At 44.7% G+C, this 48,494-nt stretch carries 42 protein-coding genes; 18 read left to right on the forward strand and 24 right to left on the reverse strand.

Translation table 11 applies throughout. The annotated features are described in order from the left end of the window. From R7041_RS11225 to R7041_RS11240, 4 genes are all read right to left on the reverse strand, one after another. Window positions 1–1,022 (reverse strand): protein-disulfide reductase DsbD domain-containing protein (locus R7041_RS11225; RefSeq protein ID WP_318128630.1); only part of this gene is annotated, 1,022 nt, incomplete at its 3' end. Window positions 1,023–1,086: 64 nt separating this feature from the next. Further along, window positions 1,087–1,485: a hypothetical protein gene (locus R7041_RS11230; RefSeq protein ID WP_005376702.1), complete on the reverse strand. Its 399-nt coding sequence runs from the start codon at window positions 1,483–1,485 to the stop codon at window positions 1,087–1,089. A gap of 102 nt (window positions 1,486–1,587) precedes the next feature. Beyond that, complete coding sequence (locus tag R7041_RS11235; protein ID WP_047103388.1) at window positions 1,588–2,190, reverse strand: response regulator transcription factor; 603 nt, start codon at window positions 2,188–2,190, stop codon at window positions 1,588–1,590. Window positions 2,191–2,215: 25 nt separating this feature from the next. Beyond that, the gene (locus R7041_RS11240; protein WP_047103390.1) at window positions 2,216–4,039 is read right to left on the reverse strand and encodes a sensor histidine kinase; all 1,824 of its coding nucleotides are present in this window, start codon (window positions 4,037–4,039) and stop codon (window positions 2,216–2,218) included. A gap of 178 nt (window positions 4,040–4,217) precedes the next feature. Here R7041_RS11240 and dsrO point away from each other — a divergent pair, with 178 nt between their 5' ends. The 10 genes from dsrO (at window position 4,218) to R7041_RS11290 (ending at window position 16,301) form a co-directional block, all read left to right on the forward strand. Continuing rightward, window positions 4,218–4,982 carry a sulfate reduction electron transfer complex DsrMKJOP subunit DsrO gene (gene dsrO / locus R7041_RS11245; protein WP_047103392.1) on the forward strand — a complete coding sequence of 255 codons (765 nt, stop codon included), beginning with the start codon at window positions 4,218–4,220 and terminating at the stop codon, window positions 4,980–4,982. Next, the gene (gene nrfD / locus R7041_RS11250) at window positions 4,979–6,109 is read left to right on the forward strand and encodes an NrfD/PsrC family molybdoenzyme membrane anchor subunit (RefSeq protein ID WP_047103395.1); all 1,131 of its coding nucleotides are present in this window, start codon (window positions 4,979–4,981) and stop codon (window positions 6,107–6,109) included. Before dsrO ends, nrfD begins: the two co-directional genes overlap by 4 nt. 17 nt (window positions 6,110–6,126) lie before the next feature. Continuing rightward, the gene (locus R7041_RS11255) at window positions 6,127–9,219 is read left to right on the forward strand and encodes a tetrathionate reductase subunit A (RefSeq protein WP_206949248.1); all 3,093 of its coding nucleotides are present in this window, start codon (window positions 6,127–6,129) and stop codon (window positions 9,217–9,219) included. A 277-nt stretch (window positions 9,220–9,496) separates the two neighbouring features. Next, window positions 9,497–10,060 carry a c-type cytochrome gene (locus tag R7041_RS11260; RefSeq protein WP_370687796.1) on the forward strand — a complete coding sequence of 188 codons (564 nt, stop codon included), beginning with the start codon at window positions 9,497–9,499 and terminating at the stop codon, window positions 10,058–10,060. An 8-nt stretch (window positions 10,061–10,068) separates the two neighbouring features. Further along, window positions 10,069–11,121 (forward strand): c-type cytochrome, encoded by a 1,053-nt coding sequence (locus tag R7041_RS11265; RefSeq protein ID WP_206949249.1) that lies wholly within the window; start codon window positions 10,069–10,071, stop codon window positions 11,119–11,121. A gap of 301 nt (window positions 11,122–11,422) precedes the next feature. Then, complete coding sequence (locus R7041_RS11270) at window positions 11,423–12,754, forward strand: paraquat-inducible protein A (RefSeq protein ID WP_005376683.1); 1,332 nt, start codon at window positions 11,423–11,425, stop codon at window positions 12,752–12,754. Further along, on the forward strand, window positions 12,747–14,393 hold the full coding sequence (gene pqiB / locus R7041_RS11275) for an intermembrane transport protein PqiB (RefSeq protein WP_017821656.1): 1,647 nt from the start codon (window positions 12,747–12,749) through the stop codon (window positions 14,391–14,393). Before R7041_RS11270 ends, pqiB begins: the two co-directional genes overlap by 8 nt. Next, window positions 14,393–14,971, forward strand: coding sequence for a membrane integrity-associated transporter subunit PqiC (locus R7041_RS11280; protein WP_017821657.1), 579 nt, complete (start codon window positions 14,393–14,395; stop codon window positions 14,969–14,971). The genes pqiB and R7041_RS11280 overlap by 1 nt, the downstream gene beginning before the upstream one ends. 110 nt (window positions 14,972–15,081) lie before the next feature. Continuing rightward, a complete protein-coding gene (locus tag R7041_RS11285) occupies window positions 15,082–15,855 on the forward strand; it encodes a hypothetical protein (RefSeq protein WP_017633868.1) in 774 nt (257 codons plus the stop codon). Window positions 15,856–16,061: 206 nt separating this feature from the next. Then, a complete protein-coding gene (locus tag R7041_RS11290; RefSeq protein ID WP_005376679.1) occupies window positions 16,062–16,301 on the forward strand; it encodes a hypothetical protein in 240 nt (79 codons plus the stop codon). A gap of 60 nt (window positions 16,302–16,361) precedes the next feature. Here R7041_RS11290 and R7041_RS11295 read toward each other — a convergent pair whose 3' ends face one another. From R7041_RS11295 to sohB, 8 genes are all read right to left on the reverse strand, one after another. Then, a complete protein-coding gene (locus R7041_RS11295; RefSeq protein WP_005376669.1) occupies window positions 16,362–18,200 on the reverse strand; it encodes an extracellular solute-binding protein in 1,839 nt (612 codons plus the stop codon). A gap of 499 nt (window positions 18,201–18,699) precedes the next feature. Then, complete coding sequence (gene pyrF / locus R7041_RS11300) at window positions 18,700–19,401, reverse strand: orotidine-5'-phosphate decarboxylase (RefSeq protein WP_064368636.1); 702 nt, start codon at window positions 19,399–19,401, stop codon at window positions 18,700–18,702. Window positions 19,402–19,485: 84 nt separating this feature from the next. Then, window positions 19,486–20,661, reverse strand: coding sequence for a lipopolysaccharide assembly protein LapB (gene lapB, locus R7041_RS11305; protein WP_064368637.1), 1,176 nt, complete (start codon window positions 20,659–20,661; stop codon window positions 19,486–19,488). Between the two features lie 18 nt (window positions 20,662–20,679). After that, window positions 20,680–20,976 carry a LapA family protein gene (locus R7041_RS11310; RefSeq protein WP_053304243.1) on the reverse strand — a complete coding sequence of 99 codons (297 nt, stop codon included), beginning with the start codon at window positions 20,974–20,976 and terminating at the stop codon, window positions 20,680–20,682. Window positions 20,977–21,245: 269 nt separating this feature from the next. Next, the gene (ihfB, locus tag R7041_RS11315; protein ID WP_005385816.1) at window positions 21,246–21,527 is read right to left on the reverse strand and encodes an integration host factor subunit beta; all 282 of its coding nucleotides are present in this window, start codon (window positions 21,525–21,527) and stop codon (window positions 21,246–21,248) included. 213 nt (window positions 21,528–21,740) lie between these two features. Next, the gene (rpsA, locus tag R7041_RS11320; protein ID WP_005385817.1) at window positions 21,741–23,411 is read right to left on the reverse strand and encodes a 30S ribosomal protein S1; all 1,671 of its coding nucleotides are present in this window, start codon (window positions 23,409–23,411) and stop codon (window positions 21,741–21,743) included. Between the two features lie 110 nt (window positions 23,412–23,521). Next, the gene (gene cmk / locus R7041_RS11325; protein ID WP_021033981.1) at window positions 23,522–24,202 is read right to left on the reverse strand and encodes a (d)CMP kinase; all 681 of its coding nucleotides are present in this window, start codon (window positions 24,200–24,202) and stop codon (window positions 23,522–23,524) included. 208 nt (window positions 24,203–24,410) lie between these two features. After that, on the reverse strand, window positions 24,411–25,472 hold the full coding sequence (gene sohB / locus R7041_RS11330) for a protease SohB (RefSeq protein WP_005385819.1): 1,062 nt from the start codon (window positions 25,470–25,472) through the stop codon (window positions 24,411–24,413). Between the two features lie 254 nt (window positions 25,473–25,726). Here sohB and R7041_RS11335 point away from each other — a divergent pair, with 254 nt between their 5' ends. The 4 genes from R7041_RS11335 (at window position 25,727) to R7041_RS11350 (ending at window position 31,805) form a co-directional block, all read left to right on the forward strand. Next, window positions 25,727–26,473, forward strand: a complete 747-nt coding sequence (locus R7041_RS11335; protein WP_005372980.1) for a YciK family oxidoreductase — start codon at window positions 25,727–25,729, stop codon at window positions 26,471–26,473. Between the two features lie 129 nt (window positions 26,474–26,602). After that, window positions 26,603–27,295 (forward strand): translesion DNA synthesis-associated protein ImuA, encoded by a 693-nt coding sequence (gene imuA, locus R7041_RS11340; protein ID WP_017821660.1) that lies wholly within the window; start codon window positions 26,603–26,605, stop codon window positions 27,293–27,295. A 4-nt stretch (window positions 27,296–27,299) separates the two neighbouring features. Further along, window positions 27,300–28,703, forward strand: a complete 1,404-nt coding sequence (locus tag R7041_RS11345; RefSeq protein ID WP_017821661.1) for a Y-family DNA polymerase — start codon at window positions 27,300–27,302, stop codon at window positions 28,701–28,703. 27 nt (window positions 28,704–28,730) lie between these two features. Further along, window positions 28,731–31,805 (forward strand): error-prone DNA polymerase, encoded by a 3,075-nt coding sequence (locus R7041_RS11350; RefSeq protein ID WP_206949250.1) that lies wholly within the window; start codon window positions 28,731–28,733, stop codon window positions 31,803–31,805. 72 nt (window positions 31,806–31,877) lie between these two features. Here the strand turns inward: R7041_RS11350 and R7041_RS11355 are convergent, their stop codons facing one another. Both R7041_RS11355 and R7041_RS11360 read right to left on the reverse strand, forming a co-directional pair. Further along, window positions 31,878–32,831 (reverse strand): chemotaxis protein CheV, encoded by a 954-nt coding sequence (locus R7041_RS11355; protein WP_005372976.1) that lies wholly within the window; start codon window positions 32,829–32,831, stop codon window positions 31,878–31,880. A 363-nt stretch (window positions 32,832–33,194) separates the two neighbouring features. Then, a complete protein-coding gene (locus tag R7041_RS11360; RefSeq protein WP_005385828.1) occupies window positions 33,195–34,412 on the reverse strand; it encodes an ROK family protein in 1,218 nt (405 codons plus the stop codon). 410 nt (window positions 34,413–34,822) lie between these two features. On the opposite strand from R7041_RS11360, the gene pyk reads away from it, so the two are divergent. After that, window positions 34,823–36,265 carry a pyruvate kinase gene (gene pyk / locus R7041_RS11365; RefSeq protein WP_206949251.1) on the forward strand — a complete coding sequence of 481 codons (1,443 nt, stop codon included), beginning with the start codon at window positions 34,823–34,825 and terminating at the stop codon, window positions 36,263–36,265. A 108-nt stretch (window positions 36,266–36,373) separates the two neighbouring features. On the opposite strand, the gene R7041_RS11370 is transcribed toward pyk, so the two are convergent. Next, window positions 36,374–37,525 carry a patatin family protein gene (locus R7041_RS11370; protein ID WP_176311090.1) on the reverse strand — a complete coding sequence of 384 codons (1,152 nt, stop codon included), beginning with the start codon at window positions 37,523–37,525 and terminating at the stop codon, window positions 36,374–36,376. 44 nt (window positions 37,526–37,569) lie between these two features. Further along, entirely contained in the window at window positions 37,570–37,662 is a 93-nt protein-coding gene (locus R7041_RS11375; RefSeq protein ID WP_005372970.1) for a YnhF family membrane protein, read from the reverse strand. Between the two features lie 127 nt (window positions 37,663–37,789). Between R7041_RS11375 and R7041_RS11380 the strand changes: the two genes are divergently transcribed. The 3 genes from R7041_RS11380 (at window position 37,790) to R7041_RS11390 (ending at window position 40,508) form a co-directional block, all read left to right on the forward strand. Further along, window positions 37,790–38,380, forward strand: coding sequence for an outer membrane protein (locus R7041_RS11380; protein WP_054574791.1), 591 nt, complete (start codon window positions 37,790–37,792; stop codon window positions 38,378–38,380). Window positions 38,381–38,949: 569 nt separating this feature from the next. Then, on the forward strand, window positions 38,950–40,416 hold the full coding sequence (locus R7041_RS11385) for a sodium-dependent transporter (RefSeq protein ID WP_005372966.1): 1,467 nt from the start codon (window positions 38,950–38,952) through the stop codon (window positions 40,414–40,416). After that, window positions 40,413–40,508 carry a MetS family NSS transporter small subunit gene (locus R7041_RS11390; RefSeq protein ID WP_005372963.1) on the forward strand — a complete coding sequence of 32 codons (96 nt, stop codon included), beginning with the start codon at window positions 40,413–40,415 and terminating at the stop codon, window positions 40,506–40,508. Before R7041_RS11385 ends, R7041_RS11390 begins: the two co-directional genes overlap by 4 nt. A gap of 68 nt (window positions 40,509–40,576) precedes the next feature. Here the strand turns inward: R7041_RS11390 and R7041_RS11395 are convergent, their stop codons facing one another. The 8 genes from R7041_RS11395 to fabF all read right to left on the reverse strand — a co-directional run. Continuing rightward, complete coding sequence (locus R7041_RS11395; RefSeq protein ID WP_005372960.1) at window positions 40,577–40,978, reverse strand: hypothetical protein; 402 nt, start codon at window positions 40,976–40,978, stop codon at window positions 40,577–40,579. Window positions 40,979–41,190: 212 nt separating this feature from the next. Further along, window positions 41,191–42,621, reverse strand: a complete 1,431-nt coding sequence (gene ptsG / locus R7041_RS11400; RefSeq protein WP_005372959.1) for a PTS glucose transporter subunit IIBC — start codon at window positions 42,619–42,621, stop codon at window positions 41,191–41,193. A 444-nt stretch (window positions 42,622–43,065) separates the two neighbouring features. Continuing rightward, window positions 43,066–43,833: a TatD family hydrolase gene (locus R7041_RS11405; RefSeq protein ID WP_005372957.1), complete on the reverse strand. Its 768-nt coding sequence runs from the start codon at window positions 43,831–43,833 to the stop codon at window positions 43,066–43,068. Further along, window positions 43,824–44,786 (reverse strand): DNA polymerase III subunit delta', encoded by a 963-nt coding sequence (locus R7041_RS11410; protein ID WP_064368641.1) that lies wholly within the window; start codon window positions 44,784–44,786, stop codon window positions 43,824–43,826. The genes R7041_RS11405 and R7041_RS11410 overlap by 10 nt, the downstream gene beginning before the upstream one ends. Before the next feature lie 24 nt (window positions 44,787–44,810). After that, window positions 44,811–45,443 carry a dTMP kinase gene (gene tmk / locus R7041_RS11415; RefSeq protein WP_005387350.1) on the reverse strand — a complete coding sequence of 211 codons (633 nt, stop codon included), beginning with the start codon at window positions 45,441–45,443 and terminating at the stop codon, window positions 44,811–44,813. Then, window positions 45,440–46,456, reverse strand: a complete 1,017-nt coding sequence (gene mltG, locus R7041_RS11420; RefSeq protein ID WP_206949252.1) for an endolytic transglycosylase MltG — start codon at window positions 46,454–46,456, stop codon at window positions 45,440–45,442. The genes tmk and mltG overlap by 4 nt, the downstream gene beginning before the upstream one ends. Further along, complete coding sequence (gene pabC, locus R7041_RS11425) at window positions 46,453–47,268, reverse strand: aminodeoxychorismate lyase (RefSeq protein WP_064368643.1); 816 nt, start codon at window positions 47,266–47,268, stop codon at window positions 46,453–46,455. The genes mltG and pabC overlap by 4 nt, the downstream gene beginning before the upstream one ends. A gap of 107 nt (window positions 47,269–47,375) precedes the next feature. Continuing rightward, a partial coding sequence (gene fabF / locus R7041_RS11430; RefSeq protein WP_318128631.1) for a beta-ketoacyl-ACP synthase II occupies window positions 47,376–48,494 on the reverse strand: 1,119 nt, incomplete at its 5' end.

The following is a 48,494-nucleotide window of genomic DNA, read 5'->3' on the forward strand; positions in this document are numbered from 1 at the left end:
CGACGCTCGATACCTTGAGCGGCAACAATACTACTTAGCTTCATCCCCAAAACCGGAAGAACGCAAGGCATGATGTTAAGAATTAAACCGCCGAGCAACGCGAATAGAAAAACACTCGTTAGAGACGTGCTCGGCAGCGGTTCAACTATTGCCTCAGCAGTTGCTTGAGTGGTTTCTTCTGCTAGTAAATTGGTGTCTTTGATGGTCACAAACAGCGACTGACCATCTAACTCCACATCGCCCAGCCAAGTATCAACGATATAGCTCGTGGTGACGATGTTTCCTTCTTGATGCATTCCTTCAAGCTTGAAGCTATAGTCTCGCGTTGCTTCACCGACACCATCCACCAGCACTTGTGGTTGTTGCCAACCCTGACTGTTCTTTAGCGTGATTTGTAGTTTCGATTGGTTCGCATCCCAACTCGCCTGAGTAACATCAATAAACGGCGATGGCTGCGGCACGTTACTCACTGCTTGAGCGTAACTGAACATCCCGTCTTCATCGACTTTTAGATCAGAAGGCAAGAACGTCAATTGAATTTGATAGTCCGTCAGCACACAAATCGTCGTACAAGAAGAAAGTGTCAGTACCGCATCAATCGTGACAGGTTTGGACATGTCTTCGACGTGCAGCGTCATGGGGAACAAAGTGTCGCCTTTGTACCCAAGAGTCTCGATACCTAATAGTTCGAATTTTTGTGGGTGCGGCCATTGCCAATCCACTTTGGATAAATTTTGTGAATTTTGCCAATCAATAGAGGGTGCTACGCCGCCCTCACCAGGTGAACGCCAGTAAGTTTTCCAGTCCCCAGCCAACTTGACGTCCAGATAACCAGTGATTGTTTTGGCTTGCGGATCTTGTTGACCAGTGAGCACAAAGCGCGTTTGCACTGGAGGATGTTGTGGGTTGGTCAGCCAACCTGTATCAGTAGTTTGAGCTGAAATACTCAGAGAGAGCAAACTCAAAGCAAGCGTCATAAAAAACATGGACGCAAACTGAGTCAGTTTAGTAATTTGATTCATAGTGATTCCTAGTTAAAAGACAAAGGTGCTAAATAACTGACGCTAGTGGTCAGAAAGCACGCTTTTATTCTCGGAACACACAGAAAGTCAGATGGACTCGATACTTACGGCCTATCGGTTCCGTCCAATGTTGCGCACCAATATAGGCACTGCACAACCAAATTGCCGAAGCAAAAAGACCGACAAACAGAACAACAATAAATACATCGAGTTGATGTTGAGAAAACTGAATTAACTTTTCAGACAATTCGCACTTGCTAGTTTCTTTAGTATCAATCGACTTGACGCTCGAACGCTCATCAGCAAGTGAAACCGCGGGCGATTCCGTCTCATATTTCATAGAGCATGACGATGCAAAGCCTGAATTTTGCATCAGACACACAACGACCACCCAGCCAATAATCGCCAGTAGCCATTTTGCCCGCTTATGTGGCGTGTGATGTCGTTTAGTCAACAAACTCATAAGAATTCAGATAAAGTAAGAACTAAGAAGATAATACGCGAGTCGTCATAAAGCTCAAGTTGTATCCTCTAAATAACCTTAAGAGGCTTCACTCGGTAACCTTTAATCTAGCTTGCCATAAATATATGCCAACTCTGCGACGGTTTTTGCCGAGAACTTCTTCAATAGATTAGCTCGGTGTACTTCAACCGTTCGCATTGCTATGCAAAGTTCGTCAGCAATACGAATGTTGCGCTTTCCTTCAATAATCAAACGTAAAATGTCTTTTTCTCTAGGTGTGAGCGATTCATAAGCCGATTTAGCTGCTGCCATATCGAGGTTTGTGGCAGACTGCGCCTGTCCCTGCAAAATGGCTCGTGCCAGTTCATCGCCTTTGACTGGTTTTTGGAAGAAATTGACCGCCCCAGCTTGCAATGCATCGACCGCCATCGGAACATCACCATGCCCTGTCAGATAAATAACGGCTAACGGGCTGTTGGCTTTATTTAAAATTTGGTGCACTTGCTGACCACGAAGGTTGGGCATTCGGCTATCAAGGATCACGCATCCGGCCTGATGAATGTCCACTTTATCGAGAAAAGATTGCCCATCAGCAAAAGTCGTCACGTTGAAGTCATGCTCTTCCAGCATAAAAGCGAGCGAGTCACGCACCGATTCATCATCATCGACTACAAAAACAGGTAGCTGCTTTTCACCGCTGCTCATTGAACGCTCCTATGCCTAGTTCAGATTAGTTTTGATATGGAAACACAAGCTCAACCAAACAACCATGTGGTGCTGTCGAGCTGATGACAAACTCGCCACCATGCATTTCCATCACATCGCGACAAATGGCTAACCCCAGCCCAAGCCCTTCTTCTTTGCTACTCACAAACGCTTGAGTCGGATTCTCTTGCTGCAACCCTGTACCATTGTCTAACACTCGAATGGAAAGTTGATTGACTTGGTAGTCACTATGCAGGGCAATTTTACCTTGATAACCTGACGAGTGATATTTCTCTTGGAACAAAGTACACGCATCAATCGCGTTACTGATCACATTAACTAAAACCTGTTGAACGCCCACAGCGTCGACAAGTACCGGACGGACGTTCCCTTCTATACTGGTCACAATCGAAATATTTTGCTTCTTCATTCGAAAATGGAGCAACTCAATCGTGTCATCAATGAGTACTTGAGGATCGCACGGCGCTTTGTCGACACTACGCTTGCGGATCAACGTTCTTAAGCGCTGAATAATTGCATCGGCTCGTTCAACTTGGCCCTGTATTTTCTCAAGCACTGGGACAATATCTTCATGAGGGCGCTTTTTGGCCAAGCGAAGTAAACCGCCTTCACTGTAATTACGAATGGCCGCCAATGGCTGATTGAGTTCATGGGCAAGACTAGTGCCGATTTCTCCGACAATCGCGACTCTTTGTGAGTGTTCTAACTGTTCGCTTTTCTCTTTTAATCGTAACGATGTCTGCTCCAACGCTTGCTTACTCTTGCTAAATCGATACTCAAGCCAAAAGTGGTACGCGTTCAACACAATAACAAACATGAACAGCGCCCATGCCCATTCTTGATGACTACGCAGCCAGCGCAATGCTTCTTGCCACCAAGGTTGTTGCAACGGATGGAGATCCAACGCCTGATAAAGTTTGTCGATGCTCAGCAAGCTGACGGGGGACGTCCAACCTGACGCGCCTGCCGCAATAACCGCAGGGTGTTCAGGTGGCATCGCTAACAATACTTGCGCAATCTGTTTGGCAATCTGAGCTGAGCCGCGCTCTGTTTTGGCAAATGACCAGTTAGGATAAAGCGGTGTGGAAACAGCGCATAACGAGCGCTCGTTCGGCTGTTGATTTAAAACTCGGTAATTACCCGGTTGTAAAAGCCCTTCACTTAACATCTGTTCCAATAAACAAGCAGGGACGACGGCCGCTTCCACATTGCCATCACGTAATTGATACAGGTTGGCATCAATAGGAAAACCAAGATAGCGGACATCGGAAAAGAAATCGTTTGGATTAAGCCCCATTTTGACTATTTGATAGCGCATCGTTAGATAACCACCAAAGGCTTTTTCTGATACCGCCGCAACGGGACGTCCTGAGACATCTTGCACCGTTTGATAACTTGAATTGGCTCGAACCACAAGCGCCGAACCAATTCCGTAATTCGAGTTTTGTGGTGCTCTGCTGGTTAGCGTTGCCATCCACGACAGCGCGTATTGCCTGCCCAACCGCACTGCTTGACCTGGGTTGGTTAAGATGAAATCCATGGTCTGAAACTTCACCGCTTCGCCCATTTCATCCAAGTTAAGGGGATGAAGAACAAAATGCACATCGGAAATTTGCTGATTGAGCCAATCAATGGTCGGTTGCCATCTCTGCTCGGCATAAAGATGACCACGTATCGCTAACACGCCCACTTCGACTTTTTTCTTGACCTGTGGCTGCTCTGCTTTTTGCTCTTGCAGATCTGCTTGTTCAGAAACTGCGCCGTGAGCCAAAGATGCAAAGGCAACTAAGCAAAGAATCCAAAGCTGAAGCCACAGTGCTTTTTTCATGATGAGTCGAATCGTTCCGTCAAGAGAGTACGACAAGAATAACAGCTACCTTCCCTAAACCACATTTGTTTTAGATCAAGTTTGATCTGGGTATGTGGAAATCCACAATATAAGCCTCGCAGTGCATTTCTCACAATGGAATCAGTCAATTCAAATACAACAAAAAAGCAGGTGAGTTATGGATTCCACCAAACGTCGCTTTCTCAGCGCGGTCACAGCCGGAGCCGCGTTAATTCCAGTCGCAGGCATTGGCACGGCAACTGCGGGAAACATTATTCGAAATAACCAGTCCGCTGACCGAAAAGGACAAGTCGGGAAGCGTTATGCCATGGTGATAGATTTGCGTAAATGTGTCGGATGCCAGGCTTGCACTGTGGGTTGCAGCATCGAGAACCAAGCGCCTATCGGTCAATTCCGAACCACCGTAAAGCAATACGAAGTTACGTTAGATGATGGCTCTACCACGCGAGAAGCAAAAGCCTTTATGCTACCGCGCCTTTGTAACCACTGCGACAACCCACCTTGCGTGGCAGTGTGTCCGGTTCAAGCAACCTTTCAGCGCAAAGATGGCATTGTCATGGTGGATAACAGCCGCTGCGTCGCCTGCGCGTACTGCGTACAAGCTTGCCCTTACGATGCTCGCTTTATCAATGAAGACACCCTCACCGCAGATAAATGTACCTTCTGTGCTCACCGTCTAGAACAAGGTCTATTGCCTGCCTGCGTGGAAACCTGTGTTGGCGGTGCACGTGTAATTGGTGATTTGAATGATCCATCAAGTGAAGTCCGCCACTTAATTGCGAAGCACCAAGACGATATCAAAGTGCTAAAACCCAATGAAGGCACCAAGCCTCACGTGTTTTACATCGGCATGGATGAACGCTTCACCAGCCACATCGACGGACAACCTGCTATTTACGACCCACAGGGAGAGCGCGCATGAACATCACCGAAGTGTTAGTCCAACCTCAAGCGATGGCTTGGCTCCCGTGGGCGGTGCAATATTTCTTCTACATCGGTTCGGCTTATGCGGCTGCTGTTTTATTCCTAATCGCCCTATTATTTGAAAAACACACCAGTCACAGACTGCGCGCTGCGCTTGTTCTGACGCTGGCCATCGGCGCCATCGTGGGGCCATTAGCGTTAACTGGCGACCTTCACCAACCGGGACGCGCATGGCATTTTTACGCACACATCACTCCGTGGTCATGGATGTCTTTAGGGTCGCTTTTCTTGCCTGTTTTCTCAGGTTTAGCGGTAGTGACTGCATGGCTGTATCTCCGCGAGGATCTTATCGCACTGCGAAATCAACCGGGAAAAGTCCTACCTCTGTTATCTAAGTTGTCGCTTGGTGAATGGGCTATTTCTCACAAAGTGATGCTCACAATATCTGCAATCACCGTGTTATCAGGCTTAACCATCGCCCTTTATACTGGAGCTGAAATTGCAGTCGTTCAATCGCGCCCTTTATGGCACCAACCCGCGTCACCAATTCTTTGGTTTGTCACTGCATTTATGGGCGCGGTCGGATTTTCTCTGTTGATTTGGCTCTTGCTGCCTAGTCAGTCAAAGACGCTGACATCTGGCGATACTAATTTACTTAAAAAATCAGTGGTTACCAGCGGTGTATTAACGCTGATACTGCTACCGATTTGGGCATCCAACAATTCCGCATTTTCGCTCTATTCTAGCGAACAATGGATGCACAACATTGCCCTGCTCACTTTTGTCGTTTTAGGTTGTGTTTTGCTCGCCTTCATCTTCTTGCGCGATACCCAAAAGTCCACATCAGCCAGATTTCGTCACGTCATAGGGCTCAGTTTTGTGTCTGCTGCCGCACTGGCAAGTGCATGGCTGATTCGCTGGTTTACCATCATGGAAGTGCAAACCATCGCCAAGTTCGATGCAGGGCTGTATCCATACCAACTCACTATGGATGGAAATGGCTGGATAGGCATTATCGGCATGCTCGGATTATGGCTTGCACTGGCACTGCTCGGTTCGGAGCTGGTTCAGCCAAAACAAAAGATCGAAGTAAAAGCCTCATCACTCACCTTAACTGAACGCTAATCAAAGAGGATTTCATCATGGATAACAAACGCCGTCAGTTTTTGAAATCAGGCATTGCAGTGGGTGGGCTTGGCGCATTCGCTGCGGGTTACGCCACCACCACCAAACACATGGTCGAGGGTGCGCTCGAAGGCACTGCGGGAGAAAAAACGCGTGATATTCACCACGGTAACTCGCTTGAACCAGAGTACACGGTCAACAGCAAAGGCAACCTAATCCCTAATCCAAATCAGCGCGTTGCGCCATCGATGTGTTTTGGTTGTTGGTCACTGTGCGGATTGCGTGTACGCATTGATAACCGCAGCGACGAGATTTTGCGCATTACTGGCAACCCATATCACCCACTCTCTCATCAGCAACACATGCCGTTCGAAACGCCAGTCAAAGATGCTTATTTAAGTTTGGCAGGAGAAGCGGGCCTTGACGGTCGTTCAACAGCATGCGCACGTGGCAATGGGATGCTAGAAATTCGCAACAGCCCGTACCGCATTACTCAGCCACTGAAACGAGTTGGAAAACGCGGCGAAGGAAAATGGATTCCGATCAGCTACGAGCAATTGATAGAAGAAGTCGTAGAAGGTGGTGATTTATTTGGTGAAGGCCATGTTGATGGCTTACGCGACATTCGCGATTTAACAACGCCCGTTGATCCTGAAAACCCAGAATATGGACCGAAAGCCAACCAACTGTTAATGACCAACGCCGGTAACGAAGGCCGAGACGACATATTCAAACGCTTCGCGTTCAACAGCTATGGTACGCGTAACTTTGGGCATCATGGCTCTTACTGCGGCTACGCATTTCGTGCTGGCAGCGGCGCATTCATGAACGATTTAGATAAGAACGCGCACTTGAAGCCAGACTTTGATAACGCGGAATACATCATCTTCATCGGAATGTCACCAGCTCAAGCGGGTAACCCTTTTAAGCGTCAGGCGCGCCAACTCGCCAATGCGCGAACAGAAGGTAGCTTGGAATACACCATCATCACACCAAGTTTGCCTGCTGGTTCATCGAGCTTGGCTGCCGGTGACAACAACCGCTGGGTACCAATCAAACCAGGCACCGACTCTGCCCTCGTGCTTGGCATGAACCAGTGGATCATCGAAAACCAACGCTACAACAAAACCTTCTTGGCGCAGCCGGGGGCAAACGCGATGAAACGAGCCGGCACCGCGCACTGGTGTAATGCTACGCATCTCGTGATAAGCGATAATCAGCACCCGAGAAACGGCACGTTTTTACGCGCGTCGGACTTGAATCTGCCATTCGAGGGCGAAGCGTTGTCTGACTCCGACCCGTACGTCATCGTGGATGAGCAAAGCGGCGAATTTGGTGTTCATACCCAAGCTGAGGAAGCGGCACTGTTTGTCGATAAAACGGTTTCGCTTGCATCGGGCGAAGTGCGCGTAAAATCGTCTCTACAAAGACTCAAAGAAGAGGCGTTCAAATACAGTCTTGAGTTCTACAGCCAACAATGTGAAATCCCTGTCGAACAAGTTGTTGAACTAGCAAAGCGCTTCACCAGTCACGGAACAAAAGCGGTGGTCGATACCCACGGTGGCAACATGCACACCAATGGGTTCTATAACTCGTTTACCATCATGATGCTCAATGCGTTGATTGGTAACATAAATATGAAAGGCGGCGCGATGGCCAAAGCGGGTGGCTACCCAACTTCCGCTGCGGGTCCTCGTTACGACTTCACCAAATTTGCTGGCAAAGTCGGCCCGAAAGGCGTCTTTTTGTCGCGCAGTAAATTCCCCTACCACAAAACAAGCGAATACAAACGTCGCGTTGAGGCAGGTGAATCCCCTTATCCAACTCGCGCGCCTTGGTATCCGTTTGCCGCGCCACTGCTGACAGAGCACCTATCTGCGGCTATTGATGGTTATCCATACCGCGTTAAAGCGTGGATCAATCACATGGCGAACCCAATGTATGGTGTACCCGGTTTGAAAGCGCTGCTGGAAGACAAGCTTAAAGATCCAAAACAACTCGGTTTGATTGTGTCTGTTGATGCGTTCATTAACGAAACCACCGCATTGTCGGACTATATTGTGCCGGACACGGTCACCTACGAAAGCTGGGGTATGGCAACGCCTTGGCACGACGTTCCGGTGAAAACCGTCACCGCTCGCTGGCCGATTGTGGGAGCGCGAACAGAGAAAACCGCCGATGGTCGTTCAATTTGCTTAGAAAACTTTTTGATTGATGTCGCCAAGAAAATGCAACTAGGCGGCTTTGGTGACAACGCGATTCAAGATGCGCAAGGGAATTGGCACGCCCTCCACAGCGCTGAAGATTTCTACTTACGTTCCGCGGCAAACTTGGCTTATGTGAAAGGCGGGGTGCCTGAAGTTTCGGCAGAAGACATTGCGTGGTCCGGCCTAGAGCGTTTAATGCCAGCCATGCAGAAGACGCTGACAGCGGATGAGATGAAACGTGTGGCGTTTATTTTTGCTCGCGGTGGACGTTTCGAAAATGCAACCGAAGCGTATCAAGGTGAGCAAATGAAGCACAAATGGACACGACCTGTCGCGATATGGAATGAACGTGTCGGCAGCGCAAGAAACACCATGACCGGTGATTTCTACACGGGTTGCCCAACATGGCATCCACAAAAACTGGCCGATGGCACACCAATGGAAGACCAGTTCCCAAGCTCAGAATGGCCTTTCAGCCTGACGAACTTTAAATCCAACATTCACAGTGCGGTATCCAACCTATCGCCAAGGTTGAACTCGATTAAAGGCGTAAACCCAGTGTACATCCATCCAATCGATGCCGAGCGCGCAGGCATTAAAACGGGTGATGAGTTTGTTATCGAGACACCATCTGCAAGCACCAAAGCACTTGCGATGATAGTCAGCGGGATTCGCCCTGGCACACTCGGATTTGAACATGGGTTTGGTCATACCGAGCTAGGACAACGCTCGCACTGGATCGGCGATAAACAACAACCCGTAAAAACACGCAGCCAAGATGGCGTCAATATTAACGACATTGGCTTAATTGACCCTACTCGAGAAGGCAAAGGCGTGTTGTTGGATTGGGTAGTGGGCGCGGCGGCACGTCAGTCCCTGCCAGCCAAAATCCGCAAAGCGTAACGCCGCACGTTAAGACGTCTCTACCACTTAGAGCTGCCGATTTGTGCAGCTCTTCACCACTTTGTTTTTATCGCTTATAGAACAACCAATAAAAACAAATACGGCCATTTACACTTATTAAATATGTGGAAATCCACAATACCTTTCATTATTGACAAGGCCGACAATATCGTCCATGTGACTACCAAGTAGCACTTAGACATATTAATAAAAATTAAAGTGAGTCAGCATGTCAAAAATTCTTCCAGTGGTGGTGGCCTGTTTGTTAGCAACCACTATGGGCGCAAGCGCCTCGTCTATTCCGGAAAAAGCCAGCGTATGTAGCGGTTGTCACGGCCAAGATGGCATGGGACAGCCAAATATCGCGCCGATGATCGCTGGTTTAAACGCGAATTATCTCAACACTCAAATCGAACTATTCCTTAGTGGCGAACGCCAAAATGTGGTCATGCAAGGCATGGCGAAGGAACTCAGCGATCCCGCAGACCGTAAGGAAGTTATGGAGTACTTTGCTAACCTCCCGAGCTATGAGTTCACGAATCCAGAACAACGCGGCGACCAAGCTGATATTCGTAACCCGTATCGTAAATTAATTTTCCAAGGCGATTGGGATAGAAATATTCCAGCTTGCGCAACTTGTCATGGAGCCAGCGGTATGGGCGTCGACAAGTTCCCTCGCCTCGCAAGCCAACATGCTGATTACTTAAAAACGCAATTGATGGCATGGAAAAACGGCACTCGCAGTGGCGACCCGCTCAATATGATGGGGACCATCGCAAAAAATCTCACTGACAAAGAGATCGAAAATCTTGCTTACTACTTTGCCTCATTACGTTACTAGGAGCAGTCATGAAACGTTTCTATTCTTTGTTCGCACTGCCTTTCATTTCTACGCTCGTACTAGCTAGCGATCCATTACCGGACCGCCAGAAAGAGCTACCTGCGATAGAAAAAGAAAATCACGGTGAATACTTAAAACCGCGTGATCTCAGCACAATCCCAAACACCGCATTTGGTGAGCAAGTAAAACGCGGTTACTCGCTCTTTGTTAACTCACAACAAATGCGCGGAAAATACGTTGGCAACGAACAAAACTGTGTGAACTGCCATATGGAGGCAGGACGAAAAGCAAACGCTGCGCCACTGTGGGCAGCTTACATGGCATACCCGGCATATCGTAAGAAAAACGATCGCGTAAACAGCTATGCTGACCGTATCCAAGGTTGTTTCGAGTATTCCATGAACGGTAAAGCGCCCGCTTACGATTCGACAGAAATTGTTGCCCTTAGTGCTTACGCCTACTGGTTAGCGATGGGCGGCTTGCTTGACAAACATGGTATGGCGGATGAGCCCATTCCAGAACTAGACGCAAAAACGTTGCAAATTGGTGGAAAAGCAAAAGACTTCCCGTTGCCCGAAGCCATCGCACAAGCATTACCAATTGAAAAGCGGGGTAATCTCTCTGGGCGAGGCTACCCAAAAATCGCCGCCCCTGAGCAAGAACCATCAATAGAGCGAGGCGCACTGGTCTACGAAAAGAACTGTGAAACTTGCCATCGCGCCGACGGTTCAGGCATCAAAGACACCAACGACCATTCATACATTCCACCACTTTGGGGCGAATATGCGTATAACTGGGGCGCAGGTATGCACCGGATTAACACTGCAGCCTATTTTATTTACGAAAACATGCCGCTTGGGAAAAGTGTGCAGCTGACAGAGCAAGAAGCTTGGGATGTCGCAGCATACGTCAACAGCCATGAGCGTCCACAAGATCCTCGATTCAAAGGCAATGTCACCGCAAACGCGGAGAAATATCACCAGCACCAAGGCTATTACGGCAAAACGCTCAACGGTACGCAAGTCGGCTCCAATGCCTTTAAGAGCGGAACGGTCAAGTAAAGTACAACTAAGCACCTTAAATAAAATGCTCTTTTTCCCTGCTCAGATTATCTGGGCAGGGTTACTTACCCTTAAAAACAAGTAATTACCCCTCCACAGACAAGCAATATCACATTATTTTCGGCTTCCAACATACTCATCTTCGCCGTAAAATCTTGTACCAAACGCGACTTCGTTTATGTCTTAGATCTCCCATATGCTCTAATGCCAAAAGTAAGAAACTCGTAAACTCCTGAATCAAAACAAGCGTGCCTAGTGAAAAAAGAGTATTCTTAAAGCAAATGAATCTAAAACCTACCCGATGAGTATTCAACCTAATTCCCGTCAGTTAATTTCATGCGAAGAGTGCGGCCTTGTTGTTCGCATTCCCGATATCGAACAGGGGCAAAAAGCACAATGTCCTCGATGTTCGCATTCGCTGACTAAAGTGAATGCCAAGCCTTACCAAAGCGTGATCGCCATATCATCGGCATGTTTGATCATGTTAGTGCTAAGCATTTCTTTCCCTTTTATGTCGTTCAGCGTGCAAGGGTTGTCGCAAGAAATCACCTTGTTGCACGCTGCCAAAATGCTGGCTGAGTTTCAAAATGTGCTTTTGGGTGTGCTGCTACTCGCAACAGTTATCGTTTTGCCTGCAATCTATGTTGGTCTCATTCTCTTTCTTCACCTTGAAGCATTAAAAGCACGTAAACATACCCCCTCTAAAAAGCAGCAACGAATGGCAAAAGTTTTATGCCGTCTTCTGTTTCGAGTCGAACCTTGGTTAATGGTGGATGTATTTTTGATTGGCGTGTTGGTCAGCTTAATTAAAATCGCTTCCCTCGCAGACATAGGAATGGGCACTTCATTCTGGGCGTTTTGTGTATATACCGTTCTGGTAGTCAAATGCATATCAATGGTCGACAAAAGCTGGCTCTGGGGGCACTTTATTCCAGCTATCGAGCTACCTGATGTAAAAGAGGGTGATACGCACCATAACCACAACCATATTGGTTGTCATACGTGCCACCAGCTCAACCCTATTGAAGCTAAAAAACACCAACACTGCATTCGTTGTAAAAGCCCTATTCACAAATACAACCCCGCAGACAATTTACAAAAAGCTTGGGCGCTTTTGTTTGCTTCAATCATTTTCTATATCCCTGCGAACCTCTACCCTATGATGTACACCGTAAGCCTTGGACATGCAGAAGGTTCGACTATCATGGAGGGGGTAATATTGCTTTGGCATTTAGGTTCTTACCCTATTGCGATGGTAATTTTCTTTGCTAGCGTATTTATTCCAATGGCGAAAATGCTGGCACTCGCGTGGCTGTATTACAATGCGCAAAAAGCGCGATATCTTCCGCACGAAGAGAGTATTTCACGCTTAAAGATCTACCGCATAACTGAGTTTATTGGCCGTTGGTCCATGATCGATATCTTCGTCGTCGCGATCTTAGTTGCACTGGTTCAGCTGCAAAACTTAATGGCGATTTATCCAGGTCCTGCTGCGCTCTCTTTCGCGGCAGTGGTCATTTTTACTATGCTTTCTGCAATGATATTTGACTCACGTTTGTTGTGGCAATTGCCACAAAACGAAGTGCAGGAGCCGATTTCTGACAACTTAAACGAGAAAGCCAAATATGAGTGATGAGAACAACGTAACCGCTCAAATAAAACCGCAAAAGCAGATTTCTGCGATATGGATTGTCCCGATCCTTGCGCTAGCCATGGGAGCGTGGATGCTGTTCCAATATATCAACAGTACAGGCCCACAAATTACTCTCCAACTGCCAACCGCAGATGGGATTGAGGTTGGCAAAACCGAAATCCGAGCATTGAATGTAAAAGTCGGACTGATTACTGAAGTCACTCTCAGTGAAAATTACGATCACATCATCGCTAAGGCACAAATGAACAAGGATGCAGAACGCATGCTGCGAGATGACACCATGTTTTGGGTTGTGAAGCCTCGTATTGGCCGTGATGGCGTTTCAGGTTTAGAGACCTTGCTCTCTGGCGCTTATATCCAACTTCAGCCGGGTAAATCTAAGATAGAGAAAGAGCGCTTTACGGTCTTAGATGTTCCCCCAGTCGCCTCTCCTGATGCAGAGGGGTTACGCCTTGTGTTAACACACCGCGAGGCGGGTAAGCTAGGCGTTGGTGACCCCGTCATTTATAAAGGCTTTACGGTTGGTCGTGTAGAGAAAACCAGCTTTGATGTTGACACTCGCAAAGCGTTATACCAACTCTTTATTTTCAAGCCTTATGACAGCTTAGTGCGCACTCGTACCAAGTTCTGGCTGAATTCTGGCGTAGATTTACAGCTCAACGCTGAAGGGTTCGAAGTCAAGTTTGGCTCATTAGAGAGCATGCTAACGGGTGGTGTTACCTTCGATACCGTTCCAGGTCTTGAATCCGGTGAACAGCTCACTGAAAATATGGTCAACTTCCGCTTGTACGATGATATTAAACAACTTCGAGAAGGCATGTACGATGATTATATTGAATTCGTTATGCTTTTTGATGAATCGGTACGAGGACTTAAACGTAAGGCACCTGTCGAATATCGAGGCTTGAGAATTGGTACTGTGATGCGTGTACCAATGCGACTTCCAACCCCAGAAGAGAACTTTTCTGCGAAAAAAATCCCTGTATTGGTACGTATCGAGCTCGGCCGTGTTTATGGCGATTTCCAATCCCAATCTTTACCAATGTTAAAAGATAAATTGAAGAGTGAGTTTGCTAAAGGCCTACGTGGTACTTTAAAAACAGGTAACTTATTAACAGGCGCACTGTATGTTGACGCCGACTTCTATCCAAACGACGAGCCTTACGTACCGAGTAAGTTTGCTGATTTAGATGTTTTCCCAACCATGCGTGGTGGTTTTGCGCAGGTTCAGCGCCAAGTGAACGACTTCCTAAATAAGATTAATAACTTACCAATGGAAGAAACACTAGACTCTCTCAATTCAACGTTAAAAACGTCTGAAAAAACGTTAGCTTCAGCAGAACGCGTGGCGGACAGTATTGATAAACTTTTGAATCAAAAAGAGACGCAAGAGATCCCAACAGATATTCGCCAAAGCTTACAGCAATTACAAAAAACACTCGATGGTTATGGGCCCAACTCAACCATGTACAGCGAAATGGAAGCCACGCTAAAAGAATTAGAAAGCGTGATGACAGAGTTTAAACCCGTACTTAAACAGCTAAACGAAAAGCCAAACTCTCTCGTGTTTGGAGAAGATGAAATCAGTGACCCAATACCAGTTAAAGGCAAAAACTAATGAAACGAGTATTCTTTCTGTCTATCGCGCTATTTGTCGGTCTAACGGGTTGCAGTAGCGCTCCGCAAACTAAAGGAGCTATGTACCTTCTACCTAAGGCGGAACCAGTGACGCTGAGCTCTTCTGATATCGCTCAGCGCCCAACTTTAGTTGTTCGTCCAGTGACATTGGCGAGTTATTTGAATGATAATGGCATTGTTTATCGAACCTCTGAGACCCAAGTTATTCAGGCGAAGCACAATCAATGGGCGCACAGTATTTCTGAGCAAATCACTCAGAGAGTCGTCGCGGAACTACGTCACAAGCAAAGTCATTACTGGCCGACTGAAATGAATAATCTGTTGGATCAAAGCGGTGAAGCCAAACTCCAGCTTACGTTAAATAAATTTAATGGCAGCTACAAAGGTAATATCGAAATTGAGGGGGAATGGTTACTCATTAATGCCGAAGGTAAGGTAGAAAACAGCGCGCCAATACAAATCTCACAGCCACTTCAAGATGAGGGCTATGAAGCGCTCGTCAACGCTTTATCCATAGGCTTAGAAAGCCTAACCTCAGACATTGCCAAACAACTCTAAGTCAATGTTAATTACAGGGAAGCAAGTTGCTTCCCTTTTTTATGCAGAGTGTAGCGACTTCTACTAAGCTGAAAGCTGACGAAAAGCCGAAAAGCCGAAAAGGAAATTGGATGAAACCATGTAACCTGCTATCACTCTCCTCACTCATTCTTGTATTACCTACATCAGTAGCGCTCTCAGCCGAGACACAAGAATCTCGTTGGCGAAATAGCATAGAAGTGTACATGCTAGGACTGAATATCCACGGGGATACCAGTATTGGTCGCTTTTCATCAGAGGTGGATGTCGATCCTAAGTTCATCGTAGACCACCTCGATATTGGGGCGATGTTGCGATTCGAGAGTATTTACCAAAGTAAGTGGGGCTACTACATAGATTATAGTTTCATGAACTTAAGTGGTGATGTTAATAATATCAAGGGCGCTCTGCCTAACGCTCGTTATCGTGCGGACATCGAAATACGGCAAGGTGTTCTAGAAGCAAAGGCATTCCAACGCGAACAATATTCATTTGGTAAACTGGATTATATGTTTGGATTACGTTGGTGGGACAATGACATCACCGGCAAGCTGTATCGTAATGACAACCGGGTACTAGAAGATAGACTGTCATTACAAGAAGATTGGGTCGATTTTTTAGTTGGCTTGCGACTCATTGATGAATTGAGCGAAAACTGGCGATTTCATGCCAGCATCGACGCCGGACTTGGCAACGATACTCACTTCACTTATGCCATTCAAACTGGTGTTCGTTATCGCTTTAACGAATGGTCTGATCTCAACTTAGCTTACAAGTCGACCTGGGTCGATTACAAAAATGAAGAGGTATTTGAATATGATACGGCTTCTCAAGGGCTTTTAGTCGGACTTGGCTTTTACTTTTGATTAGGTTGAACCCTAGCCTATATTCAAGCGTTGTAACTTGTACCAACTCTAGGTACACGTCTAGTGCCACGTTACAGATGCTTAAATAAGGCAAATTGATCTTCATCAGACTATAAATTGCTCTTCGGTGCTACTCTCTGTCACAAAATATAAAACCCCACTCTATGACCTCATATAGGTCTTGTTGATAAGGTTCCCGAGTAGCAATGTCGATTAACATTTCCGATTTAACCACCGCCCTAAATAAGGTGGAGCATATTCATAAAGTGCAGCTTGAAAACGTACATCAGTTCTTCAAAGCAAACGAAGCTTTCTCGTTGCAAACATTCAGCCAGCTGATATCAAGCGACTCGCTTGATGATCGATTTAAAACCATCGATAAAGCGTTCTCTTTGCTTGGTGATGCAAAAACCTACCTTTTAGAAGCGTCTTACCTTATTAAGTAAAAAAGAAAGCCCCGATAAAATTCATTACCGGGGCTATCATTTTCTATCTAAACTACTGATTTACAATTTGTAACGATCATCAATTACCGTTAATTCTGGGAAGGTTTTACCCTCGTCCATCGCTTCTTCTGTCTCTTCTTTTACTTGGTTATCAATCCAGAAATTACCGATATCCATTGGATGAAGCACCCATTCTGTCGCTTTTGTCATGCCGTTTTTAGGAATTTTAACCCAGCGCCAATGAGCAACTCGAGAATAAGGCACCATGTAGCCAGGAACGATGATGTTCGCTTTGCTGACATAGTTTTGGATTTGATGCGACAAGTCGTAACGCTTCTCCTGATCAAACTCAGAATCATACGCTTCAATTAACTTGTCTAGCTCAGGGCTGCTGTAGTTGGTGTGAGCATTCGTTTGTGGTCGATTTGCATTATCCGAGTGTAGGTATTCCCAATACGCAGGGATCTCACCAGAGCCCATATTCAAAAACGCTAGCTGATGCTTTTTCTCAAGAATGTATTTAAACGCAGATGAGCCATCCACCAAGTTTAACGTGAACTCAAGACCAGCAAGTTTCGCTTGCTCTTTCAGGTATGCAATACGCGGTGTCCAAGAGTTGTATCCATAGGTGATAGCAAAGCTCAAGCGTTGGCCCTTGTCGTTAATACGAATACCATCTGCGCCCACTTTGTCAAAGCCCGCTTTTTCGAAGTGTTTAACCGCCGCATCAGCATCAAACTTTGGCGGTGTATTGTTAGGATCATCGTATTCGCCATGACCAAAGCCGAGTCCATGCGGTTTACGTGAATAATCTCCACGCATGATGTTTTCAATCATGCCGTCATAGTCAGTGGCTGCCATAACACCTTTACGCACTTCTAGGTTATCCAACATCGGCATCGCTGTGTTCATCCAAAGACCACCAGCTCCTTGCGGTGCTTCGTTAAAGCCCCAGTACTTTTGGATATAGCCTTTTTTGTACACATCACTATTGGTTTTGTCATGCCAAAAGCTTGGTAGCACCATCTCAAAGTAGTCTAAGTTGCCTTTCTCAAAGTGCTTCATGGCAATATCAGGATCGCGAATTACCTTAATGCGAACTTTTTCAACGTTATAACGGTTTTTATAGTAGCGGTTGTTGTATCCCCACCAATCTTCACCGACATGTTTGAATGTCACGCTCTTACCTTTCTTCACTTGATCAATGTAGTAAGGCGCTGCGGTTGGCTCAGATTTAAAGTTAAACTTTCTGACGAAGTTATCAGGCATGCCATCGTTATTTGCGTCCTTTTCTCCTTCAAAGAAGTGTTCAGGACGAGGCTGAAAACCATTACTTGGCATGTTAATCATAACCATAAGTGAGTCATGACTTTGAGCTACAGCAAGATTGACTTTGATCGTGTAGTCATCAATTTTTTCAACACTCACAATACTGTTTGTGAAGAAGTCGTTATACCACGGGTCGATAATGTCTTTTGACGTGTAGTACTTCATCATAAAGACGTAATCATCTGCTGTAATTTTTTCACCATCTGACCACTCGGCCGTTTCGTCGAGTTTAAAGAATACGGTTTTGTTGTCCTCTCCAAATGCCCATGACTTAGCAAGTTGAGGGATCCATTTGCCAGTATTTGGATGACGCTGAGCCAGTTTTGGTGAACCATCCATTAAGTATTGGCGCAAACCTGAGTTCGCATCTGGACCAACACTTCGTAATGTTTGCGGAAAGCTCTGAATGTAAGTGCGATAGGTGCCACCTCGTACCGCCTCTTCAGAGGCAAATAGAGGTTCGTTGTTGTTTGAAATCCATTCGATATCAGCTGGCAATTCTGCCGCACTCAGTTGAAAACTGGCAGCGGTCAGTGTTGCTAGTACTGAAAATGGCAGTTTTTTAGTCATGTTTCTTCCTTGTTGTGTTTGCGCACTAAGGTCGTAACAAGGAAGACAGCGTGTGAAAGCTCACAGAAAGCTGCGATTTAAAATACGCAGATAGGAAATAATAGGAACGTAATATGAAGTGACGTCCTGCCAGCTTCTATATTAATTTCAAAGAGTTTCACTAGGTCATCCTAGACCTTACAACGCAGTGAATGCATCTTCGCCATAGTATTCTTTAGACATTTGTAACGCAAGCCATCAATAACACATGGTTGCATTTTCGAGGCATCACAGTGAGTTATGTTACAAAAGTGTGATCGACATAGTACCAAGCCCTACTTTACTCAGAATAAACCGCAGAACCTTGATCTCAATTGGCCCCGATATACCGGTTAAAGCGAGTAAATGATCAGACATAGCTGGTTAAAAGGAATGGTTGTTTACCGCGATTAGTATTTTCATTCGATGTAAAAAGTGAGGCATCTTAGCCTCACTTTTCTCCATACAATCGAGACAGTGCTTACATGTTAGATAAGCTCTCATTGATCGACTTCAGCACTTCTGCAGGATTTGACGCTTGAGTGATAGGGCGACCAATCACAAGATAATCTGAACCTGATTGGATAGCGTCTACTGGCGTCATGATACGGCGTTGATCACCTTGTTCTGAGCCAGCAGGTCGAATACCAGGGGTCACTAATTTAAATCCTTGGCCTAGTTCGCTCTTCAGTAGTGAGGACTCTTGCGCTGAACATACGACACCATCTAAGCCCGCGTTTTTGGTCAAGGTTGCTAGACGAATCACTTGCTCCTGAGGCGCAACATTCAAACCAATACCAGCTAAATCACTTTGTTCCATACTGGTTAGCACCGTTACACCGATAAGAAGTGGACGATCTTTACCATATGGCTCAAGAATTTCACGTGATGCCGTCATCATACGCTCACCACCGCTCGCGTGTACGTTCACCATCCATACACCCATTTCAGCCGCAGCGCGAACTGCTTTCGAGCAGGTGTTTGGAATATCGTGAAATTTTAAATCTAGGAATACCGAGAAACCACGTTTATGGAGTTCACGTACAAAATCAGGACCAAATAGCGTAAACATCTCCTTGCCAACTTTTAGTCGGCATGACGCAGGATCAATTCTATCTACAAACGCAAGTGCATCTGCTTGGTTATCATAATCCAGTGCGACAATAACTTTTTGGTCGATCATTTCATCTCCTAACTGTTTTGGTTCTTATTAAATAAAAAGTTAAAAAAATGCAGCGGACAGAAACTCTGCCAGCTGCATTAAGAATTATTCACCATCCAATCCGCGGATTGGCTTGATCGTCCCCCATCCTTTACAGGACGGACAATGCCAATAAAGGGAATGGGCAGAAAATCCACACTTCCGGCATCGGTAATGTGGTTTCACTTTTAACTGTTCACCCACCATCGCTTGTAGTGTTGATAGGCTGTCTTTCGCTCGACCATCTTCTGCTTCTGCAATGTGGTAGTCAATTAAACGGTAGAAGCCCTTCATGGTTGGGTTTTTCAGCAATTGTTTCGTCAGTAACTCTTGAGCAGCCCCAACGTTCTCGTGATGAGCAACTAATTGAGCCAACATCAACTCGGCTGATACGCCAGCTTTCTTATCAATACAAGCTCGCAGAAACTCGACAAGTTCATCTTCCTGACCCAGATGATGATAGCATTCTGCAATAGTTGGCAAGACATCACTGATAAAGTCTTTATCTTGCTCAAGTACCCCTGTCAGATATTTGATGGTGTGCTTATAGTCTTCAGACTCTAGATAAATTCGTCCCAAAGCAATACTTGCTCGAACACACTTCGGGTCTTCCGCTAACGCTTTTTTAAAATGCTGTATTGCCTTATTAGTATTCCCATCAGCTTGGTCGAGCATGGCTATTTCACACCAAAAATGGGCAATATTTGCACGCATCCTTGAGCGTTTATTACCTAACTTAGCCAATTGGTTCGCGTAATAAATCGCCTTTTCCCATTCTCGTGTTTGCTGATAAATGGTCACTAATTGTTGAAGAGCCGCCTCTTTGTAATCTGGCTCTTCGACTAACTGTTCGAAGATTTTCTCTGCACGATCAAGAAAACCTGAGACCATGTAGTCTTTCGCTAACTGTTGAAGGGCGAGGTTCTTTTGGTCCAGTGTTAAGCCTGAACGAGAAATAAGATTTTGGTGAATTCTGATTGCGCGGTCGACTTCACCACGAGACCGGAACAGGTTACCCAACGCAAGGTGAGTATCGATGGTCTCGTTATCAACTTGGAGCAATTCAATAAAGTGATCGACAGCCTTATCTGATTGGTCAGAGAGCAACAGATTAAGACCCGTCATATACTGACGAGAGATTTGATGAGATTGCTTCTGCTTGTCTTGCTGAGCGCTGCGATGCCCCATATACCAGCCATACGCAGCAGCTATAGGCAACAACAAGAAGAGTAGTTCAAGCATTAAAGTTAAGCCTTATCCTTATGCCTGTTTTTCAATGGCTGGCTTATCAGCAGCGTTGTTTGATTCAGTTGGTTCGTACTTTTTCAGTTTTTTCTTTAAACGACGGACCTGTAGCTGAGTTTTCAGTTGGATGCTACCAAAGGTAACCCACGCTAAAGCAAAGCCAACCACAAATACTACACCTAATAGCGTAGATAAGTGGAACTCTCCTTTTGCTAGAAGATAGTTAAAAGTCACGAGCTCTTGGTTTTGGGAACCTAACGCCAATGCAATTAAAAAGAGAGCTAAAACAGCAACGATTTTTATAATTTTCATGTTACATCACCCTTCTAGGAGTAAGTCGGTAAGATTATGCAGGAAAATGCTTCTTCAGACTACGTATATTAGCAATAATCTATACCCAAGTAACCTCAAGATGCTTAGTTTGTAGACATGCTTAGAAGTTAAAGTTATTTGGGTATAGAAAACAGCTGAATCCACAATTAGATTAGTAAACGATCTTGGATGTATTACTAACTTGGATACATTACAAAAAAGCGGCATACACAAACGTATGCCGCTTTTTTCAAACTAATAAGAGTGCATTAACCAATATTTACACGCTCACGAAGTTCTTTACCAGGTTTGAAATGTGGAACGTATTTACCTTCCAATTCCACTTTATCGCCCGTTTTAGGGTTACGACCTACGCGAGGCTCGCGGTAATGAAGAGAAAAACTACCAAAGCCACGGATCTCGATACGGTCACCGCTCTCTAGTGTAGAGGCCATGTGCTCTAAAATATCTTTTACAGCATCCTCTACCTCTTTCGCTGATAAGTGTGTTTGCTCAGCGCAGAGTCTTTCAATCAGTTCAGACTTAGTCATAGTTGCCCTCTTTGAGTATCTTTATCACTTATTATAGTAAGTAATACTAATTCCAACAAACACTTGCTGACAATTCTAGACAAATTTTATGCAAAATGCGCAATGAAGAAATGCCTTTTATTAAGATAGTTTACTGTCATTAGTATTACTACTTAAATATGACCAAATATAAAAAAGGAGCCTTGCGGCTCCTTTTTTGCTTAAGCGAGTATATTATTCGCCTTTAGCAGCTTTGAAAGCGTCAGCCATTGCGTTACCGAATGCATTGTCATCTTGCTTGTTGATAGATGCCATTGCTTCTTGCTCGTCAGCTTCGTCTTTAGCTTTGATAGATAGGTTGATTACGCGGTTCTTACGGTCTACACCTGTGAACTTCGCTTCAACAACATCACCAGCGCTTAGGATTAGAGAAGCATCTTCTACGCGATCGCGTGATACTTCAGAAGCACGGATGTAACCTTCAACGCCTTCTGCGATTTCAACAGTAGCGCCTTTAGCGTCAACAGCAGTTACAGTAGCGTTAACTAGAACACCTTTCTTGTTGTCAGCAACGTAAGCATTGAATGGGTCATTTTCCATTTGCTTGATGCCTAGAGAAATGCGCTCACGCTCAGCGTCTACTGCTAGAACAACTGCAGAGATCTCGTCGCCTTTCTTGTACTCACGTACAGCTTCTTCACCAGCAACATTCCAAGAAATGTCAGATAGGTGAACTAGACCGTCGATGCCGCCTTCTAGACCGATGAAGATACCGAAGTCAGTGATAGACTTGATCTTACCAGTAACTTTGTCGCCTTTAGCTTGTGCTTCAGCGAATGACTGCCATGGGTTAGCTTTACACTGTTTCAGACCTAGAGAGATACGACGACGTTCTTCGTCGATTTCAAGAACCATAACCTCAACTTCGTCGCCAACATTAACAACTTTAGAAGGGTGGATGTTCTTGTTAGTCCAATCCATTTCTGAAACGTGAACTAGACCTTCAACGCCTTCTTCGATTTCAACGAAGCAGCCGTAGTCAGTTAGGTTAGTTACGCGACCAGTTAGTTTGTGACCTTCTGGGTAACGCTTAGCGATTGCTACCCATGGATCTTCGCCTAGTTGCTTAAGACCTAGTGATACGCGAGTACGCTCACGGTCGAACTTAAGAACTTTAACTTGGATCTCGTCACCAACGTTAACGATTTCAGATGGGTGCTTAACGCGCTTCCAAGCCATATCAGTGATATGTAGAAGACCGTCAACGCCACCTAGGTCAACGAACGCACCGTAGTCAGTAAGGTTCTTAACGATACCTTTAACTTCAGAACCTTCTTGTAGAGTTTCTAGAAGCTCGTCACGCTCAACGCTGTTCTCTGATTCGATAACTGCACGACGTGAAACAACTACGTTGTTACGTTTTTGGTCAAGTTTGATAACTTTGAACTCTAGCTCTTTGTTTTCTAGGTGAGCAGTGTCGCGGATTGGACGTACGTCTACTAGAGAGCCAGGAAGGAAAGCACGGATACCGTTTAGTTCAACAGTGAAACCGCCTTTAACTTTACCGTTGATGATACCAACAACAGTTTCAGCTTCTTCGTAAGCTTTCTCAAGTACGATCCAAGCTTCGTGACGCTTAGCTTTCTCACGAGAAAGTTGAGTTTCACCGAAACCATCTTCAACAGCGTCTAGAGCTACGTCTACTTCAGCGCCAACTTCAACTTCAAGTTCGCCAGCAGCGTTCTTGAACTGTTCAGCAGGGATAGCAGATTCAGACTTAAGACCAGCGTCAACAAGAACGAAACCGTTCTCGATAGCTACTACAGTACCTTTAACGATGCTGCCTTGTTGGAATTCTGTTTCGTTTAGAAACTCTTCAAAGAGTTGAGCAAAAGATTCAGTCATTTAATTAATCTTCAATAAATTAAACTTCCACGGGTATCCTACCGCATGGGGTTATTAAATTCGCCAGTCATCATCCTTGCGACCAACGCTCTTAGCCTAGTCGAGTATTATTACTCAGCTAGCTTCGATTCGATATATTGTAGTGCCTTTTCTACTACTTCGTCGATAGTCATCGACGTAGAATCTAGCACAAGCGCATCCTCAGCAGGGCGTAATGGCGCCACTGGGCGGTTACGATCTCGGTCGTCACGCTCTTGGATCTCGCTTAAAAGGTCAGCAAATCTAACATCTAACCCTTTCTCTTGCAACTGTTTAAGGCGTCGATTTGCACGCTCTTCAGCACTCGCATCAAGGAAGATTTTTGCTTGCGCACTCGGGAATACAATTGTGCCCATATCACGACCATCAGCAACCAGACCCGGTGCGGTCTCAAATGCACGCTGACGACGTAGTAATGCCTCACGAACACGTGGCAAAGCCGCAACTTTAGATGCTGCCATACCCGTTTCTTCTTTACGAAGCTCCCCTGACACGTCTTCGCCTTCTAGAATGACCTTAACTAAGTCACCTTCCGCGATAAATTGAACGTCTAGGTGGGTTGCTAGTGGGACAAGAGCATCTTCTGACTCGGTGTCGACACCGTGGTGAATCGCAGCGAGTGCAAGTACACGATAAATTGCGCCAGAATCTAAGAGTTGGAAACCCAACTTTTTCGCCAGCAACATACATAAAGTGCCTTTACCTGCACCACTAGGTCCATCTACGGTTACAACCGGAGTTTGAGAGGACATGTTCTTCTCCACCAATAGTTTCTTTTCAGCAATTTGCTCGGTTTTCGAGGCGCACATTATACGGGTAATCAGTCTTTGGAGCGAGGAAAAATGTCGTGTAAAGCATTACACCTAATGCGTAATTGGATTCATCAATAAACATAAAGTTCAACAAAAACGGCGAGAGCTTCTGCCCTCGCCGTTTTAAATGTCATGAACTTAAGCTCGATTAAACAATCGGTTTTTGACCACGCTCAGCTAACTTTAAAATCACACTATCAGCGACTTTACCCGCCACACCTGCTAGCTTGTCTGCCAGCTTTTTCTTCTGCACATAATGCACAGAAAGTACGGTTTTATCTTTGCATGCCGCAACAACGATATCATCAGATGTACTAATGTCATCCACCAAACCAAGCTCTTTCGCTTGTGTACCGAACCAGTGCTCACCAGTGGCTACTTTGTCTAGGTCCAAACTAGGACGACGCTCACGGATGAAGTCTTTAAACAAGACATGTGTTTCTTCAAGTTCTTGCTTAAACTTATCGCGCGCTTTATCGGTATTCTCACCGAACATCGTTAGCGTGCGTTTATATTCACCCGCTGTTAGTTGTTCGTACTCAATGTCATGTTTCTTCAACAGTTTGTTGAAGTTAGGAATTTGTGCGATAACGCCAATAGACCCCACAATTGCAAATGGTGCAGAAACAATCTTATCTGCTACACATGCCATCATGTAACCGCCACTTGCCGCAACTTTGTCAACAGAGATGGTCAGAGGAAGACCCGCAGCTTTGATTCGGTCCAGTTGAGAAGAGGCAAGGCCGTAACCATGAACCATACCACCGCCAGACTCTAAGCGAAGTAACACTTCATCACCTTCACGTGCGACAGCCAAAATAGCGGTGATTTCTTCACGTAGAGACGCGACTTCTTTTGCGTCTATGCTACCGTTGAAATCAAGAACAAATAGGTGTGGTTCACGCTTGCTATCTAATGAACCGTCTTTGCTCGCTTGTTTGATTTCTTTCTCGCGAGATTTGTTCTTCTCTTTTTCTTCTTTCTTGACGGCTTTATCTCGAGCCTTGATGAAAGCATCGTCATGCAAATGATGCTCTAACTGCTCAACAGATTGTTTGTGTTGCTCTGAAAGGTTGGTAATCTCTAACTCCCCTTTCGCCGCACCCGATTTGCCACCAGCCGATTTTGCAATAATGAGCAGAACAATTATCGCAGCAACCACCGTGATAATTTTGGCCAGAAACAGACCATAATCTAATAAAAATTCCAACGAGAGCTCCTTTATCTCATTTCAGATGACGTTAGTATGTTACGCAGAAACATCAGCGAGAAGGCAGCGCGGTTTGTAACCACTTGTTCTGATTGATAGCATACCTAACGAAAGTTCTGGAATTGGTATAACACATGAATTGGTGTATTGTAACCATCTTGTCACGATTACCAAGATTTTCCATTGAGAAACAGGCGTTTTTTAGCGTCAATTAACTATCATGGACCCTCTTACAATAATAAGGATTTATCGCCGTGAACTACTCCGTTTCAGCTGATGCTCTAAAAGGTAAAGTCATTCTTGTTACTGGCGCTGGTAATGGCATCGGCCGTCAAGCCGCGCTTTCTTATGCCGAGCACGGTGCAACTGTTATTCTCTTGGGTAGAAATGTGCAAAACCTTGAATCTATCTATGATGAGATTGAAGCTGCTGGCTATCCACAAGCAGCTATCATTCCATTGGATCTCAAGGGTGCAACTCAGCAGAATTACATTGATATGGCAGAGACAATCGAAGGACAGTTTGGTCGCTTGGATGGTCTATTACACAACGCAGGTGTCTTGAGTTCGCTGTGTCCATTTGATCAAATCAAAGAGGAAGACTTCGACGATATCATGCAGATCAACGTGAAAGCCGAAGTGCTAATGACTCAAGCACTACTGCCTGTGATGCGTAAATCAGAAGCTGGGCGTATTATCTTTACCTCTTCAACCGTCGGCCACTCTGGCCGCGCATTCTGGGGGCCATACGCTATCTCTAAATTTGCCGTAGAAGGCATGATGCAAGTTTTGGCTGACGAGCTGAGTGATACACCGATCCGCGTTAACGCAATTAACCCTGGTGCCACTCGTACTCGCATGCGTGAAAAAGCATATCCGGGTGAAGATGCGAATACTCTCAAAACGCCACTGGATATCATGCCGCTATATTTGCACTTAATGGATCCTGCGGTTACCGATGTGAACGGTCAGTGCATCGACGCTCAACCGAAGCGTAAATAACTCATTCAGGTTACCTCACATAATCGATTGAAAAGGCAGCAAACGCTGCCTTTTTTCATTTCTCTCTTCATAAAAATCTTGCGACTTTCTCCCACAGAAATATACTGTATATATATACAGGTATTTATTATGCAAGATATTATTCAGAACTTAAAAAGCCAACACCTTGTTTGGCAAGCAAATTTAACGAAAGCAGATCCTCAGCAGTTGCAGACTAGTTCCGGTTTTTCTGAATTAGATGATTTGCTCGGCGGAGGCTTTCCACCTCATGGCGTAGTGGAGATGGAATCTATTGGTAGTATTGGTGAATTGCGTTTGCTCGCTCCCTATTTAAAAGCCACTCAGACCAATGGTGTGACCGCATTTATTCAACCACCTGCGCTAGTGAATTCTCTGTTTTTACACTACATCGGGTTGGATATAAACCAAGTGTGGGTCGTTACTCCAACTCACCCCAAAGACGCTCTTTGGGCTGCAGAGCAATGTCTGAAAAGTGGGGTATGCAGTAATGTTTTGTTATGGCAAGAAGAGCTTGAAATACATCAAGTGAAACGCTTACAGGTAGCAAGTGAACAAGGGAGTTGCCCTCTCTTTATGCTTAAAACAGATACTATCAACCGCTTGTCTTTGCCTGTGTCACTCAGTTTAAAACTGAAAGGCGACGAGCAAGGGATTCATGTTGAAGTGCTGAAAAGGAAAGGAGGCTGGAATAGAGGTAGCGTTAGTATCGGATTCCAACACCATTACCCGCAACTGGTGAAACCATCATCTGAAACTGTGCACTCGACTGTGGTCAACTTCCCACTGGCGAACCAAGGTTAGTGATATGTCTCTGTGGATTTACTTACACTTCCCTCGCCTGCAGCTAGACGCACTCTTTGGTGATAACCAAGAACAACCCGTGGTGATTGTCGAAAGCCAACGTTGCCAGATTATTCAATACAACGAGATTGCCGAACAACAAGGCATTAAGCCTGGTATGGGCTTAGGCAGTGCTGCGTCCTTGTGTCGAGATTTACAAGTGCATCCTTATCATCCACAAACCGAATTAAATAAATTACAAGAGGTAGCCCAGTGGTTGTATTTGATCACATCTGACGTTGTGTTGATGCCAAACCAAGGTATTTTACTGCGTGCTACTCCAATGCTCGCTCTGTATGAAGGGCTTGAAAACTATTGGAATAAAGTCAGAGCTCACTTATCGGAGCTGAAACTGAGTTTTCAATTCGGATGTGGTTTTTCGCCTTTTGCTGCCAAATTGATGGCATTATCAGGAGCGAACGTCATCAGCGAAGACAAATCTGCCATACAAAAAGCCTTATCACCAATACCGTTAACACTGACAGATTTATCAAACGCTACCGTAGAGAAGTTACAACGTGTAGGTGTCACCACATTGCAAAACCTGCTTGAACTGCCATTGCAAGACATCGCACGACGCTTTGATATCGATTTGGTGAACTACGTTGGTCGACTGACTGGGCAGTTTAAACACCCTGTCGACTTTTATCACCCTACCGAATCCTTTCAAGTTTATTTAGAGCTGTTGTTTGAGATCGAAAACGTTCAGTGGATTGAAAAGCCGTTGGCCAAATTACTTCGTCAACTCGAAATCTTTCTTAAATTAAGAGATAAGGTCGCTTTTGAACTGTGTTTAACACTCCACCAGCGTGAGAAACAAGAGCAACACCTTCAACTCACTTCTGCGCAAGGTGATTACCTATGTCAGCGTTGGCAACAGTTAGCGAGTTTGAGCTTAGAGTCACTCTCGCTTAATGGCCCAGTCACAGGGCTAACGTTAAAAGTCATCCGTCAAGGTGAGCCTCTTAGTGCATCACGCGATCTCTTTGCTGGGCAGAAAGGAAACATGAATGCTTTAGAGCTGCTCTCTTTACTGCAAGCTAAATTGGGAAAAAGTGCCGTTTTAAAACCCAATATTGCTTGCGATCCTAGACCAGAAAAGGCCAGTCAGTATCGCCCTGCTGATGCTCCGGATGAAAAGGGGCACGACATACCATCCATACTACGCCCAGCAATGCAATTACCGACTCCCATTGTATTGCAAGAGCAAGTTTCTTTGGTCCACGGACCTGAGCGAATAGTTTCTGGGTGGTGGGATGGTGATGAGATCATGCGTGATTACTACATTGCACACACCAAGCAAGGCCGCTGGTTATGGATATTTCGCGATCAGCACAAGCACTGGTTTCTTCATGGCTATTTTTGTTAAATCGACAGTTATTTTTGTTGGGTCATTATGAGTTACGCGGAACTATTTTGTCAGTCTAACTTCTCTTTTTTGACTGGGGCTTCTCATGCAGAAGAGCTGGTACTCCAAGCTGCTTTCTATCGCTATCAAGCTCTAGCTATAACGGATGAATGTTCAGTCGCGGGCGTTGTCAAAGCCCATGCGACCATCGAACAACATAAACTCGATATCAAACAAATCGTTGGAAGTATGTTTTGGTTAAATGATGAATGCCAAATCGTACTGCTTTGCCCTTGTCGCAAGGCTTATGCCGAGTTGTGTCGTATCATCACAAACGCAAGGAGACGCAGTGAAAAAGGCAACTATCAACTGTTCGAATGGGATTTGATGTCGGTTCGACATTGTTTGGTATTGTGGCTGCCCACACATCAAGAGAGTGATCACCATTGGGGGCGCTGGCTCAATCAACACCACGCTAATCGTTTGTGGGTAGCGATTCAGCGCCATTTGAGTAACAACGATACTGAGTACATTGCGCACTGCGAGCAGTTAGCACATGAATTTCAATTACCTATAACTGCCTGCGGAGGCGTTCTCATGCATGATGTTGAACGCTTGCCATTACAGCATGTACTTACTGCTATAAAGCATGGGTGTAGCGTCGATAAACTCGGTTTTGACCGTATTTCGAATACTGAGCGAGCGCTTCGTCCTTTTAAAAAGTTGATTCGGATTTACAAACCAGAATGGCTGGAAGAAAGTACTTACATCGCCGATTTATGCGAGTTTAAGCTCTCCGATTTAAAATACGAATATCCTACCGAGCTGATCCCAGATGGTTACACACCCGACTCTTACTTACGTATGTTGGTCGAACGTGGTAAAAAGCTGCGTTTTCCTGAAGGCGTGCCAGCAGAAGTCAATCAAACCATCGAGAATGAACTGGCGCTTATTCAAGAGCTGAAATACCACTACTACTTCCTTACTATTCACGACATCGTAATGTTCGCGAAACAGCAAGGCATTCTTTACCAAGGGCGAGGTTCCGCTGCAAACTCTGTGGTGTGTTATTGCCTGGAAATTACCGCCGTCGATCCTCGACAAATCGCTGTCTTATTCGAACGATTTATCAGTAAAGAACGTAAGGAACCGCCGGATATTGATGTGGACTTTGAACACGAGCGCCGTGAAGAAGTTATCCAGTATATTTACAAAAAATATGGCCGTGAGCGTGCAGCACTTGCTGCAACAGTGATCAGCTATCGCTTTAAAAGTGCCGTGCGTGAAGTCGGTAAAGCACTAGGGATTGAAGAGACCCAATTGGATTTTTTCATTAAGAACGTTAATCGCCGAGATCGCAGCCAAGGCTGGCAAGCTCAAATTATTGAACTTGGCTTACAACCAGAATCTCTCAAAGGGCAGCAGTTTATCCAATTGGTCAACGAGATCATTGGCTTCCCACGCCATTTATCTCAGCACGTAGGTGGCTTTGTAATTTCATCTGGCCCTTTATATGAGTTGGTACCTGTTGAAAATGCCTCGATGGAAGATCGCACTATCATTCAATGGGATAAAGACGATTTAGAAAGCTTGAAGCTACTAAAAGTCGATGTGCTCGCACTCGGCATGTTAAACGCCATCAAAAAGTGCTTTCAGCTGGTCGAGAAACATCACCAGCGATCCCTCTCTATTTCCGAAATCACTCGCCGACAAGATGATCCACACGTGTACCGCATGATCCAAAAAGCCGACACGATAGGCGTATTCCAAATAGAATCTCGTGCACAAATGAGCATGCTTCCTCGCCTAAAGCCTGCTTGTTATTACGATTTAGTGATTCAAATTGCAATTGTTCGTCCAGGCCCTATTCAGGGTGATATGGTGCATCCTTTTTTAAAACGACGAGATCACAAAGAGCCAGTCAGTTATCCATCGGAAGAAGTAAAAAGCGTTCTGGAGCGGACTATGGGCGTCCCTATTTTCCAAGAGCAAGTCATCAAGCTAGCCATGGTAGCCGCAGGGTTTAGCGGCGGCGAGGCCGATCAACTCCGTCGAGCGATGGCATCATGGAAAAAGAATGGCGATCTCGCTAAATTCAGACCAAAACTGATCAATGGTATGCAAGAGAGAGGTTATGACTTAGCGTTTGCTGAGCGCATTTTCGATCAGATTTGCGGCTTTGGTGAGTACGGCTTCCCTGAAAGTCATTCAGCGTCTTTCGCAGTGCTGGCATATTGTTCTGCATGGTTAAAATATTATTACCCAGCCGAATTTTACACTGCATTGTTGAACAGCCAACCAATGGGATTTTATAGCCCATCGCAATTAGTACAAGATGCTCGCCGACATGGCGTCGAAGTATTGCCGGTGTGCGTCAATCATTCAAAATATCAACATCATCTCGTCTCACGTCCGAATGGCAGGCTCGGCGTGCAACTTGGTTTTCGCTTGGTGAAAGGCTTTAACGCAGAAAGCGCACAAAGACTTATTGAGCGCAAACCACTTAATGGTTACCGATCGATTCAAGAAGTAAAGCAGATATTAAGAAGCCGAAGTGACATTGAATTATTGGCTTCAGCCAATGCATTTCAAGCCTTATCGGGAAATCGTTATAACGCTCGCTGGGCAGCAATGGATTCCTTATCTGACCTACCATTGTTTCACAAGGTCGAAGAACCCAATGTTAGCTACCAGACTCAACCCTCTGAATATGAAAATTTAATTGAGGATTACGCAAGCACGGGACTATCTCTTAGCCGCCATCCAATTAAATTATTAGAAGAAACGGGCAAACTCCCTCACTTTACCCGCATGAGGCAACTGACAGAGAAACCGCATAAGTCACTGGTCACAGTGGTAGGTGTGGTAACAGGAAGACAATCTCCAGGCACCGCCGCTGGCGTGACATTTTTTACGTTAGAAGATGACACGGGCAACATTAATGTGGTCGTTTGGCAAGCTACAGCACGAGCCCAAAAGCAAGCGTATTTAGGCGCTAAAGTATTAATGGTGAAAGGCATTCTTGAAAGAGAGGGAGAAGTCACGCACGTCATTGCTGGTAAGTTGATTGATTGCACGCACTACTTGAACAATCTACAAAGTAAATCTCGGGATTTCCATTAGTACAGAGGAATTAAGGAGAGAGATGTTAAAAATCAGAGAGAGGTGCGCTCCCTCTGATTTCACTAGATCTAATCATGCACTTTTAGAAAGCATCTGGCGTAATCGGTCTTGAGCAACTTCAACCAGCAGATCCGGTTGGAATTTAGATATAAAGCGATCACAGCCTACTTTTTGTACCATGGCTTCATTAAAACTACCGCTCAGAGAAGTGTTCAATGTGATAAACAACTTAGACATACGTGGATCTTGGCGCACTTCATGGGTCAGTTTATAACCGTCCATTTCAGGCATTTCAGCATCCGTAATCATCATCAACAGCTCTTTTTCTACATCTTTACCTTCATCACACCAACGTTTTAAAACCGTTAACGCTTCTAGCCCGTCACGACACTCGATGATATTCATACCTAATTGAGAAAGCGTATCGCGAACTTGATTACGAGCTGTAGAGGAATCATCCACAATCAGAACATTACGCCCGACCATTGCTTGGGCCAATTCTTGATCGAGAATATCCTCCGAGATAGTCACGTCGTAATGTACGATCTCTGCTAAAACTTTTTCAACGTCAATAATTTCGACAATTTGAGAGGCATCCCCCTCTTTAATTTGCGTGATAGCCGTGAGGTAATTCGAGCGACCAGACGTGGAAGGAGGCGGCTGAATTTCAGTCCATGCCGTATTAATAATGTTTTTAACCGGACCGACTAAGAAGCCCTGCACCGTGCGGTTGTACTCTGTCACGATCAAATTTTCTTCTTCCGCTTCACCACGTAAAGCAGGAAAACCAATTGCGCCTCGTAAATCAATCACTGGTACCGCTTCACCTCGTAGAGAAGCAACCCCACGAATATTGTAGTGCGATCCAGGGAGCTTGGTTAACGGTGGAAGCTTGATGACCTCTTTCACTTTGAACACATTAATCGCAAATAATTGGCGACTATTTAAAGTGAACAGCAGAAGCTCTAGTCGATTTTCACCAACCAAGTTTGTACGCTGGTCAACCGTATTTAACACTCCGGACATACTACTACCTAAATTATGGATAATTCTTATTTTACTCGAAATCAGTACAGACACAGCAAGGTTATATAACCAAATAACCTTAAAATATTTGGCTTTTCGAGCACAGCTTTAAAGTACAACAGTTTTAGCGTATTACTTCTCTTTGCATCAGACGCAAAGTCACGCAGCACATTGAAAGCCATTTTGTTTATTTACTTGAGCTTTTTAGGAAATTACATGAATGGCGCAGATATAGCAATGCAACATAACTCAAATTCCCATTCTAGTAATAGGCGATCAAAAAGGGTGAGCCGTTAAGTCTCACCCTAAATCACCTACAAATGCAGTCTCAACAGCCAGGCACATCATCATGTTAAAAAGTACTTAACCTTCCACAACCTTCATCAATAGTTGACCATCGTACAACGCTTGCTTAATCAACGCGGCACCAGGCATTGTGGCTTGCTTATAGAAACGAGACTCCACCAGCTCAAGATCTTGGTGATAAACAGGTAAACTCTGCTCTTCGATACAGCGACGAACCGCAGGATAAAGCACATCTTTTGCTTGGTTAATCACACCACCGATCAAGATTTTCTCAGGGTTAAATAAGTTGATCACAATAGCAATTGCAGAGCCTAAGTAGCGTCCAAGTTTTTCAATCACATCGACGGCCAAAGGATCACCGTTTGCAGCGGCTTCACAAATGCTCTCAATACTCATTTCCTCTTGTTTAGCAAGAATAGAGTCTTCGCCATCAGCGATTCGTCTTACGACTTCTTCACGAATTGCCTGAGAACTGGCAACGGTTTCCAAACAGCCAATATTGCCGCAATGACAACGTTTTCCATTTGGGTCAATTTGAATATGCCCGAGTTCACCAATGTTACCGTGACGGCCTTGCAAAACGCGCCCATCCAGAATGATGCCCGCACCTAAACCGTGGTGGATAGAGATAAGAACGGAGTTGTCATTATCTTGAGAATGACCAAAAAGCTTTTCTGCTAATGCCCAAGCTCGCGTGTCATTGGCAATGAAAACTGGCAAGCCTGTTGCTTTGTATATCTCTGGTCCAAGAGCAAGATTTTCGACATTGTAATGAGGCATCTGCAAAACGACACCTTGCTCTGAGTTCACGAGGCCAGGCAGCGTAAGGGCAATACTGGTAACACGATCAAGTTGATCCGCATAAGTCTGAAAGAATTCATCAATTTCGTAAAGCAGGCGCTCAAGCACATCGTCTTGATCAAGCTCGTGTATCTCGATTTTAGTATCGATCAGTACATCACCGCCTAACTCATGCAAAGCAATGGTTAAATAACCCCGCCCCAAACGCATTGACAAAAATTGCCAGCCTTCATTATTGACCTGCAAACCGACAGCAGGTCGACCACGACTCGTCGCTTCTTGTACTGTCGTTTCATGAATCAAGTGCGCTTCAATTAATTCCCGAGTGATTTTGGTGATACTAGCAGGAGCAAGCTCACTCTGCTTGGACAAATCAATTCGAGAAATAGGACCTTTTAGGTCAATTAGTTTATATACACGACCAGCATTGACCTGTTTGATATGATCAATATGGCCCGGTTGAGCCATGTACATCTTGCACTCCGAAATTCTATAACGGGACAATTTTTTTACTTTGCGAACTAATTGTGAAGTGAATTAATAAATCCCCGTGACAAGCATCACGTATAAACCTGTTTGTTTGTGTATTCAATCAAATAACGAAGAATCTACTCCTGTTAAATTGTTTGAAAAATAACTTATTTTTATTCACTAAATTATGAAGTAGTGCCTTTAAAGCAGCGCATTTTTATCAATAAGGCCATTGCCTGTCGAATATCTGTCTGTTTTACCGGGGTTACTCTTAATGTAAACATTCTGTGCATATACTTATATTCAAGTAGCTTTAAGGTGTGGGCTCAGCAACGAGGCTAACCTTGAGAGCGATTGCGTAAAGTAAGGATAGAGTTCAAGTTACCTGTACACACACATTCATCGGAGAATCTATGACTTCCAAACTAAGACGAACAAAAATTGTCACTACGCTGGGTCCTTCAACGGATAAGGACAATATACTTGAGGAGATCATCAAAGCCGGTGCAAACGTTGTCCGTATGAATTTTTCACATGGAACCAGTGAAGACCACATTCAACGAGCGAACAAAGTCCGTACCATTGCAGCAAAACTTGGGCGTCAGGTTGCTATTCTTGGTGACTTACAAGGCCCTAAAATCCGTGTATCGACGTTTAAAGACGGCCAAGTCATTTTGAATGTGGGCGATAAATTCACATTAGATAGTGATTTACCAAAAGGGGAAGGCAATCAAGAATCTGTAGGGTTAGATTATAAAGAACTACCGCAAGATGTTTCACCAAATGACATTTTATTACTCGATGATGGACGCGTTCAGCTGCAAGTTACCAAAGTAGAGGGTAATAAAGTTCATACCCGTGTGATTGTCGGTGGTCCACTGTCCAACAATAAAGGGATCAACAAAAAAGGCGGCGGATTGTCAGCCGATGCGCTCACAGAGAAAGATAAAGCCGACATTCTTACCGCCGCAGCAATTCAAGTAGACTACCTTGCTATTTCATTCCCGCGTAACGGCGAAGACATGCATTACGCTCGACGCTTAGCCAGAGATGCAGGCCTTGAAGCCATGTTAGTGGCTAAAGTCGAACGAGCAGAAACCGTCGCGACCAATGAGTCTATTGACGACATTATTCTCGCATCCGATGTAGTGATGGTTGCACGTGGTGACCTTGGTGTAGAAATCGGTGACCCTGAGCTCATAGGTGTCCAGAAAAAACTGATTCGCCGCGCACGCAGTTTAAACCGTATCGTGATTACTGCGACACAAATGATGGAGTCCATGATTACTAGCCCAATGCCAACGCGTGCTGAAGTGATGGATGTGGCCAATGCGGTTCTAGACGGCACTGACGCGGTGATGCTGTCTGGAGAGACTGCTGCAGGTAAATATCCTGTAGAAACGGTCAAATCCATGGCCGAAGTATGTGTGGGGGCAGAAAAAATGTCGGAGGCAAGTCTATCTACTTATCGCTTAGATAGAACCTTCGAAACCGCTGAAGAAACCATCGCAATGGCAACCATGTACTCTGCGAATCACATGGAAGGAATTAAAGCGATGATCTCGTTAACTGAGTCCGGCAGGACTGCGTTGATGATGTCTCGCTTAAGCTCTGGCTTGCCAATATTTGCCTTATCACGGAATGAATCGACACTAAATCGAGCAGCATTATACCGAGGCGTGACACCTGTATATTTCGAGTCAAAAAGTGATGCGGGTTTACCAACGGCTCAAGCAGCGATTACTAGCCTTAAAGAGCAAGGGTACTTGCACAAAGGTGATTTAGTCATTATTACTCAAGGCGATGTAATGGATGTTGTTGGCTCAACCAACTGCATGCGCATTCTACAAGCGTAGTCGTTATACCTAACCGGAGTTAACCACAAGAACCCGCAAATAAGGCTCCGAAAATGGAGCCTTATTTATATGCTTTGTATATTGCGCACATCGTGAACGTAAGAAGGTTTATGCTCTCTCTCTACCATCAATTTCAACATCCAGCTGGTCATAGAGTTGAACTAGGTTAAACCCAGCTTGAAGCCCAAGTTGATAGTCATGCTCTAGTGACTCTTGGTCACTTAACAAAGAAGAAGAACGAAGCCCCTCTTTAGGCGCAACTTGTAAAATAAAAGTGTCGTCAGGTGGAGCAGATATAAAGGCCTGAGTGAGCTCAAATGTTTGATAATGAATCATCAGCATGTCGGCTAAACCTGAATCAAAATTCTCACCAATCAGATGACTTAAACGATACAAGTTATCAGCACCGAACAACCAACGACCTCCATTTAACAGCATTTTCCCTGCAAGCTTCGATTGATGTGCTGCATTAATTTTTTGTTGGAAGAACGACGCCCAATCCAGCTTCCACTGATTCACTTTTTGCTGCCATGATTGCTGTACTGAGTTGATAGACTCTCGATACCATTCGACAGGCACATCCCCCACTTCACTTTGGGCTCTCGCTTCAATCTCTGAAAACGGCTCTGTGCGAATGACAATAATGTTGCGAGCATTCTGACGCCACGCTTCTTGAACAGGGATAGAGGCAGACACGCCGCCATCAACAAACTTATTGCCATTTACGTCGACAGGTCCGTGGTACAACTTGGGAATCGCACATGTCGCTAGCATAGTGTTAAACCACGAGTCATCCAAGATTGGTAGATATTGATCTGATAGCGTCTCTATATTCGTTACCGCAGCAAACGCTCCTCGTTTTCCCAATGCACTACGACCTAAATCAAGGTCAAGCTTGTATGGGAAATCTTGAATCCGTTCTAATGCCCACTCTAAACCTAAGTACTGCTGCTTTCGGATATAGCGAAACAGATTAAAAAATTCAGGAGACGTTGTCAGCTCGGTAATAAAAGCTTTGCCCATGCCATGTTGACGACACAAGTAAGAACATAAGTTAAGTGCTCCGGCAGAGGTGCCATAGAATTCATCGAAAGGATCGAAGTTGGAAAGTAAAAAGGCGTCTAAAACGCCAGCGGTAAAAATCCCTCTCTGCCCTCCACCTTGCGTGACTAAAGCAGTTTTACCATGCCTAAAGTGCTCATAAACTTTTACATCAAGCTCTGCATGGCTTTCTGTGATTATACCGCTGTTACGTATCATAGGCTCACGCCATTTTGTTAAAACGTTTGGTAAAAGTGGTTATCTTAAGCTGTTGTAATAGCAATGATGCCAAATGACAAAAGCACTGCAAAAACAGTCACCACAATGATTAATGCGGATTTTAGATCGTGTTCCATAAACACCTCCTTAATATGTAACAAATTAATAACACCGGTGTGAAATATGTTCAAGATTTGCTTAATTTAGTCGCGCAATTTTGACTAACCCATCACAATTAGCTTAGTCATAATAAGGAGATAGGGCATGAACCAAAAACTCAGCTGGCTAGTAGGAATCATGATGATGAGTACTGCTATCAATGCACAAGCGAATATCATCGTTACACCATACATAGGCTATACAGGAGGCGGCCAAGTAGAGGATGAAAGTGGTAATACATACGATCTCGACCCCGCAGTGAATTACGCTCTTTCAGTCGAGACTCCCTTAGAAAAAGGAAGGATCGGATTGTTTTACTCCAATCAATCGACGGAACTTGAAAAGCTGTCCAACTCGGCAGATATCCATTATCTGCACTTCCAAAGCAGCATGTACTATCCTGTCGCAGCAAATTGGCAAACCTATATCGGTGTAGGCTTGGGGGCTTCTTACGCCGATGTGGATTGGGTAGACAAAAAATACGGATTTTCGGCTAGCGCTTTTGCAGGGCTGGAATATGAATTTTCAAAGAACTTTGCGTTAACAGCCCAACTGAGATGGTTAGGAACGGTCGTTGATAACGATACATCTGGCGCCTGTACTCTACCTAATGACGGCTCAAACTGTATCATTAAGTTCGATACTGATTGGATGAACCAATTCCAATCAAATGTTGGTTTTAGTTTCCGCTTCTAATTTTTATGCATGTTCCTCTGTAGGGCTCGTCACAAAGAACGCTGAACGAGTCCTGCATAGAGCCGATAAAGAATATCGTCTAAACACCATTGTTTGGCAAAGTAACGAAGCATCATCTAGATAGGTGCACAAAAGATAGCCGTACGCCCTAATTAATCAAAATAGTCTTAAACACCAAAGCAATTATTAGATCCCAGTCATTTATTCCAGACAAACAACCACCCAACCACACAAAACCACAATCAAACTCAAATTTAACAAGATTAAAACCAGACAACGCATCTGAATTAACATTTAGATTCTATTGCGCTAAGTATTATTAGAAGTTAGTCTGATCAGTGAAAACAGATAAATATTTCAGTTTTATCAAACACACATCAAAATTTTAAGATTAATAATCTACTTTCTCTTACAGTAGCCAGAATATAGCTCTATAAAATTATAATAAGTTAGAATTAAGGATAGAAAAGCTGATGGATAACAGCGGTCCTTTCTTCCAACTGTTTGCGCAATTATTACTGTGTTACGTAGAGAGCTTCATTCCTCAGGGAGTCTTATAGGAGTCAAATATGAAGCGAGAACAATGGGGATCCCGGGCGGGATTCATCTTAGCAGCAGTTGGGTCTGCTATCGGTTTGGGAAACATTTGGCGTTTCCCATACATGGCCTATGAAAACGGTGGCGGCGCATTTTTTATTCCTTACATTTTTGCCATGATCACTGCCGGTATTCCATTTATGATCCTTGAGTTCAGTATGGGACAAAAATACCGAGGCTCGGCACCAAAAACACTAGCGAAAATTCATTCTAAATTTGAATGGCTTGGCTGGTTCCAAGTTGGTGTGGCTGCAGTTATTGCCGTTTACTATGTGGCTGTTATCGGTTGGTCGATTTCTTACTTTGGGTTGTCGTTCACTCAAGGTTGGGGAACCGATACCAACGCATTTTTCTTTAGTGAATACCTAAAGCTAGGTGACAACTCACCAACAGACTTAGGCAGTATTCAATGGAAGATTGCTTTATCCATGGTGATTGCTTGGGCAATTACTTACACCGCTATTGCCAAAGGCGTGAAATCAGGAATTGAACGAGCATCTAAAATTATGATGCCAATCCTATTCTTGATGGTGATTTTCTTAATCGGACGTATGATTTTCTTGCCAGGAGCTCTAGATGGCGTGAACTACATGTTCGAACCCGATTTCAGCAAAATTTGGGATGTGAAAGTATGGGCAGCGGCATATGGTCAGATCTTCTTTACGCTAAGTATCGGCTTCGCCATCATGCTAGCTTACTCTAGCTACCTACCAGAAAAGTCAGACATAACGAATAACGCGTTTATGACCGTGTTGATCAACTGTGGCTTCTCGATCCTAGCCGGCATCATGATCTTCTCAGTATTGGGTTACATGGCTCAAGAGCAAGGTAAGCCGTTAACAGAGGTGGTATCTGCAGGCGTTGGCTTGGCTTTTGTTACTTTACCTGCGGCAATTAACCTACTACCTGCCCCATATATTCTTGGTCCACTGTTCTTCTTTGCACTGGTGGTTGCTGGTCTAAGTTCGCATATTTCAATTATGGAAGCCGTAACTTCAGCCATTATCGACAAGCTGAAGTGGAGCCGTAAAAAAGCTGCAAATGTTGTGATTGGTATTGGCTTCGTTGTCTCTATGGCGTTTGCTACCAATGGCGGTCTGCTGCTACTCGATCTAGTAGACCACTTTGCAAACAACGTTGGCATCATGGTTGGTGGTCTGGTTGAGATTGTCTTGATGGCGTGGCTATTGAAGCGCGTGCCAGAAGTACGTAATTACGTTAACGAGCGCTCTGATTTCTCTGTTGGTCAATGGTTCGAGATCTGCTTACGCTTCGTTACACCAATCATGCTCGCCATTATCTTAGCGACCAAGCTATACGCCCTAATTACTGAAGGCTACGGTGGCTATGATCTAACTTTAGGCTGGGCACTTATCGCCGCACTCTTTATCTTTGGTCTAGTGATCAACGCAGTGAACCGCAAGGAGACAGCAAAATGACAATCAGCGCAATTATTATGATGGTTATTGGTTTAGGTATCACTTGGGGCGGCGCTGCCGTTTGCATCAAGCGAGCCATGGATAAACAATAGAACGTTAAGTTCCACATAAAAAACGCCGGTAGTTACCGGCGTTTTTTTATACATACATTAGTTCAATTCTAGAAACTGTACTTGATGCCAACGGCGCCGCCAAGTTGCAAGTCAGCACCTTTGTAAAGATCTAGCTCTGGGTGTATTTGACCATAAAGGTCCCAGCCGCGTGATAAATCCCAGTTCACACCAAGTGGTACTCTCACACCAAACTCGTCATCCCATTCATACCAGCCACCAACGCCGACATACCAAGTCACAGGCATGTTTTGATCGAATGTTCCACGCTTAGCGATGTAATCAAACGCCATACCATCGTTTCCGATAATGCCACGATATTTGTTATCTAACTCTACAACAACACTTAATTGTTGATCGACAGCCATACCAACTGATAGATCCGTTGGTTCGCTTGCCGCCATTGCCGTACTAGAAACTAGTCCCAAAACTAAAATGAATTTGTTCTTCATACACGTTATCAATTATTCAAAAAAACATTATTCGCTATTCAAACATAATGGCATATCAATATGTCAACGATGGGTAAGCTCGATGTATGAAAAAGCTGACAAAAGTAAAGATGAGTTTAGGATCACACTAAAAAGGAACTGTCAGTTAATAAAATAGGAACTAAAAAAGGAGGCCGAAGCCTCCTTTTATGCATTACTATGAATGACTGCGATTAACCGTGGTTACGAATCCACTCATCCATTTCAGTTTTTAGGTTATCAGACTTAGTACCGAAGATAGCCTGTACACCACCAGCTACAACTACAACACCAGCAGCGCCTAGTTGTTTTAGCTTGTCTTGGTCAACAGCTGCTGTATCTGCAACTGCTACACGTAGACGTGTGATACATGCATCTAGACCAGTAATGTTAGCTTTACCGCCAAACGCTGCAACCAGTTCACCGCCCATATCAGAGCCAGAAGTTACAGCTGCACTTTCCGTTTCATCTTCACGGCCAGGTGTTTTTAGGTCAAGCGCTGTGATTACACCACGGAACACTACGTAGTAAATTACTGCGTAAACTAGACCAACGGCAATCATTAGCACCATCTTCTGAGCGTTACCAGATAGAACTAGGAAGTCGATCAGACCGTGAGAGAAAGAAGTACCGTGTACAAAGCCTAGAGTGTTCGAAACGATGTATGCAGAACCAGCTAGTAGAGCGTGGATACCGTATAGTAGTGGAGCAACGAATAGGAATGAGAATTCGATTGGCTCAGTAATACCAGTTAGGAATGAAGTCAGTGCAGCTGACGCCATGATACCCATTACTTTTGCACGGTTTTCTGGTTTAGCACAATGAGCAATTGCGATTGCTGCAGCTGGTAGACCGAACATCTTGAACATGTAACCACCCGCTAGCTGACCGAAGCCATTACCAGCAGCACGAGATGCTTCATCAGCAACTAGGTAACAAGTTAGTACACCATTTTGAGCTTCACCGGCAGCGTTAACACAAGAACCTGCTTCGAAGAAGAACGGTACGTTCCATACGTGGTGTAGACCGAATGGGATTAGAGAACGCTCAACAACACCGTAGATACCGAATGCTAGCTGTGGGTTTTGGTGTGCAGCCCAATCAGAGAATGCAGAAATTGCACCGCCAATTGGTGGCCAGATAACAGAAAGGATAACACCTAGGATGATCGCAGCAAAACCAGTGATGATTGGCACTGCGCGCTTACCAGCGAAGAAGCCAAGGTACTCTGGAAGTTGGATTTTGAAGAAACGGTTGAATGCCCAAGCAGCCACACCACCGACAAGGATACCACCTAGTACACCTGTATCGATTTTCTCAACACCCATAACGCCCGCCATTACACCTAGCGTTGCCGTCATGATGCCGTAACCAACGATAGCTGCAAGACCTGCAACACCGTCGTTGTTAGTGAAGCCTAGAGCTACACCTACTGCAAATAGAAGTGCCATTTGGCCGAATACTGAACCACCAGCTTGTTCCATAAGATTAGAAACGATCTCTGGAATAAAGCTTAGATGGGCAGCACCCACACCTAATAAAATACCTGCAACTGGCAAAACTGATACTGGAAGCATCAGAGCCTTACCAACTTTTTGCAGGTTAGCAAAAAGGTTCTTAAACATGTTTATGCTCCTGATAAATTTATAAGTATTATTTGGGCACTAACGGCACACCCCCGTAGCCTAAAGGTTAGCACCCAATGAAAATGTAACCACAACTGCATTATATTTTCCGGCTCTAAATATATATTGATGACCCTCAAACTTTCCACACAGTTACGAAATTTAGTTTCAAAACAAGTCTTGGATCACACCCAAAAACAGCCGATGAAAAGGTTTGCATTGCACTTATATTACTGTTTTATAAAGAATTAATTATTTATATAATTAATTTTAAGGCGTAAATAAAATACGCCTCAATGTTATTTTTAGTAACAAAATTACATTTGTGATTTTTGAATGTTATTAAATCAACATTTTTAGTAAACATTAAACTCGTGAGCGTATCTGTTGTTTTTATCAACAAAAAAGGAGCCTAAGCTCCTTTTTTATGCTCTTGTTATTTTTTCATCGCAAAAAAAGATTTCGGAAGTTTTCGGTGGTTTTTTGTGCCACTTCAGAAAGAGAGCACGATTTGAGTTGCGCAATATAAGAAGCGACTTCGACAACGTAAGCGGGTTGATTCTCTTTGCCACGATGAGGGACAGGAGCCAAGTAAGGAGAATCTGTCTCAATAAGAAGCTTCTCTAAAGGTAGAGTCTTCACCACTTCTTTTAGCTCTGTAGCTTGACGGAAAGTAACAATCCCCGAGATAGAAATATAAAACCCCAGCTCCAGTGCAGCTTCAGCAAATGGAAGATCTTCTGTAAAACAGTGGATAACACCACCACATTTCTCTGCCCCACCCTTACGCAAAATATCTAGAGTATCCGCACGTGCGTTTCTGGTATGGATAATTAAAGGTTTGTTGAGCTCCACTGCAAGATCAACGTGTTGCTCAAAACGCTCTTTCTGTAACGCGGCCGTTTCGGGCTTGTAATGATAATCTAAACCCGTTTCGCCAATAGCGACGACTTTTGCATTCGACGCATGGTGGCGCAATACGTCCATCGAAAAGTCGCTTTCAACATCAAGTGGGTGCACACCGCACGAAGCATAAACATTGTCATAAGGCTCGATCATTTCCATCATTTTCGGGAAAGAATCCAGCGTTACTCCAACAGAAAGTAGTTCAGTTACGTTTGCTTGTTTAGCTTTGTTAATAACGTCTTCCACATTGATGTGGAGATCGTCGTAATTCAATTTGTCTAAATGACAATGAGAATCTACGAACATAATGCCTCTCGTGATTCAATTAACCAATTCATTGATAGTAGCTCAAGGTTCAGGCCAGGAAAGGCTTGCACCTGAGCTTTCAGGTTCATCAGCGCCTTCGCTGATGAGTACAAACCGCTATAGTTGTCCGGTTGAAACTTTGTCGCGCCCGGAAGCATTTGAGCTTCTGATACACCAAACTGCGCTTTCTGAGCATCTGTCAGTAAATACCATGCCCAGTCTAGTGATTGCTCTGAGTGTTTAGCGATTAAAGAAGCACACTCAGAAACGTCTGAAACAGGCGAAGACATTGCCTTAATAAAACTGCGTTCAAAAGCCAAGTAAGCTTCGAGCTCACCATTATTTAACGCATCCAATGTTTTTATTGGAGAGCCCATATTCAGTTTTAAGGCATAAGCAGGAACTTGCTTCGCCCCTTGTTCGTGCATCCATTGCATCGCTTGTTCCGCTGACGGAGGCGCAACAACCCAGTGTTGGCAACGGCTACGAATCGTTGGGAGCAGACGCTCCTGATTGTGGGTAACGAGCAAAAACAAGCACTTTGCCCCAGGCTCTTCTAGCGTCTTTAACAGTGCATTCGATGCCGACTCGTTCATAGAGTCCGCCGGTTCTATTACAAATAGGCGGTAACCATTAAGCTGAGATGATTCCTGAGCAAGACGGTTACAAGCGCGAATTTGGTCCACCGTTATCGCCTTTCCTTCTTTCTCTGGCTTGATCCAGTGTAAATCAGGGTGGTTTTGAGATTGATTTAGCTGGCAGCTATGACAAAAACCGCATGCTTCACTCGCGTAATTTTGGCAAAGAAGTGCTTGGCTAAAAAACTCGATAAGTTTTTCGATGCCCAAGCCCTGCTCGCTTTGTAATAAAAGCGCACCTGGTATTCTGTCCGACTCTAACCCTACTTTGAGGTTATCCCATATTGGCTGTAGCCATGGATAATCATTTAACATGAGTCACCTAAATTTACGTTTCACTTATTGACGAGCTAGCCACTCGTTTAGAGCGTCCCGAATATCACGCGACACGCCTTCAATCGTCTGTTCTGCGTTAATGATAACGATGGAAGGATCGGCATGAGCAATCTCCAAATAACGCTCACGTGTACGCTCGAAGAAACTAATATCCATCTTCTCTATACGATCTAACTCACCACGCCCACGTGCACGCTCAAGCCCAACACGAGGGTCAATATCCATATAGAGAGTGAGAGCAGGTTTAAAATCACCAAGCGTTGTATCCCGGAGATTTTTCATTAACGATGCGTCAATCTGACGGCCACCACCTTGATAAGCTTGCGACGACATATCGTGTCGGTCACCAACCACCCACTGACCGTTTTCCAAAGCTGGTTTGATCACGTTCTCAACCAACTGAACACGTGCAGCGTACAGAAGAAGCAACTCCGTCATGTCCTTAAGTTCTTCGCCTTCGTGCTCTTCTTTCACCAGAGCGCGCATTTTTTCTGCTAGCGGTGTGCCTCCTGGCTCACGGGTATTTACGATATCCTCAATACCGGCCGCTTTTAGCGTATCTAAAACGGTTTTAATCGCAGTGCTTTTACCCGCGCCTTCTAGGCCTTCAACGACAATAAAGTTTGCTTTCATCATTTGTTCTTTCTTAGTTCTCTTAAATAGGCACGAACAGCACGGTTGTGCTCAGCAAGGGATGTCGAGAATACATGTCCGCCCTTTCCACTTGCTACAAAATATAAATAGTTGCTGCTTTCTGGATTCAAAGCCGCTTCAATGGAAGCTTCACCAGCCATCGCAATCGGTGTTGGTGGCAAACCATTGATGGTATAGGTGTTATATGGTGTCGGCGTACGCAAATCTTTCTTACGAATGTTGCCATCGTAGGCGTCACCCATACCATAAATAACTGTCGGATCAGTTTGTAACCGCATACGTTTGTTCAATCGGTTGATAAACACAGAAGCGACGCGCTCACGCTCAGAATCAATAGCCGTCTCTTTCTCGATGATAGACGCGAGAATCAAGGCTTCATATTTATCCTGTAATGGCAGCTTTTCTTGACGAGCTTCCCAGCTAGCGTCCAGTATTTTATTGAGTTTTCGATGCGCTCGTTTTAATAACTGGCTTTCACTCGCACCCGCTGTGTAATGGTAGGTTTCTGCTAAAAACAACCCTTCTAGCTTTTCTCTCTCAATTCCGAGCTTCGCAGCCATTTCTTTTTCTGAAAGATCGGTTAAATCATGCTTTAAATAAGGAGCACTTTTTAGTTGATCTACCCATTCAGAAAAGCGGCTGCCTTCAACAAAAGTGATCGCAAACTGGTATTCTTTTCCAGTATTCAGATGCTCCAATGTTTGCGAAAGTGACATACCAGGCTCAAGTTGGTAAGTACCCGCTCGCACTTGCAACAATTCTGGATATAAGTGAGGAATTAAACGGATGTACTCCGATGTTTCAATCACCTCATCTTCAACTAAGGCGCGCATGACATGATGAAAGCTTGTACCACTTTCTACAGTAAACAGCTGAGGTTGTTCCAATAGAATAGGCTTTTCAACGTATTGTTTAGCCTGTGAAATTATATAAAAAACAGCTGCTGCGCCTATCACTGCGATCAGCATAACAAAAGCCAACAGTTTTTTAATCACGTAGTTAAATTCCCTTGCAGTCGTTGAGTCAATTTTCCTATCGGAAATATAGTCTTAGAGTTCGATGCCACTATGCTGCGAATAGGTGCAATACCTAATATTGAGTTACACATGAAAGCCTCGTCAGCACTCAGCAAATCTGGAAGTATAAAACGCCCCTCGATGACTTCAATATGACTTACTTTAAGTAACTCAAGCACCTTACGACGCATTACGCCCGTAACGCCTGATAAGGTCAGCTCCGGCGTAAATACTTTATTACCTTTAACCCAAAAAAGGTTGGCCATTGTAGTTTCAATGACATGGTTTTGCACATTTAACGTTATTGCATCTGCAAACTCTGTATTGTCGATTTCAGCCTTGGCGAGAATCTGCTCTAAACGGTTGTTGTGCTTATGTCCCGCAAGTAAAGGTTGAATCCCTAGACGAGTATTACAAACGCCCAAGTCCACACCTTGTTCTTGCCAAGATGAATAATGAGAAGGAAACGCAAAATTGGAAATCGTCACGATAGGGCCTTTAATCCCATTAGGGCTATACCCTCGCCCGCCAATACCGCGGCTAACGTGAATCTTCACCCCCGCTCGTGCGTCAGATAAAACCGCTTTGCTTGCCCAATCATGCACAACTTTCCAGTCAGGTGAAGAGATCTTCAAAGCGTCAAGGCAAGCACTCATGCGCTCAGTATGTTCTTGCCAGTAAACCAACTCTCCATTTTGGGTCAGGATGGTGGTAAAGCCTCCATCACCGTATTGGAATGAGCGATCACCTAGCTCTACATGCGTTTGCGGAACTCCATTTACCCAAAACATTCACGTACCTTCAAATTAGCAGACAACAAATAAAACAAAACGGCTCAATGCTAAGCATCGAGCCGTTAGAATACAAGTTTCGCTTATCTAAATTAGGTTAGATAGTGTTACTCAGCGAACTTCTTGAAGATCAAAGAACCGTTTGTACCACCAAAGCCAAACGAGTTACAGATAGCGTACTCCATACCTTCAACTTTGCGCGCTGTATGCGGCACAAGGTCGATGTCTAGACCTTCTTCTGGATCATCAAGGTTAATGGTTGGCGGAACAATTTGGTCAACCAAAGACATAACCGTGATAATTGCTTCAACAGAGCCAGCAGCACCTAATAGGTGACCCGTCATAGACTTAGTTGAAGACACAAGAACTTGCTTCGCACCTTCTTCACCAAGAGCACGTTTCACGCCCTTGATTTCTGCAACATCACCAGCAGGAGTAGAAGTACCGTGAGCATTCACATAACCTACTTGAGTACCTGTGATGTTAGCGTCACGCATCGCCGCTTCCATCGCAAGTGCACCACCAGAGCCGTCTTCGCTTGGAGATGTCATGTGGTAAGCATCACCAGACATACCAAAACCAACCAGTTCTGCGTAAATCTTCGCGCCACGTGCTTTTGCGTGTTCGTACTCTTCAAGCACCATCATGCCAGCACCATCACCTAGAACAAAACCATCACGGCCTTTATCCCATGGGCGAGACGCTTTTTGAGGCTCTTCATTACGAGTAGATAGTGCTTTAGCTGCACCGAAGCCAGCCATGCCAAGAGGCGTAGAAGCTTTTTCTGCACCACCAGCAACCATCGCATCTGCATCGCCGTAGGCAATCATACGTGCTGCATGGCCGATATTATGCAGGCCAGTAGTACATGCGGTAGAAATCGCGATATTTGGACCACGAAGACCACGCATGATAGATAGGTTACCTGCAACCATGTTTACAATGGTCGAAGGAACAAAAAATGGGCTAACTTTGCGAGGGCCTTTGTCTACTAATGCAGTATGGCCAGTTTCGATAAGGTCAAGACCGCCAATGCCTGAGCCGATAGCAACACCAACTCGAGCCGCATTTTCTTCGGTAATTTGTAAGCCAGAGTTATCAAGAGCTTGAATACCCGCTGCAATGCCGTACTGGATGAAAAGGTCCATCTTACGAGCATCTTTTTTAGACATGTACTCTGTGCAATCGAAATCTTTAACAAGACCTGCAAAACGAGTTGAGAAGTT

It is taken from the genome of Vibrio sp. 1751 (assembly GCF_033339895.1).
Classification (GTDB): Bacteria; Pseudomonadota; Gammaproteobacteria; order Enterobacterales; family Vibrionaceae; genus Vibrio; species Vibrio alginolyticus.

Coding starts and splice junctions, on each gene's coding strand:
- R7041_RS11230 (WP_005376702.1), bottom strand. CDS start 1,485: ATGAGTTTGTTGACTAAACGACATCACACGCCACATAAGCGGGCAAAA.
- R7041_RS11235 (WP_047103388.1), bottom strand. CDS start 2,190: ATGAGCAGCGGTGAAAAGCAGCTACCTGTTTTTGTAGTCGATGATGAT.
- R7041_RS11240 (WP_047103390.1), bottom strand. CDS start 4,039: ATGAAAAAAGCACTGTGGCTTCAGCTTTGGATTCTTTGCTTAGTTGCC.
- dsrO (WP_047103392.1), top strand. CDS start 4,218: ATGGATTCCACCAAACGTCGCTTTCTCAGCGCGGTCACAGCCGGAGCC.
- nrfD (WP_047103395.1), top strand. CDS start 4,979: ATGAACATCACCGAAGTGTTAGTCCAACCTCAAGCGATGGCTTGGCTC.
- R7041_RS11255 (WP_206949248.1), top strand. CDS start 6,127: ATGGATAACAAACGCCGTCAGTTTTTGAAATCAGGCATTGCAGTGGGT.
- R7041_RS11260 (WP_370687796.1), top strand. CDS start 9,497: ATGGGCGCAAGCGCCTCGTCTATTCCGGAAAAAGCCAGCGTATGTAGC.
- R7041_RS11265 (WP_206949249.1), top strand. CDS start 10,069: ATGAAACGTTTCTATTCTTTGTTCGCACTGCCTTTCATTTCTACGCTC.
- R7041_RS11270 (WP_005376683.1), top strand. CDS start 11,423: ATGAGTATTCAACCTAATTCCCGTCAGTTAATTTCATGCGAAGAGTGC.
- pqiB (WP_017821656.1), top strand. CDS start 12,747: ATGAGTGATGAGAACAACGTAACCGCTCAAATAAAACCGCAAAAGCAG.
- R7041_RS11280 (WP_017821657.1), top strand. CDS start 14,393: ATGAAACGAGTATTCTTTCTGTCTATCGCGCTATTTGTCGGTCTAACG.
- R7041_RS11285 (WP_017633868.1), top strand. CDS start 15,082: ATGAAACCATGTAACCTGCTATCACTCTCCTCACTCATTCTTGTATTA.
- R7041_RS11290 (WP_005376679.1), top strand. CDS start 16,062: ATGTCGATTAACATTTCCGATTTAACCACCGCCCTAAATAAGGTGGAG.
- R7041_RS11295 (WP_005376669.1), bottom strand. CDS start 18,200: ATGACTAAAAAACTGCCATTTTCAGTACTAGCAACACTGACCGCTGCC.
- pyrF (WP_064368636.1), bottom strand. CDS start 19,401: ATGATCGACCAAAAAGTTATTGTCGCACTGGATTATGATAACCAAGCA.
- lapB (WP_064368637.1), bottom strand. CDS start 20,661: ATGCTTGAACTACTCTTCTTGTTGTTGCCTATAGCTGCTGCGTATGGC.
- R7041_RS11310 (WP_053304243.1), bottom strand. CDS start 20,976: ATGAAAATTATAAAAATCGTTGCTGTTTTAGCTCTCTTTTTAATTGCA.
- ihfB (WP_005385816.1), bottom strand. CDS start 21,527: ATGACTAAGTCTGAACTGATTGAAAGACTCTGCGCTGAGCAAACACAC.
- rpsA (WP_005385817.1), bottom strand. CDS start 23,411: ATGACTGAATCTTTTGCTCAACTCTTTGAAGAGTTTCTAAACGAAACA.
- cmk (WP_021033981.1), bottom strand. CDS start 24,202: ATGTCCTCTCAAACTCCGGTTGTAACCGTAGATGGACCTAGTGGTGCA.
- imuA (WP_017821660.1), top strand. CDS start 26,603: ATGCAAGATATTATTCAGAACTTAAAAAGCCAACACCTTGTTTGGCAA.
- R7041_RS11345 (WP_017821661.1), top strand. CDS start 27,300: ATGTCTCTGTGGATTTACTTACACTTCCCTCGCCTGCAGCTAGACGCA.
- R7041_RS11350 (WP_206949250.1), top strand. CDS start 28,731: ATGAGTTACGCGGAACTATTTTGTCAGTCTAACTTCTCTTTTTTGACT.
- R7041_RS11355 (WP_005372976.1), bottom strand. CDS start 32,831: ATGTCCGGAGTGTTAAATACGGTTGACCAGCGTACAAACTTGGTTGGT.
- R7041_RS11360 (WP_005385828.1), bottom strand. CDS start 34,412: ATGTACATGGCTCAACCGGGCCATATTGATCATATCAAACAGGTCAAT.
- pyk (WP_206949251.1), top strand. CDS start 34,823: ATGACTTCCAAACTAAGACGAACAAAAATTGTCACTACGCTGGGTCCT.
- R7041_RS11370 (WP_176311090.1), bottom strand. CDS start 37,525: ATGATACGTAACAGCGGTATAATCACAGAAAGCCATGCAGAGCTTGAT.
- R7041_RS11375 (WP_005372970.1), bottom strand. CDS start 37,662: ATGGAACACGATCTAAAATCCGCATTAATCATTGTGGTGACTGTTTTT.
- R7041_RS11380 (WP_054574791.1), top strand. CDS start 37,790: ATGAACCAAAAACTCAGCTGGCTAGTAGGAATCATGATGATGAGTACT.
- R7041_RS11385 (WP_005372966.1), top strand. CDS start 38,950: ATGAAGCGAGAACAATGGGGATCCCGGGCGGGATTCATCTTAGCAGCA.
- R7041_RS11390 (WP_005372963.1), top strand. CDS start 40,413: ATGACAATCAGCGCAATTATTATGATGGTTATTGGTTTAGGTATCACT.
- R7041_RS11395 (WP_005372960.1), bottom strand. CDS start 40,978: ATGAAGAACAAATTCATTTTAGTTTTGGGACTAGTTTCTAGTACGGCA.
- ptsG (WP_005372959.1), bottom strand. CDS start 42,621: ATGTTTAAGAACCTTTTTGCTAACCTGCAAAAAGTTGGTAAGGCTCTG.
- R7041_RS11405 (WP_005372957.1), bottom strand. CDS start 43,833: ATGTTCGTAGATTCTCATTGTCATTTAGACAAATTGAATTACGACGAT.
- R7041_RS11410 (WP_064368641.1), bottom strand. CDS start 44,786: ATGTTAAATGATTATCCATGGCTACAGCCAATATGGGATAACCTCAAA.
- tmk (WP_005387350.1), bottom strand. CDS start 45,443: ATGATGAAAGCAAACTTTATTGTCGTTGAAGGCCTAGAAGGCGCGGGT.
- pabC (WP_064368643.1), bottom strand. CDS start 47,268: ATGTTTTGGGTAAATGGAGTTCCGCAAACGCATGTAGAGCTAGGTGAT.